The following is a 57671-nucleotide window of genomic DNA, read 5'->3' as shown; positions in this document are numbered from 1 at the left end:
CAATCTGGACACCAGCCTGCTTCGAATTTAACAATGACAGGATTATCACTTTGTATTGTTTCTTTAAAATTGTCTGTAGAATTTATTGGTTGCATAGTATAACTCCTTTATTTTAGATATTATTAACTTTATTATAACTGACAATTAGCCATTATTAAAAAAATCAGCTTGATATTAAGAGCGTTTTAAGTAGAAATTTGATATATTAGTGTTAACTAGACATAGGAGGTACAGCATAATGATAAAATTTTACCAGTATCCTAATTGTACAACTTGTAAGAAGGCAGCTAAGTTCTTACAGGAGTATGGTGTTAGTTTTGAACCAATTGATATCGTTCAACATACACCTACTAAAAACGAGTTTAAAGATATTATTGAAGCGACAGAAATTGATATTAATAAACTTTTTAACACACATGGCGCAAAATATCGTGAGCTTGGATTGAAAGATAAGTTGAAAGATCTAACGAATGATGAAAAGTTAGATTTATTGGCTTCAAATGGTATGTTAGTTAAAAGACCACTAGCCATTTCAGGAAATAAAGTTACAGTTGGATTTAAAGAAGACCAATATAAAGAAACTTGGTTATAAAATAAATTTTAAATTCATAATTAAATAAGTGGTTACAATAGTGATTATGGAAACGCTTCATCTATTGCTGTGAAAACATCTGATTGCATTATGGTATCAGGAAATAGTTGCTTGAAAGCTTTTCATATGGCATCATTAATATGTAAAATCATTTAGGAGGGGATTCTTGTGGCAGTACCGAGTGAATTTAAATATTCTAAAGAACATGAATGGGTTAAAATTGAAGGAAATACAGTAACAATTGGTATAACTGAATATGCTCAAGGTGAATTAGGAGATATCGTATTCGTTGAATTACCAGAAGTCGACGATGAGATTAACGAAGGTGAAACTTTTGGTAGTGTTGAATCAGTAAAAACAGTTTCAGAACTATACGCACCTGTTACTGGGAAAGTTGTCGAGTCTAACGAAGAATTAGAAGACAGCCCAGAATTCGTAAATGAATCACCATACGATAAAGCATGGATGGTAAAAGTTGAATTAAGTGATGAAAGTCAATTAGATGAATTACTATCAGCTGAGCAATACTCAGAAATGATTGGTGAATAAAAACAAAGTATGAACTCCATGATATAGATTATCTTGGGGTTTTTTTAATGAGAATAATCTATTTTATGTGGTTTTTAGTCAAGTTAAAAGATGTATAAAGTGAGCTATAGTAAATCATAGCTTAATAGTACTAAAAAACAGTTCTTATATAAGATAATGAATATTTAATTAGATGTCTTTAAATGACAAAAATTATTTTCAATAATAAGATAAGATTAGGAATATGTAAATTATGTTTATAGTCGCTAAGTATTGTGAAGAACTAAGTAGATTGAACAACTATCAACATTTAGAGGGTGGATGTCATGACGATACTAAACCAAGTTATCATTGTCGAAGGCAAGTCAGACAAGAAGCGGGTAAAGCAAGTTATTGATCAGCCAATTGATATCATATGTACAAACGGTACTATGGGCATTGATAAAATCGATGAAATGGTTGAAACTTTATATGATAAACAAGTGTATATTCTTGTTGATTCAGATAAAGAAGGTGAAAAGATACGGAAATGGTTCAAACGATATCTCAGTGAAAGTAAACATATACGCATAGATAGACAATATTGTGAGGTTGCTAGATGCCCTAAACCATATTTATCCAAAGTACTGCGAAAACATGGTTTTTCTGTAAAAGACGCAGAAAAAGTAGCTAAAGCAAAATTAGATTATATAGCTGAAAGGGTAAGTTTATTAACATGAATGTAACAAGTGAACACCGTGCAGATGTGCACGAACATGAAGAAAAAGAAAAATATTTAATATTTGGTTATACACCAACGTGTGGAACTTGTAAAGTTTCAGAACGCATGTTAGATATAGCAAATGAAATTTTGAAACTACCAATTACAAAAATAGATTTGAATTTTCATCCTGATTTTAGCCAAGCGCAAGAAATACAATCTGTACCTGTGCTCATGTTGATGTCTAAAGGTAAAGAGCAGAAAAGAATTTACGCATTTCAATCTGTTCCTTATTTGTTAGAAAATTTAAAATAGTTATTGACGAAACATGAGTGCGATGATAGGATTAAAAATAATTAAATAAATGATACTCTTATCAAGAGTGGTGGAGGGATGTGCCCTTTGAAGCCCGGCAACCGTCTGAATCAGAAATGGTGCCAATTCACATGAAGTTACGATTAACTTTGGGAGATGAGAGAAGCGATTAATGCTTTCTCTTTTCTTCACTGAATAAAAGAGGAAGCATTTTTTAATTGATAGTGTAATACAAGGAGGCAAGTGTGATGATTGAATTAAATCAAATAGTCAAAAGGTACAAGACAAAAAAACACGACGTACTAGCTGTAGATCATGTTGATTTAAACATTCAATCAGGCTCAATCTTTGGAGTAGTTGGTTTTTCAGGAGCGGGGAAAAGTACTTTAGTAAGACTCTTGAACAATCTTGAGCAACCTACTTCAGGTGACGTAATTATTGATGGAGATAAGATTGGTGATTTATCTAAATCAGATTTAAGAAAAAAACGTCAAAAAGTGAGCATGATTTTTCAACATTTTAATTTACTGTGGTCACGAAATGTATTAAATAATATTACATTTCCGCTAGAAATTGCTGGTGTTTCACGCCGTGAAGCGAAGCAACGTGCTTTAGAACTAGTGGAATTGGTAGGACTAAAAGGAAGAGAAAATGCATATCCATCGGAATTATCAGGCGGTCAAAAGCAACGTGTCGGTATCGCGCGTGCATTAGCTAATGAACCTACTGTATTGCTTTGCGATGAAGCAACAAGTGCGTTAGATCCTCAAACGACAGATGAAATTCTAGAATTATTATTAAAGATTAAAGAAGAACGAAATTTAACAATCGTAATCATTACACACGAAATGCATGTCATTCGACGTATCTGTGATGAAGTCGCTGTTATGGAAAGTGGCCGTGTAATTGAACAAGGCAAGGTTACAACTGTCTTTGAAAACCCACAACATGAAGTAACAAAACGCTTTGTGAAAGATGATTTAGACGATGATTTTGATGAATCTATCACAGATTTAATAACATTAAATGAAAATGATTATGTAGTTCGCTTGAATTTTACAGGAAGCAATACTACGGAGCCGTTAGTATCATACATAACTAAGACGCATAATATTGATGTAAATATATTGGAAGCTAATATTAAACATACGAAAGACGGTTCAATCGGCTTTTTAGTAGTGCATTTACCAACAGTAAATTCAGAAAAATTCGAAAAATTCAAAAATGATTTAGAAGCGCAACACGTTTCAGTGGAGGTGTTAAAGCATGGGTAATTCGTTTGGTGACATACTCCGTGAGATGGTTACTATGCCAAATATTAGTTGGGACGAAGTTTGGTTAGCAACATATGAAACAATTTATATGACTGTAATAGCAACAGCGTTTGCTTTTGTTTTAGGACTGATTTTAGGTGTATTACTCTTCTTATCAGCTAAAAGTAAATCACCAGTGGCAAGAGTCTTTTATAGTGTAGTTTCATTTATCGTAAACTTATTCAGAGCGATACCTTTCATTATTCTCATACTCTTGTTGATTCCATTCACAAGTTTAATATTAGGAACAATTAGTGGACCAACTGGAGCTTTACCAGCATTGATTATTAGTGCTGCACCGTTCTATGCAAGATTAGTAGAGATCGCATTTAAAGAAATCGACAAAGGCGTAATCGAAGCGGCTTGGTCAATGGGCGCAAATACATGGACAGTAGTGAAAAAAGTCCTTTTACCAGAAGCAATGCCAGCTTTAATATCCGGTATTACAGTGACTGCAATTGCTTTAGTTGGATCAACAGCAGTTGCAGGTGTAATTGGCGCAGGTGGTTTAGGTAACTTAGCGTATTTAACTGGCTTCACACGAAATCAAAATGACGTCATATTTGTATCAACAGTTTTAATACTGATTATTGTATTTATTATTCAATTTATTGGTGACTGGTCTACAAATAAAATAGATAAACGATAAATTTTAAAAGGGGACTTTATTATATGAAAAAAATATTAAGTTTAGTTTCTGTAGCAGCTTTAGCGTTTTTATTAGCAGCATGTGGCGGTGGCGGAGATGAAAAAGATAAGACAATTACAGTCGGAGCTTCACCAGCACCGCACGCAGAAATATTAGAAAAAGCAGAACCATTGTTAGAAGATAAAGGTTATAAACTAAAAATCAAAACGATTAACGATTATACAACACCGAATAAATTATTAGATAAAGGTGAACTTGATGCGAACTTCTTCCAACATACACCATATTTAAAAACAGAGAAGGAAGACAAAGGCTATAAAGTGGAATCAGCAGGAAACGTTCACTTGGAGCCTATGGCAGTTTACTCTAAAAAATATAAAAGTTTAAAAGATTTACCAAAAGGCGCAACAGTATATGTTTCGAATAATCCAGCTGAAGAAGGACGTTTCTTAAAATTCTTCGTAGATGAAGGGCTTATTAAATTAAAAGATGGCGTTAAAACAGAAGACGCTACGTTTGATGATATTGTAGAAAATAAAAAAGATATCAAATTTAATAATAAACAATCTGCAGAATATTTACCTAAAATTTATCAAAACGAAGATGCTGATGCTGTAATTATTAATTCAAACTTTGCAATTGATCAAGATTTAAGCCCTAAAGATGATTCAATTGTTCTAGAGAAAGCAAAAGACAATCCTTATGCGAATTTAATTGGCGTAAGAGAAGGTCATAAAGATGACGAGAAAATCAAAGCGCTAATTGATGTACTCCAGTCTAAAGAAATTAAAGACTATATCAACAAAGAATACGATGGTGCGGTTGTACCAGCAAAATAATACCAAATTTCATGAAGAATCCTTTAACCACAACGGTTTGAGGGTTCTTTTTTATGGTTGACCTTTTTGACACTATGTTTATTTAATTCTGCAGTTACTTTTCTATAGCCATAGGTATAGTTGTGTTTATGACAAATATATTTAGTTTTTTCTTCAACTGAATCTACTTCATAATTTTTACGTTTCCAACGATAATAAGTAGATTTGGGGATGTTAAAAACCTCTAATATTACTTTTACTGGAAAGCTCAATTTCAACGCATTAACTACTCGTATCATTACTTTTGTCGCCACTTCCTTTCCAATTCTTCGTACTTATTTAAACATCAATTTCAGCTTGTTGATGCTTAATTTCTAATTTTAATTTATCTCATTATTTAATTCTTCAATTCCTTTTCCATATGAATATTGTTTTCAAATTGTTGATGAAAGTTATTACTTTCATCATCTCTGTACTTGAGTCTTACTTTTAATATCTAAAGTTTCCCTAAGCGGTTATTTTTAGGACAAAACTGTCTTGTAGTAAATTAAAAGATAATATAAAGTCATTTTGATTTTTACCCGTCAGCAGAAGTGTTGGTGGGTAGTTATGCATTTATAAAATATATAAAGTTAATTAGCATTTTCATTAATATAGAATTTTTGTGTCTATGTTTAATAACTTTTGGCAATTTTATGCAAAATATTAATCACTAAACTAAAAATAATGTTTTAAAAAATAGTTATCAAAAATATAATATTTTGTAAAGTAGTTAGGCATTAAAATTTTACAGTTAGGAATTATAAATAACATAATATTTAAATTGCTATAAATTATATTTAAATATTATTAAAGTGGGTGATATAATATAAGCTGAAAGGGAATATTAACTTAATATCAGTTGCTGGATAAAACATTATAAAGGGGAATGCTAATGTATAAAACTTTATTTTTTAACAAGATTTCAGAATTGAAAGAAAATGGTTTAGAAGTTTTAGAACAGAGTACAACTCACATTCTGCCAGTTATAATAGGTGGTTCTAAGCAATGTACTCAAGTAGCTAAATTAATATTTGATAATTTTAACATATATGTCCAAGCAATTAATTCACCTACTGTGGAGAGCGGTACTGAAAGATTCAGAATTAATGTAACGCCAAATCATACTGAAGAACAAATGGAGTTATTAGTATCCTCTATTGTATTTATTTTTGCTAAATTAAATATTAAGCGAAGTGTGTAATTATGAATTTTTTAATTTATTTTTTCTGTATGCTAGTATGGGGTTTAAATTTTATAGCTGTGAAAATTCAAGGTGATAGCTTACCATTAGAAGTTGCACTATTATACAGATCGGTTATTGCCTTAATTTTGTTTTCGATACTACTTTCCTTTCTAATGAAAAAAATAGACTTAAAAAGTGTGAATTGGTTTACTGTGATTGGGTTTGGTTTGTGTAATTTTACAATAAGTTATTTGTTGCTCTATTATGGTACATTTTATAGTACTGCAGCAATAGTGACTCTTATATTTTCTATGAAGGCGATATTAACACCGATATTTATAAGTCTAATCTTTAAAAAGAAAATACCTAATAGGATATATTGGGGTGAATTTATAGGCATATTAAGTGTTTTTATAATTTTATTCCCAGATTTAAATAATCTAACAAGTAAATTTATAATTGGTGTAATAATGGCTTTAGCTGGTACTATTATTACATCTATTGGAGATGTAATAATAGTGATAACAATACTAATCCGGTTTTAGCTAATACAATAGGTATGTCATCTGCCGTACTATTTTTAATTATTTATACTAGTTTTAAAGGATACTCATATGCGTTACCACAAGAACCTAATTTCTGGTTTGGACTATTATATCTATCTATATTAGCTTCATTTTTAGCATGGTTATTTTATTTGAAATTAATTAGCAACATCGGTGCTTCTGAAAGTGGATATATGGTTGCGATGTTTCCAGCAATTGGAGGAGCGGCAAGCGTTCTTATGGGAGAATCGGTGGTTAGCATAAATCTTATAATGGGGACCCTTCTAGCTTGCTTTGGTGCTTATTTGGCATTGAAGAAAAAGAAAGCTTCTGGTTAAAATTCAAGGGCAAAAAAGCGTGTAATTTTGATAATAAGGGCAAGGGTATGAACAATAAATTAACTTGAATGAACTAAAAATTCCTATATATCAGTATTTTGATTATTCATGAACTTCTTTGATAAATTGCTCAATTATTCCAGCAAAATAACACCAAATTTCATGAAGAATCCTTTAACTACAACGGTTTGAGGGTTATTTTTAATTTATAGTAAATAGTGGAAGGATAAAGGGTGAAAATGACATATCTTTACGCCGACAACTATAGTAATAGTACAAGCTGAAGATACAGACAAAGGCTGCAATCATAAAAACATGCACAAAACTATCTACAAATTCGAATGTTTTGTCTTTAATCTGAGGGAGACCTGAGTTTGGATGTATTCTTCAAGTTTATTATGATAAGTGTGAGTAAATGCTTACGAAATTTCTAGGAACTTGTGTTGTGTATAGAATTTATTAAGTAAATTGTAATAAATGATTGAAACATGTGATGCACGCTTATCTCTTATATTTGAAATAGTGGTCTCAGGTGAGTAAAATAAGAGAATGGAAATAGATTGATTGAGAAAAATCAGTTTAATTTTCAATGGGAGAACTAACAAATTAATGGTAAGCTTTCTATAATAATGGAAGGTTTATATATTGATTATATATAGAATCACTAAAATATCACTTTCGCTGTTGATATTTTATTTAATAGCTCGGAAGTTATGGGATGCTTTTATATCATAAATGATTTAAAAGTGATGGGACATATACTTCCGGGTTATTTTTTAGCGCATTTATCTGGATTCTTACAAGACGCATGAGCAAATAGGACTAATATAGTGCTTGCAGAATACTTCAATACGTAAATATGTAACCGTGTCTGAGCCAAACGCTTCTGACATATAAAATAATAAGATTGTACTTAAAGAACTACAAAAAACCACCGACAAAGTTGCTTAACTTCGTCGGTGGTTTGTCTACGGTTGAAATACTATTTTAATTAAAGTACATATTTAGACTAAATCATGCTCATCTTTAATATCGCCAACTATATTTTCTAAAATGTTTTCCATGGTAATTATACCAATAGGATTACGGTTTTCATCTTCGACAAGTGCGATGTGGATTTGATGTGTTTTCATCAGCTCTAATACATGATGGTATTTAGTATTAAGACTTACTTTTAGAATATCGTTTGTAATATCTTCAAGTGTCGTTAAATCATCATTTAAAAAATCCTTAGCATGTAAGTAACCAACAATTTGAGTTGGGTTATCTCTAAATACAGGGAATCTTGTGTAATTCGCATTATTTATATAAGCTTTTGTTTCATCTACATCATTTTTAATATCGATAATTGAAACTTTGTTGAGAGCAATATAACCATCATTAACCGTCATTTCATCAAAGGCAAATGCACGATTGATATGTGTTAATTCATTTTCAGAGATTTCTCCGCCTTCATGACTTTCTTTAATCAATAATTTTAATTCTTCTTCGGAATGATAGAGTTCACTTTCTTTAGCAGGTTGCATACCAAACATCTTCAAAATTAATCTCGCTGAACCATTAAGTATATATATAAATGGATAAAATAATTTGTAAAACATGATCATTGGTTTAGCTATAATTAATGTGATTTGTTCGGCTTTTTGTATCGCAACTGTCTTAGGAGCCATTTCGCCGACTACAACGTGTAAATAGGTTGCAATTACGAAAGCGCTAATTAAAGTGAAGACATGTATCATCGAATCTGACAAACCTAAACTACTGAAAAGCGGGTGTAACATAAACTCGAAAGTCGATTCGCCGACCATACCGATGCCTAAAGCGGTAATTGTAATACCTAATTGACAGGCGGCTAGGTATTCATCTAAGTGTGTTACTACCTTTTGTGCTGAAAGTGCATTTTTGTTATTACCTGTTGCAAGCGAGTGGATTCTTGATGTTCGAACTTTGACTATTGCGAACTCTGAAGCGACAAAGAATGCAGTAAGTATTAATAAAATGATAAACGTGATTAAACTAATAAGGGTTCCCAAATATTAATTAATTCCTCCAATATTTTCTGATTCAATCTAAAAATGATTGAAAGTTCATTATATAAAAAATGAGTGTAGTTATCCACTATCAAGATTTACAGAGTTTAAAAAATTGAATTTGTTTTTTGTGTCATCGAAAACTTTGAGAAAGTGTATTTAAAAACGCCATCGAGCAATATCGACGGCGTCTCAAACATATATTAATTTTAATCTTTTGTAGTGTTTCCTAATTTATAACTAATAATAAAGCCACAAATTATCGTTATGATTGAAATTATCCATATTAAAATAGAATCCGGGAGGCCAGGAAATACTGCGTAAAGCGAACCTACTACGAAACCAATAATTAATGCATAGGTTAAGTAAGTATGGTAAGTCAGTAAGTGTTGAATGATTTTACTAGCAAATAAGAAACCGGCAATAACGCCTAAACCAACAGAAATCAATACAGGAATGGCATTAAAGTTTAGTGAAATAAATTCTGAGAGAGCATACATTACTGTACCGTATACTCCAAACACTAATAACATAAATGATCCGGATATACCTGGAAGTAACATAGCACTAGAAGCACACGCACCAGCAATAAAATATTTTATGAAAAGACCAGTTGAAATTTCTAGTGTTTCACCTGCATGCTTGTCGCCGTTATTTAATAAAGTAATAACAACAATTATAATGATACCCAATGCTACAAGAGAGTAATGTTTAACATTAAATGTTTGTTTAAATCGAGAAGTTTTTAATAAATATGGAACGATTCCTGCGATTAACCCAACAAAAAAGAACATCGTGGGTACTGTGTGTTCATTAAGTAAATAATTAATAACTTTACTTAACAAGCCAATAGCAATTACCATCCCTAATCCGATTGGTATTAAAAATTTTAAACTTTCCCAAAAACGTTTTGAAAAAAGACCACTAACAGAACGAATGAATTCATCATAAATACCGAGTAAGAGTGCGATTGTACCTCCACTCACTCCCGGAACTAAATCAGTTGTTCCCATAGCAAATCCTTTCCAAATATTTGACCATTTTATTTTTGACATGACAGTCTCCTTTTGATTAAAAATATATAAATGATAATAGCATAAAAGTAAGCATGATAATATTAAAAGCAAAATAGAAAAGATTATTGTTTATCACATATAAATGAACTGAGACTCTAATTTAAAAGAATATAGGTATTGAGAACAAAGATGATATTATTATCAGTTACAAAAATTAAAGAATCCCTATCGAAAATGATTGTGTTTTAATAACGATTTTAATTTAGCTCCTGAAAAGGTTTATATTCGAATATAACTACGTTATAATTAGAAGATGTAAGAAAGGCTCAGTCTTTTGACTGTAGATTAAAATTATTATAAACTAGATAAGAAAAACATATCATATAATACGGAGGGAATATGTATGCCATCAACATTAGAAATTAAAGACCTACATGTGTCTATTGAAGATAAAGAAATTCTTAAGGGTGTTAACTTAACAATTAACACAGACGAAATACACGTTGTAATGGGACCAAATGGTACTGGTAAATCAACATTATCATCAGCAATCATGGGACACCCTAACTACGAAGTAACGAAAGGTGAAGTTTTATTAGACGGTGTTAACATATTAGAACTTGAAGTTGACGAACGTGCAAAAGCTGGACTTTTCTTAGCTATGCAATATCCGTCAGAAATCACTGGTGTTACAACTGCAGATTTTCTACGTTCAGCAATTAATGTTAAACGTGGAGAAGGTAATGAAATTAACTTGATGCAATTTATCAAAAAATTAGATAAAGAAATGGATCGTTTAGATATCGATCAAGATATGGCGCAACGTTATTTAAACGAAGGATTCTCTGGCGGCGAGAAAAAACGTAATGAAATTCTTCAATTAATGATGTTAGAACCAAAATTCGCAATTTTAGATGAAATTGACTCTGGTTTAGATATCGATGCTCTAAAAGTAGTATCTAAAGGTATCAACTTAATGCGTGGCGAAGAATTCGGTGCATTAATTATCACTCACTATCAACGTCTATTAAACTACATTACTCCAGACCATGTACATGTTATGTATGCGGGCAAAGTGGTTACTTCAGGCGGACCTGAATTAGCAAAACGTTTAGAAGAAGAAGGCTATGAATGGGTTAAAGAAGAGTTCAACGCTCAATAATAAGTCTCAAATCATATGAAAACATTAATTTAGATGAAGATTTAAGGTTTTGATTTATACCAATGAATTAAATCATACAATCATCAAATGGGAGGAAAAAATAGTATGACGACTGAAACTTTGAACATTTCTGAAGCTCAACTTGTTGAATATTCACAAGCCCATAATGAACCTTCTTGGTTAACTGAATTACGTAGAGAAGCGTTGAAATTAACTGAAACTTTAGAAATGCCAAAACCAGATAAAACAAAAATTAACAAATGGGATTTCGATTCATTTAAACAACATGAAACAGTAGGTAATGTTTATGAATCAATTGAAAATCTACCTGCAGAAGTAAAAGAAATTATTGATGTAGAAAACACAGAGAACTTAGTAATACAACATAATAATACACTTGCTTATACAAAGGTTTCTGATTCTGCAAAAAACGATGGCGTAATCATTGAAGGATTATCAGATGCGTTGAAGAATCATCCTGATTTAGTAAAAAAATATTTTATGAATGACACAGTAACTGTTGATGAACATAGATTAACAGCATTACACACAGCGCTTGTTAATGGCGGTATGTTTGTATATGTACCTAAAAACGTAGTGGTTGAACATCCAATTCAATACGTTGTTTTACATGACGATGCTAATGCAAGTTTCTATAATCACGTTATTATTGCTACTGAAGAAAGTGCAGAAGTAACGTATGTTGAAAACTATTTGTCAAATGCAAGTGGTGAAGGTAACCAACTTAACATCGTTTCAGAAGTAAGTGCTGCTGCAAATTCGAAAATCACTTATGGTTCAGTAGATTATTTAGACAAAGGCTTTACAGGTCACATTATTCGTCGCGGTATGACAGAAGCAGACGCAACAATTAACTGGGCATTAGGACTAATGAATGAAGGTAGCCAAATAATTGATAATACTACTAATTTAATTGGTGATCGTTCAGAAAGTGAATTAAAATCTGTTGTTATTGGTACGGGTAGTCAAAAAATCAATTTAACGTCTAAAATCGTACAATACGGTAAAGAAACAAACGGATATATTTTAAAACACGGCGTTATGTTAGAAAGTGCTTCAACAATATTTAATGGTATTGGCTACATTAAACATGGTGGCGCTAAATCAAACGCGCAACAAGAATCACGTGTACTCATGCTTTCTGAAAAGGCACGTGGGGATGCGAATCCTATTCTGTTAATAGACGAAGATGACGTAGAAGCAGGACATGCAGCATCAGTAGGTCGTGTAGACCCAGAACAACTTTATTATCTAATGAGTCGTGGTATTTCACGTCGAGAAGCTGAACGTTTAGTTATTCACGGCTTCTTAGATCCAGTTGTACGTGAATTACCGATTGAAGATGTAAAACGCAAATTACGTGAAGTAATTGAACTTAAAATTAATAAATAATTAACGATAATAATTACGTTAAAGACAGTAGTAATTCAATTGTTAGGGATGCGAATAATTTTTGTTAAGACTTTTTAAATTTGAATTAAAAGTAGCCTTCCTAACTTTACTAAGGTCTGATTATAGATTTTTAATTAAGAAAGGTCTGTGGATAATTTGACCGAATCATTAAATGTTAGTGAAATTGTAAAAGATTTTCCAATTCTTAAGCAGCAAGTACATGGTAATAGACTAGCTTATCTAGATTCTACAGCAACAAGTCAAACGCCTACTCAAGTGATTGATGCGATTGATGATTACTACAAACGATATAACTCTAATGTGCATCGTGGTGTTCACACACTTGGTTCATTAGCAACAGATGGTTATGAAAATGCACGTGAAACGGTAAGACGTTTTATAAATGCGAAATACTTTGAAGAAATTATCTTCACACGTGGTACTACAGCATCAATTAATATTGTTGCACATAGCTATGGCGATGCAAATGTTAATGAAGGTGATGAAATCGTTGTTACTGAAATGGAACATCATGCTAATATCGTTCCTTGGCAACAACTAGCGAAGCGTAAAAAGGCAGAATTGAAATTTATTCCATTGACAGAAGATGGAGAATTAGCGATTGAGGATGTTAAAGCAACTATTAATGAAAAAACAAAAATAGTTGCTATAGCGCACGTTTCCAATGTATTGGGCACTATAAACGATATCAAAGCTATTGCCGAAATAGCGCATGATCATGGTGCAATTATCAGTGTGGATGGTGCACAAGCTGCCCCTCATATGGATATAGATATGCAAGACTTAGATGCTGACTTTTATAGTTTTAGTGGTCATAAAATGCTTGGTCCAACGGGTATAGGTGTTTTATATGGTAAACGCACATTGTTAAATAACATGGAACCGGTTGAATTTGGTGGAGATATGATAGATTTTGTTGATAAATATGAAGCTTCATGGGCAGATTTGCCAACAAAATTCGAAGCAGGTACGCCACTGATTGCACAAGCTATTGGCTTTGCAGAGGCTATAAAATATTTACAAAATTTAGGGTTCGAAGCAATTCATCAACATGAAGCAACGTTAACACAGTATGCTTATGACAAAATGTCAGAGATAGAAGGTATCGAGATATATGGTCCAGCAAAAGATCGTCGTGCTGGTATCATTACTTTCAATATGACTGATGTTCATGCGCATGATGTTGCAACTGCGGTTGATACTGAAGGTGTAGCTGTTCGCGCAGGGCACCACTGTGCTCAACCACTAATGAAATGGTTAAAACAATCTTCTACAGCCCGTGCAAGTTTTTATATTTATAACACGAAAGAAGATATTGACCAATTAGTTGAATCCTTGAAACAAACGAAGGAGTTTTTCTCATATGAATTTTAATAATTTAAATCAGTTGTATCGTTCAGTGATTATGGATCATTATAAAAGCCCTAGAAACAAAGGTACTTTAGATAATGGATCTATGACAGTAGACATGAACAATCCAACGTGTGGGGATCGTATTCATCTTACGTTTGATATAGAAGATGGTTTTATCAAAGATGCGAAATTTGATGGAGAAGGCTGTTCAATTTCAATGTCTAGCGCCTCAATGATGACCGAAGCGGTTAAAGGCAATTCGTTAGCTGATGCCATGAAAATGAGTCAAGAATTCTCAAAAATGATGCTTGGCGAAGATTATGAAATCAGTGAAGACATGGGAGATATCGAAGCACTGCAAGGTGTTTCACAATTTCCTGCAAGAATTAAATGTGCCACGTTAGCTTGGAAAGCCTTAGAAAAGGGTACAGTTGAAAAGGAAGGCAATGCAGGAGACTAATTCGAGTCGAACCATTGACATTGTGTAAAATCCCATTCAAACTAGTAGGAACAACATGAAATTTCATGAACGTATATAAATGAAATCATTATTCTTATAGCAGACAGTTAAAAGAGAATAATACAATAAATGAACTTGCACGTAAGTCGTTTTTAATATATAAAAGGAGTGATTTAAATGGCTAAAAAAGCACCTGATGTTGGGAATTATCAATATGGTTTCCACGACGAAGATGTTTCCATTTTTAGATCAGAACGCGGTTTGACAGAAAATATTGTCCGCGAAATTTCGAATATGAAAAGTGAACCTGAATGGATGCTTAATTATAGATTAAAATCATTAAAACAATTCTACAAAATGCCTATGCCTCAATGGGGTGGAGATTTATCAGAATTAAACTTTGATGATATCACTTATTATGTTAAACCATCAGAAAATACTGAACGCTCATGGGATGAAGTGCCTGAAGAAATTAAACGTACGTTTGATAAATTAGGTATTCCTGAAGCTGAGCAAAAATATCTTGCTGGTGTTTCAGCACAATATGAATCAGAAGTTGTTTATCACAACATGGAGAAAGAACTTGAAGACCAAGGTATCATCTTTAAAGATACAGACAGCGCTTTAAGAGAAAACGAAGATTTATTCAGACAGTATTTCTCAACAGTTGTACCTGCTGCAGATAATAAATTCTCAGCGTTAAACTCAGCAGTGTGGTCAGGTGGATCATTTATTTACGTTCCGAAAAACGTTAAATTAGATACACCTTTACAAGCTTATTTCCGTATTAATTCTGAAAACATGGGTCAATTTGAGCGTACTTTAATCATTGCTGATGAAGGCGCATCTGTAAACTATGTAGAAGGTTGTACAGCACCAGTTTACTCAACAAGCTCGTTACACTCAGCTGTTGTTGAAATCATTGTACACAAAGACGCGCATGTACGTTATACAACGATTCAAAACTGGGCGAACAATGTATATAACTTAGTTACAAAACGTACTTTAGTATACGAGAATGGTAATATGGAATGGGTTGATGGTAACTTAGGTTCTAAGTTAACTATGAAATATCCAAACTGTGTACTTTTAGGCGAGGGAGCTAAAGGCAGTACGTTATCTATCGCATTTGCTGGTAAAGGACAAGTACAAGATGCTGGGGCTAAAATGATTCACAAAGCGCCAAACACATCTTCTACAATTGTTTCTAAATCTATTTCTAAAGATGGCGGTAAAGTTGTTTATCGTGGTATCGTGCACTTTGGTCGTAAAGCAAAAGGCGCACGTTCAAACATCGAATGTGATACTTTAATTTTAGATAACGAGTCTACTTCAGATACTATTCCATATAATGAAGTATTTAATGACAATATTTCGTTAGAACACGAAGCAAAAGTATCTAAAGTTTCAGAAGAACAATTATTCTATTTAATGAGCCGTGGTATTTCAGAAGAAGAAGCGACTGAAATGATTGTAATGGGCTTCATTGAACCATTTACAAAAGAACTTCCAATGGAATACGCTGTTGAAATGAACCGTTTAATCAAATTCGAAATGGAAGGATCAATTGGCTAGTCTTAGCTGCTGATTCAACAATTTCTTACAAAATAAAAGCACGAGAGATACGAATTCAATATCATTTATTCTTTAAATGTTATCGAAGTTTGCGTAGCATCTCGTGCTTTTTTATACATAACTTTAGTATTTATGCATAATTTTAAAAAATTAAAACCTTCCATATTGGAAAAGTAAAAATAAGTAGTGCTACCAGTGTTAATAAACACAGTAAGCTATTTACGATGCGGTCACCATTAATAGCTGAAATAATATTAATCATAATTAATATTATGATTATAAAAAATCCACTATAAAAATATAAGTTACCATTAAATACTTTGTTAAAAGATAATATTGGTATGAGATAGGCGACTAATGTAGCGAAAGCAGAAACTAAAGTCATATAATACTTAATAAAAAACACCCCTTTTAGTAAAGAAACAACTTTATGCGCTATCATAATTTCAAAATACAAGGGAAGTTTATAGCATTGGTATACACCAATCATACTATTTGTGACATGTTTTCTTGAAAATAGAAGAAAGCAAAGGTATATTTCAAACATTTCACCATTAATAGGGTGAGGGTTTGACGAATTTCAAGAAGGATAAGAAAACAAGTGCCCAGCCATATGAATTGGTTGGGCACTTGTGTTTATGTATAGCTAGTACCGTATTGGAGCGTACTGATATTTTCTCTTCGCAGGTCTGCACCTGTTCTGTACAAAACGATAATTGATAAGAGCAGTATCATTACTGTACAAATAATAATCCATTTTCCCAGTTTGCTAATATCAAAAAGGAGACTGAAAATTATTATTAAGAATAATATACAGAAAAAGGCAAAAGCCGTATACATCATTAAATTTCCCATAAATAAAACATTCCTTGTAAAGTTAGCTTAAAAAACTCACTAATATAAGTGAGTTTGTGAAGAGTTTCCCGAATTTAGCGTACTTATGTGTCACGCTTATCTTAATTCTAGCATAGCTATAAAATTCATAATATATATATGATAGGAAATAGTACTAAAGGATGATATTTACTAATTAACTTATTTAAAATTTAATTTAGTTAATTCATCACAATTAGATGATTCAAAATCCTAATCCTTTTGTAATGTTTATAAGTTTTGAAAGAAGGGAATCAAATTATAACTTATAAATTTTTTTATTATAAATTATACTAAAGGAGTAATGCATATATGATTATAGCTATAATCATACTTTTGTTTGCTTCATCTTTCTTTTCAGGCAGTGAAACTGCATTGACGGCAGCCAATAGGATGAAGATGCAAACACAAGCACAAAAAGGCGATAAAAAGTCTAAAAAATTATCGCAATTATTAGTTAAACCAAGTGAATTTATTACCACTATTCTTATTGGTAATAATATAGCAAATATTGTTTTACCTACATTAATAACAATTTTAGCTGTTGATTTAGGAATTAGTGTTAGTATTGCAACAGCTGTGACAACAGTAACGATTATTGTAATATCTGAAGTCATTCCCAAATCGATTGCTGCTACATACCCTGATAGAATTTCACGTTTAGTTTATACACCGATTTCATTCTTTATTATTATATTTAAACCAATAACGTTAATCTTAAATAGTATGACTGATGCGATAAATAAGTTTCTTTCTAAAGGCAATGAAGACCAGCAACGATTTTCAAAAGAGGAAATCAGACAGATGGTTTCGATTGCAGGTAGTGAAGGTGCATTTAACGAAATGGAACGCAACCGTATACAAGGGGTTATGGATTTTGAAAAATTAAAAATTAAAGATATTGATACGACACCTAGAATAAATGTTACAGCGTTTTCATCAGATGTGTCTTACAAAGAGGCATATGATACAGTTGTTTCAAATCCCTATACCCGCTATCCAGTGTATGATGAAGATATAGATAATGTTATTGGTGTTTTCCATTCAAAATATTTATTAGCTTGGAGTCGTGAGACCGATAACAATATGACACAATATACTTCTGAAGCTTTATTTGTAAATGAGCATAATAAGGCTGAGTGGGTGCTAAGAAAGATGACTGTATCACGTAAACATTTGGCGATTGTATTAGACGAATACGGCGGTACAGAAGGTATTGTATCTTATGAAGATCTAATTGAAGAGATGTTAGGTATGGAGATAGAAGATGAAATGGATGAAGAAGAAAATGAAAAAATCGAAGAACAAATGAAAGCATACAACAAGAAATAACGTTTTAATAACACTTTTATACTCATTTTGTAGTTAAATATAAGTGTTGAAAAAGGGGTGTGCTATATGAAATTATCATCAAGAATTACTGAGGTTTTAGGTATTAGATTTCCGATTTTGCAAGCAGGCATGGCAGGTAACACAACGCCTGAATTAGTAGCAACTGTGAGTAATAGTGGAGGATTGGGAAGTATCGGTGCAGGTTATTTCACACCTGAGCGACTTGAAAAAGAAATTACCTATGTACAACAACTGACTGATTTACCTTATGCCGTTAATTTGTTTGTACCTAGTCAGAAATTATATATTCCAGATAAAGTAGAACATATGAATGCTTGGCTAAAACCATATCGGCGTGCGTTTAACATTGAAGAGCCAGTATTGAATATGGATGAAACACATCAATTTAATCATGCAATTGATGTTGTTATTGAAAAGGGCGTACCGGTGGTTACTTTTACTTTCGGTATTCCTGATCAAACAACCATTGCAAAATTAAAAGAAAGAGATATAACCATTGTGGGTACTGCAACCTCTGTAGATGAAGCGATTGCTAATGAAAGTGCAGGGGTAGATGCTATTATTGCACAAGGTAGTGAAGCAGGCGGTCATAGAGGTTCATTTACTGTTACTGGAAGTAACCAGACGCCATTAATTGGAACAATGTCACTCGTCCCTCAAATTGCTGATGCAATTGATATACCAATTATTGCGTCTGGCGGTATTATGGACGGTCGTGGACTAGTGGCAAGTATCGTTTTAGGTGCAGAAGCAATTCAAATGGGAACTGCATTTTTAACTACTGAAGAAAGTGGTGCATCATCACTATATAAAAATATGATACAACAAAGTAAAGAAACAGATACTGTAATCACTAATGTATTTACTGGAAAGCCCGCTCGCGGTATTGACAATGATTTTATCCATAAAATGGATGAATATAACGATGACATACCGGACTATCCAATTCAAAACCAGTTAACGAGTGCGATTCGTAAAGAAGCAGCTCAAAAAGGGGATGCACAGTGGACACATTTATGGAGCGGTCAAAGTCCACGTCTTGCTCAAAATGTGTCCGCTACGTTGTTAATTCAACGTATAATTAATGAATCAAAAGCACTATTGAATAGTTAAATTGTTATATCAATAACATAGATGTCTTACGCTAAACGATTGCTCGTATCCTTATATTATGAGCAATCGTTTTTCTATAATATAGAGATGAGTAAATTAGGCTAAGTGTACTCTGTATATTATAGAAATCTCTTGTTTTTTAAAGTTATAGTAAATTAAATTTAATCAAGTGAATCCAATAAAACATATATGGTATCATTACATTGGTGATACTATGATAAATATTGGATTAACGGGTTGGGGCGATCATGATTCATTATACGAAGACTTGCAACGAAAAGCAGATAAACTAGTGACATATGCAAGTCATTTCCCGATAGTAGAATTAGATGCTACTTATTATGCAATTCAACCTGAAAGAAATATAAGAAAATGGATAAGAGAAACACCTAAACGCTTTGAATTTGTCGTAAAGATACATCAAGCATTAACTTTGCATGCTGATTATCATGATTATGCAGAAACTAGGCAAATCCTATTTGATCAATTTAAAGCGATGCTAGAACCATTAAAAGACGAAAATAAACTGGCTATGGTATTAGTACAATTTCCACCATGGTTTGATTGTACAGTTCAGAATATCACATATATACGCTATATTCGTGAGCAATTAAAAGCATTTCCTATGTGTGTAGAATTTCGTAATCGATCATGGTTTAATGATGCTTATAAAGAAGAAACATTAGCGTTTTTAACGCAGCAACAAATAATACATTCCGTGTGTGATGAACCACAAGCAGGTCAAGGTTCGATTCCGTTAGTTAATCGCATTACGCATGAAACTGCATTTGTTAGGTATCATGGGAGAAATGTTCACGGCTGGACTAAAAAAGATATGACGGATGAAGCATGGAGAGATGTAAGGTATTTATACGATTATAATGAACAAGAATTAAAAGATTTAGTAAGTAAAGTGAAAGTATTAGAACACAAAGCTAAAAACATTTACGTTGTTTTTAATAATAATTCTGGTGGCCATGCTGCTCAAAATGCAAAAACTTGCCAAAAAATATTAGGCATTGATTATCAAGGGTTAGCACCGCAACAATTAAAATTATTCTAGGAGAGATTACATGTTAACAATTATATTATTGATTTTAATTGGAGGGCTATCAGCAATTTTAGGCTCTATTGTGGGTATCGGTGGCGGTATCATTATCGTGCCTACTTTGATATATCTTGGGGTAGAGAATAACCTGTTAGAAGGTATTACGCCTCAAATCGCTATAGGAACATCTTCCGTTATTTTAATAGTGACGGGTTTAACTTCAACTTTAGGTTATTTAAAAACAAAGCAAGTAGATGTGAAAAACGGATCAATATTTTTATTTGGCTTATTGCCTGGTTCTTTAATTGGAGCGTTACTAAGTCGCTATTTAACGTTAGAATCCTTTAATTTATATTTTGGTATATTCTTAATCATTGTATCCATCTTACTTATTATAAGAAATAAGATTAAACCATTTAAAATATTTGATAAACCCAAATATGAGCGTAGTTATGTCGATGGTACTGGTAAGAAATATCATTATAGTGTACCGCCGCTAGTAGCATTTATTGCGACGCTATTTATTGGTACTTTAACTGGATTATTCGGCATTGGTGGCGGTGCATTAATGACACCATTAATGCTTATTGTATTTAGGTTCCCGCCTCATGTGGCAGTTGGTACAAGTATGATGATGATATTTTTCACAAGTATAATGAGTTCAGCAGGACACATTGTACAAGGGCATGTCGCGTGGTCATATGCTATCGTCCTAATTATTGCGAGTTATTTTGGTGCTAAACTAGGCGTGAAAGTGAATCAATCCATAAAATCAGATACAGTAGTCTTTTTATTACGTACATTTATGTTAATTATGGGTATATATTTAATAATAAAATCATTCCTATAAAGTAAGAGGAGGGAAATTATAGATGAAACTAACGATTTATCATACAAATGATATACATAGTCATTTACATGAATATGCACGAATTTCAAAATATTTAGCCGAAGATAGACCGAAACTAGATCATCCCTCACTCTATTTAGATATTGGCGACCATGTTGACTTATCTGCGCCAGTTACTGAGGCAACGATGGGTACAAAAAATGTTGAACTGTTAAATAAAGCACAGTGTGATATTGCCACGATAGGAAATAATGAAGGTATGACAATTTCACATGAAGCTTTAAATACACTTTATGATGATGCGAACTTCCAAGTGACATGTGCCAATGTTTTTGATGAACAAGGACAATTACCAAATCATATATCAACATCTTTAATTAAAGTTATAGATGGTGTACGCATTTTATTTATTGCAGCTACTGCACCATTTACGCCTTTTTATAGAGCACTTGATTGGGTAGTAACGAATCCTTTAGAAGCAATAAAAGATGAAATTAGTGCTAATGAAGGGGAGTATGATTTATTAATTATTATGAGTCATGTCGGTGTTTTCTTCGATGAAAAGTTATGCCAAGAAATTCCTGAAATTGACCTTATTTTAGGTAGTCATACTCATCATTATTTTGAAAATGGTGAAATGAATAACGGTGTATTAATGGCAGCAGCAGGTAAATATGGCAATTTTTTAGGTGAAGTTACCCTTGAAATTGAAAACAAACAAGTTGTTAGAAAAGAAGCTACGATATATCCAGTTGAAACTTTGCCTGAAGTTGAAACAGATTTTGAAGCTGAAGGTAAGGCACTTTTAAGTGAACCTATTGTCGATCGACAAATCGAGCTGCCACGTAGAACAGATGTTATTACGCAAACGGCGCATATGCTTGCTGAAAGTATATTTGAATTTACGAATGCTGACTGTACGATTATCAATGCTGGATTAATCGTTAAAGGTGTCATTGCAGATCAAGTTACTGAATATGATATTCATCAGATGCTACCTCACCCAATTAATGCAGTAAGGATTAAATTAAGTGGACAAGAATTGAAAAACGTTATAATAAAAAGCCAGAAACAAGAATATATTCATGAGCATGCACAAGGTTTAGGCTTTAGAGGTAATATATTTGGTGGATATATATTATATAATTTAGGTTTTATAGAATCTGAATCACGTTACTTTATTAACGGCGAAGAAATTGATGATGAAGCGACTTACATTTTAGGGACAGTTGATATGTACACATTCGGTCGTTATTTCCCAATGTTAAAAGATGAGGCTATAGATTACTTAATGCCTGAGTTCTTAAGAGATATTTTCAAGGAAAAATTACTAGAATTTTAAAAATTAACAATATACGTTTTAATTTATTGAAAATTTCGTTATAATGATTACAGATTTCAAACTCAGGAGGATTGTGCGGATATGGCTACTAAAAATGAAGAAATTTTACGTAAACCAGATTGGCTGAAAATAAAGCTGAACACTAATGAGAACTACACTGGTCTGAAGAAAATGATGCGCGAAAAGAATTTGAATACAGTTTGTGAAGAAGCAAAGTGTCCCAATATACATGAATGTTGGGGAGAACGCCGTACTGCTACATTTATGATTTTAGGTGCAGTATGTACACGTGCTTGTCGTTTCTGTGCAGTTAAGACAGGATTACCTAACGAGTTAGATTTAGATGAGCCAGAACGTGTGGCTGAATCTGTTGAATTAATGAACTTAAAACATGTTGTTATAACAGCAGTAGCACGCGATGATTTAAGAGACGCTGGTTCAAATGTTTATGCTGAGACGGTACGTAAAGTGCGTGAACGTAATCCGTTTACTTCAATAGAAATATTGCCATCAGATATGGGTGGAGATTTTGAAGCGTTAGAAACATTAATGGCTTCAAAACCAGATATTTTAAACCACAATATCGAGACAGTCCGCCGATTAACGCCGACAGTTCGTGCAAGAGCAACGTATGATCGTACGTTAGAGTTCTTAAGACGCTCTAAAGAGTTACAACCCGATATTCCAACTAAATCAAGTTTAATGGTAGGTTTAGGTGAAACACATGAAGAAATCTATGAAACAATGGATGACTTACGAGCAAATGATGTTGATATCTTAACAATAGGTCAATATTTGCAACCTTCACGTAAACACTTAAAAGTTGAAAAATACTATACACCATTGGAATTTGGTAAATTAAGAAAAATTGCGATGGATAAAGGTTTTAAACATTGCCAAGCTGGTCCGCTTGTAAGAAGCTCATATCATGCAGATGAACAAGTGAATGCAGCTGCCAAAGAAAAACATCGTATTGGTGAAGAAAAATTAGGTACTGATACAAAGATTTAATAGTAAATAAGACTTAGTTCATTTGTTAAGTGTGCTTAATTTAGCTTCACTTTATGGGCTAAGTCTTTATTAGAAATATAAAGTATATATGCATAGCACCAGCCTGACTATAGCAGTTGGACGTTCATTGAATGCATGGATAGTATACTTAGATTAGGTGAATGAAATGATAAAAGTGAATGAACACTACTTTGAAATCATAGAAGAGTATAGAGAATGTTTTGACGAGGAAACCTTCGCAAATCGTTATTCTGACATATTAGATAAGTATGATTACGTTGTAGGTGACTTTGGTTACGAACAATTAAGATTAAAAGGTTTTTATACTGATAAAAACAAAAAGGCAGAGTTGAGCAAACGTTTTTCGACAATACAAGATTATTTATTAGAATATTGTAATTTTGGTTGCCCATATTTTATCTTGAGACGTATTCCAGAACAAGAACTTAAAGCATATGTAGATGAAACTGAAGAAGTTGATCATGATTTTGAAGAAAATAAATTACAAGATGTAAAGATTAAGCCGAGTATTCAAGATACAGAAAAATAAATGTTGATTAATAAAAAGGGAACAGAACATAAAGCTCTCGTTTTAAAAAGAACTCATCCATTAAAATTTGTGGATGAGTTCTTTTGCTATATTTAAATATTACGATTTTGATTATGTAGGCATAGGCATATGTATTGTTCCTGTAGTATGTGACACGCGTTGTTTCCTAGGAGTCTCATATGCAAATGTGATATAAAATTAATGAAGCTTTCTAATAGTTAATAGCTATTGAATGACTTCATTTAAATATTCGGTGATTTCATTTCCTTCATCTTCATTAACACCAAGTATATATGAAATGTAACCTTCTTCTTCCAAATCATCTGTGCCGATAATCCCAAATTTATTTGTTTGCATATTTAATACGATAGTTTTACCAAAATGGCGATTGGTTTGGACTAACATCAAATCGTAACGACTATGTTCACCTACAAATCCGACAAATTGGACTTGAGCTGATTCGTCGTCGTCATATAGATACATATCAATCATTTTATAACACTCCTCTTAGTGTGTGACTTATAATATAATACAGTAGTTGATTCTATTTTCATGATTAAAAAGTCTTAATTCACAGTATAACGATAAATGAATTCGACTGCAAAGGTATGGTATGATTAGAATGATAGGGGTGACGATGATGTATTTTGTTAATAAAGAAAAATTGAATACAAAGTTAAATTATTTACAACAATTAATTACAGATTATCCTCAAAGTAAAGATAATCACTATGCGTTTGAACGTATTGCACAAATGTTTATAGAGTCAGCTGTAGATATCGGAAATATGGTTATTGATGGCTTTATATTAAGAGATCCAGGTAACTATAAAGATGTTATCGATATTTTAGAATTAGAAAAAGTGATTTCTAAAGATACACAAGTTCACATTAACAAAACGGTCGATGTAAGAAAACAATTCGTCCACTATTATGATGAGCTTGATACGGCTAGTCTTATACCACTTTTTGATGAGACGGTGCCTTATTATCAACAATTTATTGAAGAAGTCATACGTTTTCTAAAAAGTGAAGATGTGCCAGTTACAGCTTTTGGTAAAAAAGGAGAGTAAATATTAATGAAAAATTACAAAGCTTATCTTATTGATTTAGATGGCACGATGTATAAAGGTAATGAAACTATTGATGGTGCAACGCAATTTATAGAATATCTAAACCAACAACAAATTCCACATTTATACGTAACGAACAATTCTACGAAAGAACCAGAAGAAGTAGCTTCAAAATTACATACAATGGGTGTAGATGCAAAGGCAGACGAAGTAGTTACTTCCGCACTTGCAACTGCTGAATACATTTCAGAAGAATCTCCAGGTGCTACTGTTTATATGTTAGGTGGTAGCGGCCTTGAAAAAGCACTAACAAGTCACGGATTAATATTGAAAGACGATGAGTTTGTGGATTACGTAGTAATTGGATTAGATGAAGCAGTTACATATGAAAAATTGACTACTGCAACATTAGGCGTACGTAATGGTGCGAAATTTATATCAACAAATCAAGATGTGTCGATACCTAAAGAACGAGGCTTCTTACCAGGTAACGGTGCTATTACGAGTGTTGTAACAGTATCTACAGGTATTCAACCGACATTTATCGGTAAACCTGAACCTATTATTATGAAAAAAGCATTGGAAATTTTAGATTTAGAGCGTTCAGAAGTAGCTATGGTTGGAGATTTATATGATACGGATATTCTTTCAGGAATTAATGTGGACATTGATACGATACATGTACAAACAGGTGTCACAACTAAGGAACAAATCGTACTCAAAGAAATACCTCCGACTTATACGTTTAAAGATTTGAATGAAGTGATCAAAGAACTCAAAATGTAGGGGTGATTGTATGAATAAAATAGTCGTTAGTAGAAAAATACCTAAGTCATTTATAGAACAATTAGAAACACTTGCAGATGTAGAAGTTTGGAATGAATCTTATACACCAATGCCAAGAGATAAATTTTTGGCATCTTTAAAAGATGCAACTGCCTGTCTTATAACTTTAAGTGAAAAAATTGACGAAGAAGTTATAGAAGCAGCACCTCATTTGAAAGTGATTGCAAATATGGCAGTTGGTTTCGATAATATAGATGTCCAACTAGTACAAAGTAAAGGGATTGTTGTTACGAATACGCCTGGCGTGTTAACTGAGACAACAGCAGAGCTAGGCTTCACTTTGATGCTGACCGTGGCAAGACGCATTGTTGAAGCGGAACAATACGTACAAAGAGGGGAATGGCAAAGTTGGGGGCCATATCTGTTGGCAGGTAAAGATTTATATAATGCTAAGGTAGGCATCTACGGCATGGGTGATATAGGAAAAGCCTTTGCGAGACGCTTGAAAGGATTCAATGCAAATATCATGTATCACAATAGGTCAAGACATAAAGATGCTGAAGAAGCATTAGGCGCTTTATACGTGCCTTTTGATACAATGCTTGAGCATAGTGATTTTATTATTTGTACAGCGCCACTTACTGAAGATACAAGAAATAAATTTGATACTGCTGCATTCAAAAAGATGAAAAATGATGCGATATTCATTAACATCGGCCGAGGTGCAGTTGTTGATGAGCAAGCACTTGTTAATGCTTTACAAGATGGAGAAATTGGTGCATGTGGTTTGGATGTCTTACGTCAAGAACCGATTGATATGACACATCCATTGTTATCAATGAAAAATGCAGTCATTTTACCACATATTGGTAGTGCATCTGTAGTAACGAGAAATCGCATGATTCAACTTTGTGTAGATAATATACGCTTAGTGTTAAGTCACAAACAGGCTAAAACACCGATTTCATAAAATTAAATTACACCTTCTCAGAGAGAATGGGACATAAATATCCCATTCTCAAATTAAAAGCAGCAATCTATTAGTTTCTAATGGATTGCTGCTTTTCTATGTTAAAATATTCCGATTTTGAAAGCGCATACTTGCCTGGGGTATGGGAGCGGGACAGAAATCTAATTTTTCTAATAAGATTTCGTCGTCCCACCCCTGCAAAGATGACTAGAAGTGAAACAAGCTTAATATTATGCGCGTTTTCACTTCAGTCATCTACTGCCAATATAGCAATAGAGTTGAGATATTATTTGTTTTACAGACTCATACTATTCCCCTAGGCGTCAGCGCTTTACAAAATCGGTACAATTATATAAATTTACACAAAAAAATAAGCCACTTTCGTTTTAAAGTTACTCTAACATAACTTTAAAACGAAGTGTCTTATGTATAAAAATTACAATATGACTCAGCTAACACTACCAATGGAAACTGAAACTTTGATCCCTAACAATGATATCGCACATGCAGTTAATCAAATTATTAAAACAATTCCAGAAACAGAATTCTACGAATTCAATCACTTAAATGGCGCATCCTCTTATCACCCTAAAATGATGTTAAAAATAATTCTTTATGCTTATACACAATCAATATTTTCTGGACGAAGAATTGAAGCTGCACTTTCAGATAGTGTTCGTATGATGTGGTTATCTCAAAATCAAAAACCATCATATAGAACAGTCAATCGTTTTAGAGTACATCCAATCATGGATAAATTATTAAAGTCCCTATTTGTTAACTTTAGAACCCAACTTATAGAACAAAAACTCATTGATAATGAGTCTATATTTCTGCTAATAAAGTCTTTGACTTTATTAGCAGTTTTTTTGTGCACAACTTTTCATGAAACTCACTTTGTTATATTAATATTTTAAAAAAAGTAATCCCACTCTTTTTTTATGTGTTATTCAATATAACACTTTTGTTATATATAAATTTGTTTATTCAATTGTCAATCTGTCGTAAAAAATGTATAATATATTAGTAAAATGTTAACGCAATGTAAATTGCTTTAATTAATAAAATTTTATTTATTACATAATTTAATTATAGTTTAGTCTGAAATGAAAAGAAGAGGTGACCAATGAGTAAAAAAATAGAACAAGATTCATTATTTAATAAGTTAAAACCTTGGCTCATAACGCTGCTTTATTTTGCTATTTTTATAGCGCTGTATCTCATATATGGTACCGGCGATACTCATAATAACTTTATTTATAATGAATTTTAATAGAGGAGAGAAGCATGAAAGATATTATACAATCACTAATTGAAAATGCCCAAAATCACCCTGATCATAAAGCAATTCAACATAATAATGAGAGTTTGACTTATCGTGAATTGAACCAATATTCAAATATACTGGCCGACATTATTAAAGATTCTAAGCGACCGCTCATTTTATATGGTCACATGTCTCCATTTATGATTGTCGGTATGTTAGCAAGTATAAAAGCTGGTTGCGGTTATGTTCCAATCGATACATCTATACCTCATGAGCGTATTCAGTCCATTATTGAAAAAATAGAAGGGCAATTTATATTCAATACAACTGAAAATGATATAAATATAAAGGGAATTGATGTGCTAGAACAGAGTATGATGACAAGCGCATTAAACATGGAGCAATTTGATTCTAAAATGGTAGGAGAGAATATTGCTTATACGATATTCACATCTGGCTCTACAGGAGAACCTAAAGGAGTTCAAATAAGCTATGAAAGTTTGAATCAATTCACTAAATGGATGGTTGACCTTAATAAATTAGGTCATAAGCAACAATGGTTAAATCAGGCACCATTTTCATTTGATTTATCAGTGATGGCAGTTTATCCATGTATCGCAACTGCAGGTACATTAAATTTAGTAGATAAAACGATGATTAATAAACCTAAACTATTAAATCAAATGCTGGAGCATTCAAAAATAAATATATGGGTTTCAACACCATCCTTTATGGAGATGTGTTTAATGCTACCCAATTTATCTGAGACAACATACACGAGTTTAAAAGAATTTTTCTTTTGTGGTGAAATTTTGGCACATAGAACTGCTCAAATGTTATTACAGCGTTTTCCATCTGCTTATATATACAACACATATGGTCCTACAGAAGCAACTGTAGCTGTTACGAGTATATTGATTACTGAAGCGGTAATTGAGCGATATAATCCTTTACCGGTGGGTGTTCCAAGACCAGGTACATCTTTATCACTGACAGATAAAGGTGAGCTTGTTATTTCTGGAAAGTGTGTAAGCGCGGGATACGTCAAAGATGAGGTTCGTTCTAATGAAGTGTTTAAAATAAATAATAATAAAAAGTACTATTATACAGGTGACAAAGCAGAAATAAGAGATGACCAATGGTTTATCAATGGTCGTATAGATTTTCAAATTAAATTAAATGGTTACAGAATGGAATTAGAAGAAATAGAATTTCAATTAGGCCAAATAGCATGTATCAAGGAAGCTATAGTAGTGCCAATATACAAAGGTAATAAAGTTATACATTTAAATGCTGTAATCGTAGTAAATGAAGCTGACCGTGTGGAAAATGAACAAGAAGCAATTCATAACATCAAATATGAATTAAAACAACGGATACCAGAATATATGATTCCAAGGAAAGTTATATTCCAAGATAAATTGCCTTTAACAGTAAATGGTAAATTAGATCGTAAAAAGATTGCTGAGGATGTAATGTAATGATTCCATATGGCACATTTACGTTTTTTCTCATAGCAACTATAGTATTAATACCCGTCATTATTCTTGGTCTTATGGGTAAAAGAAGCCGCATATATAATGGTGTGAGTACTGTAATAATGATTGTACTTATTTTCTCATCTGAAAAACACAATTTATTTGGACAGGATTATTTAAGTGTTCAAGTTATAAATTTTTTGCTCTATACGATTTGGCAAGTTTTAATTATTATGTATTATTGGAAATATCGAGCTAAAAATAATACATTCAGTAAATTTTTTATGGTCATCACATTATCTATATTACCGTTAATTATTGTGAAAGTGATGCAAAGTTCTTGGTTTGGAGCTGCACAGCTGAAACTTCATGAAAATAAAGTCATAGAATTTATAGGATTTTTAGGTATTTCATATGTAACTTTTAAAAGTGTTCAATTATTGATGGAAATACGTGATGGCTCAATTAAAGAAATAAAAAGTTGGAAAGTCATACAATTTATTTCATTCTTTCCAACCATTTCATCTGGACCAATCGATCGTTATAAACGATTTGTAAAAGATGATAATAAAATACCTAATGGAGAACATTATCGTGAACTATTAGTTAAAGCAATTCATTTTATAATGCTTGGATTTTTATATAAATATATTATTGCGTACTTAATCCAAATGTATGCAATCAATCCACTCATGTTAGATTTTACGAGCTTTACTGCAAAATCGCTGTATATGTATGCCTATAGTTTATATTTATTTTTTGATTTTGCAGGTTATTCGTTGTTTGCCATTGCATTTAGTTATTTGTATGGCATACAAACCCCTCAAAACTTTAAGCAACCTTTTAAAGCTAAAAATATTAAAGAGTTTTGGAATAGATGGCATATGTCATTATCGTTTTGGTTCAGAGATTGTATATATATGAGATCATTATTCTTTATGTCAAAGAAAAAATTATTGAAAAGTCAATTTGCGATGTCCAATATTGCATTTTCACTTAACTTTTTAATCATGGGTGTGTGGCATGGTATTGAAATCCATTATATTTTATATGGTTTATATCATGCGGTACTTTTTATTGGCTACGGTTATTATGAAAAGTGGAGAAAAAATCATCCGCCACGATGGCAAAATCTATTTACAACAATGTTAAGTATCATTATCACATTTCATTTTGTAACATTTGGTTTTCTGATATTTTCTGGAAAACTGTTTTAAAAATAGGAGGAATTTTTATGGAATTTAGAAAACAAGTTTTAGATTTATTAGAAGAAGTAGCTGAAAATAGTATCGTTAAAGAAAATCCAGATGTTGAATTATTTGAAGAAGGTATAATAGACTCTTTTCAAACAGTGGGACTTTTACTAGAAATACAAAACAAATTAGATATAGAGGTTTCAATCATGGATTTTGATAGAGACGAATGGGAAACACCAAATAAAATAGTAGCGGTTTTAGAAGAATTAAGATGAAACTAAAACCATTTATACGAATCATCGCAAGTCTTATATTGTTTGGAATTTTCTTAGCTATACCAGTAAGTTGGTTTACAGGTTTAATTAATTCAAAAACTTTAGAAACACAACGTATATCGTTATCAGATCAAGTGTTAAAAGGAACATTAATTCAAGATAAGATGTATGAATCTGATGCATATTATCCAATTTATGGTTCGAGTGAACTTGAAAAAGATGATCCTTTTAACCCAGCTTTATTAATAAACAATGATAAAAATATTCCTGAGAAACCATTTTTAATTGGAACAGGTGGTTCAACAGATTTAGTCAATGCAGTAGAAATTGGTTCGCAATATGATAATCTTAAAGGTAAAAAAATAGCGTTTATTGTATCACCGCAATGGTTTACTAATAATGGTTTAACATCTGAAAATTTTAAAGCACGTATTGCTAAAGGACAGTTAAACCAACTGTTTAAACAAAATAAGTTAAGCCCTGAACTTAAACAACGTTTTGCTAAAAGACTATTACAGTTTAAAGATGCTGAAAATAAGGCGTATTTGAAAAAAGTAGCGCAACAACCTCAAAATGTTAAGAACACTTATATTTCATCTTTCACAGATAATCAATTGAAAAAAATTGAATTAATAAAAGCGATGTTTCCGTTAACTACTTCTCCATTATCGCAAGTTAAACCTGTAACTCAAGAAGGTCAGTCATGGGAGGATATTCAAAAGCAAGCAGAAAAATATGGTGAAGCACGAACGAAATCAAATGAGTTTGGTATTAGAGATGAATATTGGGATTTAATAAAAAGTCATAAACGTAAAATAAATAGAGATTATGAGTTTAATATTAACTCTCCAGAGTTTAATGATTTAGCATTGTTAGTAAACACACTAAACGAAGCTGGGGCTGATGTTGAATATATAATCTTACCATCTAATGGTAAGTGGTATGATTATATTGGTATTGATAAACAGAGAAGACAAGGTATCTATAAAAAAATTAATCAAACAATTGTAGAGCATGGTGGGGACGTTTATGATATGTCAGATAAAGATTATGAACCATACGTTGTAAGTGATGCAGTACATATTGGCTGGAAAGGCTGGGTGTATATAAGCGAAAGAATTAATCAACACTTACAAGAATAATTTAGCATTTTACTAACAAGTTTCAGAGTCTATTGTTAAATCAATCAAGTTGTTGTCTGAATTGAAAATGTGAAAGTTTCAACGCTTCTATTCTTTTTTATAGTTAAAATTATGGATTAAATCTGGAACATAAGCTTCTTAGATAACTGAAAAATGATGGTTTCTATGTGAAATAAAATAGAAGCCATCATTTTTATGTTTTATATATTTGAGTAGCTCGATGATCAACAATTTTCTTTATGCTTATTGCCATTAAGATAACTCCACTTCTTGTTTAACTTTAAACAATCCAAAAAGTGGCATTCACTAGAAATATACGATGGAAAAGTACGGAATATTGTATAATTAGTCGGAAAATTGATATTATGACGGAGAATACATTTCTAGTAAAGCACTTGTAATTTTTGCAAAATAAAAAGCTAAACGATGTTATTCGTTTAGCTTGACTATGCTTTGAAACTATTCGCATTACAAAAATGAAATAGTTAATTAAAGTGCTCGAAAGAAACTTAATCTTGAGATGTTATCTATATATGAATATATCAATTAGAATACTTGTTCTACTTCGATTACTCCTGGTACTTCTTCATGCAAAGCACGTTCAATACCTGCTTTTAAAGTGATTGTTGAACTAGGGCATGTACCACATGCACCATGTAGTTGTAGTTTAACAATACCATCTTCTACATCAACGAGTGAACAGTCACCGCCATCACGTAGTAAGAAGGGACGAAGTTTTTCAATTACTTCTGCTACTTGATCAAACATTGTTACGTTTTCAGTTGGCATGGAAATGCCTCCTTTCAAGTGAGTTATTTCATATTCTACTTATCTTTTTATTATAATAGAAATGTAAGGAAAAATCTATCAATCAATACAAAAGGGGAATGTTAAAATGAATAAAGCTAGTGTCATCGTTTATGGTGCAGATATTGTTTGTGCAAGTTGCGTTAATGCGCCAACAGCACGCAATACTTACGATTGGTTACAACCATTGTTAAAAAGGAAATATCCAGATGTTCAGTTTGAATTCACATATATTGATATTGAAAAAGATACTGAGAACTTAACAGATCATGACCAACAGTACATTGAACGCATTCAAGAAGATGAATTATTCTATCCATTAGTTACTATAAATGAAGAATATGTATCAGATGGTTATGTACAATTAAAAGATATAACGAAATTTATGGATGCGCATTAATCACATCCTATTTAGTCTTTCAATTAAATATTACGTTTTAAAAAGATAAAGCGCTTGAGACATCTTATTATAATGTCTTAAGCGCTTTATTGTCCAAATTTGTTTTTCGTATTACTAATTTTGAGGAGAGAGTACTTTTTAACCGTTATGGTATTTATATAACCATAGCACGCCTGATTTTAAAATAGAAGCTAAGCGGCCGGTAACAGTTCGGTCCATTATATAAGCAAATCCTTTTTTATCCCCAAGTGAGCCGAGGAAACCTTGAACTTTAATTTCAGGCATTTTTTCTGGAAGTGCTTTACCTTGCCATTGCAATTTCATAACATCTGCAATTTGATCACCTTGTGCTTCAGCGAGCTGTGCACTTGGTGCGTGCGGTAATTCTGCACAGTCACCTACCACATAGACGTTTTTGTAGGTAGGCACTTGGTGATATTGATTTAAAATAACACGGCCACCTTTACTAATGTCTATTGGAAGGTTTCTAACTACCTCAACAGGTTGAATACCTGCAGTCCATACGACTAAATCTAATTCTTCAGGTACATCATTATTATAGATACAGCCTGGTTCTACGCGATTAATATCAGAGTTTGGTACTACAGTTACATCATTTTTCTTAAACCAATTTTCAATATATTGACTTAACTTTTCAGGAAAACGACGTAGAATACGTTCGCCTCTGTCATAGAGGTAGATTTTTAAATCTTCTCGACTTTCACGTAGTTCACTTGCTAATTCGATACCACTTAACCCAGCACCAACGATACCTACTTTGGCGCCATTTGGTAATTCGCTTAAATGGTGGAATGTCTCACGAGATTTAGATAATGTTTGAATACTATGTGTGTATTCTTCAGCACCTGGCACACTGTGATACTTATCTTCACAGCCTAAACCAATCACTAATTCATCATAATCTACTTTCGTATTGCCAACGGAAATAATTTGATCTTCTAAATCGATATCATTAATTTCTCCAAAAACATTGTTGATGCGATCAGAATCAGGAAAATTCATACGAACATCCTTATCAGATTTAGTACCAGCAGCCAACTCATAAAACTCTGGCTTTAAACAGTGGTAAGGCATACGATCAATTAATGTGACCGTATAATTTTCAGGAAGTGCAGATGGTAAAATATGTGACATGATGCGCATATTTCCATAGCCGCCACCTAATAAGACTAAGTTTTTCATTTGTGATACCCCTCTAGTAAAAATTGTATTGAGCATTAAGATAAAATGAGATGTATTTTATCTTCAACTCGTCAATGTAAGTTATTAAATATAATGTGGTTAAATCATATTTCGTCTTTCATCGATATACCAATTTTCTATAATCAGCTTACTTAGATATATTATAAGCCTTTTTGAATACTTCTACAAATAAAGTAGATACTTTATTATTTGTAATTACATTTAATTTGTAACAGAATTTATTATTTCATCTACTTAAGTAATAACGGCTTGTTTTGACGCAATCTATTTGATAAATAAATGTGGCTAATTGATTAATTATATATCTATAATCAATTGTTTATTCTGGTTGATAAGACAGTATAAAAGTGTGGATTTTATAAGCTAGTATGTAGTCAACTATGTGCAGTGTTTGTTATAATTGTATAACTGATAATTTATGAGAGGGTGTATTATGAATCCAATAATTGAGTTCTGCATTTCGAATTTAGCGAAAGGCGGGGACTACGTATATAATCAACTTGAAAATGACCCAGAAGTAGACGTATTAGAATATGGTTGCTTACAAAATTGTGGACTATGTTCAAGTGGGTTGTACGCACTAGTGAATGGTGATATCGTTGAAGGTGAATCGCCAGATGACTTATTACAAAAAATTTACGCACATATAGAAGAAACATGGATTTTTTAGGGGGTAATTATAATGGCAGTAGTTGAAATAACTGAAGCAGCAGCATATGAAGTAAAAGACATGTTACAGCAAAATGATATGGCAGATGGTTATTTAAAAATTAAAATAAATGGTGGAGGTTGTACAGGCCTTACTTATGGTATGTCAGCTGAAGCAGAGCCAGGTGAAAATGATGAAGTCTTGGAAGTCCACGGTTTGAAGATACTTGTAGAAAAATATGACAAACCTGTATTAGATGGTACTAGAATTGATTTCAAACAGTCACTCATGGGCGGCGGTTTCCAAATTGATAATCCAAACGCAATTGCATCTTGCGGTTGCGGTAGTTCATTTAGAACAGCCAAAGTTGCTGGTTCTCCAGAAGATTGTTAATTTAATTTTTAAAATTTAAAGGCTATAGTTCGCATAATATCCAAGGTGAGCTATAGCCTTTTATAAGTTTATGTGAAATAATAAACAATATGGGCATTAGCGCTTGAAAATAAGCTATAAAAACTATAAAATTAGTATTGGATAAAAAATGTCTTTTTTGTGAATTACTAATTAAAATATAGGGTATAGCAAAAGACTAAGGCAACAAAAAAATTATGAAAGTTTAGGTGAATGAAATGGCTCAAGATCGTAAAAAAGTATTAGTTTTAGGCGCGGGTTATGCAGGTTTACAAACTATTACAAAATTACAAAAGCAAATTTCAGCAGATGAAGCTGAAGTTACATTAATTAATAAAAATGATTACCATTATGAAGCTACTTGGTTACATGAAGCTTCAGCAGGTACGATTAGCTATGAAGATTTACTATATCCAGTTGAAAGTGTAGTAAACAAAGACAAAGTTAACTTTGTTAAAGCAGAAGTTACAAAAATCGACCGCAATGCTAAAAAAGTAGAAACTGACGCTGGTATTTTTGATTACGATATCTTAGTTGTATCATTAGGTTTCGAAACTGAAACATTTGGTATCAAAGGCATGAAAGACCATGCTTTCCAAATCGAAAACGTTTTAACTGCTCGTAAATTATCTCGTCATATCGAAGATAAATTTGCTAACTATGCATCTTCTAAACAAAAAGATGACAAAGATTTAGCTATTATTGTTGGTGGCGCAGGATTTACTGGTGTGGAATTCTTAGGTGAATTAACTGACCGCATCCCTGAATTATGTAATAAATATGGTGTAGAACAAGGCAAAGTTAAAATTACTTGTGTCGAAGCTGCTCCAAAAATGTTACCAATGTTCTCTGATGAATTAGTTAACCACGCTGTAAGTTACTTAGAAGATAGAGGCGTAGAATTCAAAATTGGTACTCCAATCGTTGCAGCTAACGAAAAAGGTTTCGTAGTAAAAGTTAACGATGAAGAGCAACAACTAGAAGCTAATACAGTTGTATGGGCTGCTGGTGTTCGTGGTAGCAATTTAATGGAAGAATCATTTGAAGGTGTTAAACGTGGACGCATCGTTACTAAACAAGATTTAACTATAGAAGGTTATGACGATGTCTTTGCAATTGGTGATGTTTCTGCATTTATTCCAGCTGGTGAAGAACGTCCATTACCAACAACTGCGCAAATTGCTATGCAACAAGGTGAACAAACTGCTAAAAATATTATAAATATTTTAGAAGGTCAACCAACTCAAGAATTTGAATATGTTGATCGTGGTACTGTATGTTCATTAGGTTCTAATGATGGTGTAGGCGTTGTTTACGGTAAAGATATTCAAGGTAAAAAAGCTGCTTTCATGAAAAAAGTTATCGATACACGTGCAGTTTACAAACTTGGCGGTGTCGGCTTAGCATTTAAAAAAGGTAAATTTTAATATAGCAATTAAATAATACAGGCGCATGCACTATGTGATTCTGTACTTAAAAAGACCTGTCTAGTAAATAGATAGGTCTTTTTATTAAATAAAAAAGCACTAAGCCATATAAACTGTAGTATTATTTTTAATAAAATAATGGATAGATAATGACACATTAAAAATATAATTGAAAAAGAGGGATGCGCAATGCAAGTAACAATGCAAAGCAATACTAATATTAACAATAAAACTTTAGTAGTTGGTGTGCCAGAACACTTGAATCAAATTAGTGAGTTAACTATAGAAGATGAAAATATAATTGAAAAATTAGAAGAACTAAAACGCAATCAAATTATTAATACAAATGTTGGGACAATTTCTAGTACACTGTTTTCATTAAATGGTAAAAAATTAAAACTCATCACAGTTGGTTTAGGCAATTTAAAAACAACAAACTATAGTGATTTTTTAAAAGTATTTGGCAACTTATTTCAATATTTAAAAAAAGATAGAATTACTCAGGCTTCACTCTTATTTGATACGTTTGGCTCTCAAGTAATTACGATAGATACGGTTGCAGAAATTTTAGGGCAACAAAGTGAACAAGCAACGTATCAATTTGATGGCTATAAAACGAATAAAATGCCGCCTTATCAACTTGATTTAGATATACATACAGAAAGTTCAGCAGTGCACACATTTGTTAAGCAAGGATTAATTATTGGTTCATCGATTAATTTAGCGCGCGATTATAGTAATATACCGCCTAATATATTAACACCAGGTTATTATGCTGAATGCATTCAAAATCACTTTAAAGATACAGACGTTGCTGTCGATATTAAAGATAGCGATACCGTACAACGTGAAGGCTTTGGATTAATACATGCAGTTGGTAAAGGTTCAAAGCATGGTCCTAGAGTTATTACACTTACATATAATGGAGGCAATGCGGATGCTGAGCCTATAGCACTTGTAGGTAAAGGTATCACTTACGATTCGGGTGGCTATTCTATTAAGCCGAAAATAGGCATGCAAACGATGAAGTATGATATGTGTGGTTCTGCGAATGTGATCGCAATGATTGAAGCAGCACGCCAATTAAAACTAAAAGTAAATATTGTAGGGGTTATTGCAGCTGCTGAAAATATGGTGAATGAAATAGCTATGAAACCTGACGATGTTTATACAGCGTTAAACGGTGAATCTGTTGAAGTATTGAATACGGATGCTGAAGGACGCTTAGCATTAGGTGATGCAGTATTTTATGCAAACCAATTTCAGCCACAAGTAATTCTTGATTTTGCAACTTTAACCGGCGCAGCTGTAGCCGCACTTGGTGAAGATAAAGCTGCAGTGTTTAAACATAACGCAGAACACCAGCTTGAGGCTATAATTGCTAAAGCACAATTAGTAGACGAATATGTTTTTGAATTACCAATGACCTCTACAGAACAAAGTTTAATCCGTAAAAGTGAAGTCGCTGATTTAGTGAATCATACGAATGGTCATGGAAAAGCTTTGTTTGCTGCTACATTTATTAATCATTTTGCAGGTGAGACACCTCATTTACATTTTGACATTGCAGGGCCTGCAACAACTGAAAGCAACACATATAAAGGACAAAAAGGACCGACAGGCTATTTAATTCCAACTATTGTTCAATGGTTGCGCACATTAAAGTAAATGTTAAAGTAATTTAAATCATTTTGTTATTATTTTAATGGAAAACTCATAAATTATTTTATAGGGTTTTCCATTTTTCTATTTATAATATGAAAAACATGTAATAATCATTTGACAGTAGGTTATGAATTACCAATGAGCTAAAAATATGGAAACACATTGGATAAATGCCATTGACAATTGAAGTGGATATTGATATTATAAATTTCGTAACGCTTTAGTTCGATAACGTGGTAAAGGAGTCATGCTTTGTGATAAATGCAGTAGTTATAGCAGTCGTACTGATGATTGTCTTATGTTTATGTAGATTAAATGTAGTGATAAGTTTATTTATTGGTGCGCTCGTAGGTGGCTTAATTTCAGGAATGAATATCACTGAAATTGTGTCCGTATTTGGTAAAAATATAGTAGATGGTGCTGAAGTAGCACTTAGTTATGCCTTGTTAGGTGGTTTTGCAGCACTTATTTCTTATAGTGGCATTACCGATTATTTAGTGAATAAAATTATAGATGCTATTCATGCTGAAAATAGTAAAATGTCACGAGTAAAAGTGAAAATTATTATTATTGTTGCATTATTAGCGATAAGTATAATGAGTCAGAACTTAATTCCTGTACATATTGCATTTATCCCAATCGTTATTCCACCATTAATCAGTTTATTTAATGAACTTAATATCGATAGAAGACAAATAGCAATCATCATTGGCTTTGGTTTATGTTTTCCTTATGTTCTTATGCCTTTTGGTTTTGGACAGATTTACCACCAAATTATTCAAAGTGGTTTTTCAAAAGCAGATCATCCAATTGAAATGGGTATGATTTGGAAATCGATGCTTATACCATCGATAGGGTATATTGTCGGCTTGATTGCAGGTATATACTATTATAGAAAGCCAAGAAAATATATACAACGTGATGAAGTAAAAGATACAACTCACACTGAAATTAAACCTTATATACTTATAGTTACAGTAGTTTCCATTATCGCAACATTCCTTGTACAATTACTTACTGATTCAATGATATTTGGTGCATTAGCAGGTGTCCTAGTATTCTTTATTTCTAGAGCATATAAATGGACTGAATTAGATAAGAAATTTGTTGAGGGTATACAAATTATGTCCTTTATCGGTGTCGTTATTTTATCTGCAAATGGTTTTGCGGGTGTGATGAATGAAACAGGTGACATTTCTAAGTTAGTGAATGGCATAAGTGGTGTCATAGGAGATAATAAACTTATAAGTATTATTGTAATGTATTTGATTGGATTAGTTGTCACGTTAGGTATTGGCTCATCATTTGCTACGATACCTATTATAGCTACATTATTTGTTCCGTTAGGCGAATCTTTAGGATTAAGCACAATGGGGCTTATAGCTTTAATTGGTACAGCGAGTGCGTTAGGTGATTCTGGTTCGCCCGCAAGTGATTCAACACTTGGCCCAACTGCTGGATTAGACGTTGATGGTCAGCATGATCACATTAGAGATACGTGTATACCTAACTTTGTGTTTTACAATATACCGTTAATTATTTTCGGTACAATTGCTGCTATGGTACTATAAAGCTATTAAGTGGAAAACGGAGTGACAGCAATGACCAATATGTTAGAAGCGTTAAATATGAAAATAGAAAAAGAAGCACAGGGTTTGTTAATTATGTCTATGCCAGTAACGGATCAAGTTAAACAACCATTTGGCTATTTACATGGTGGTGCGAGTTTAGCATTAGGAGAGACAGCTTGTTCTATGGGTGCGGCATATTTAATCGATACGGCTCAATATGTACCATTAGGATTAGAAATGAATGCAAATCATATTGGATCTACTACAGAGGGTACAATTTACGCAACAGCATCTATCATACATGAGGGTAAGACAACACAGGTCTGGAATATAGATATTAAAGATGATACAGATAGATTAATTTGTGTCATGCGCGGAACAATTGCTATAAAGCCTCTGAAACGTTAATAATCAAAAAGCGCTATAAAGTTAATTATTTAACTTTATAGCGCTTTTTGATTTGCTTTTATTTTCAATTTCATCATAAGCTTCTGCAATACGAAGTGCTGCTTCACGTCCGCCCATAATATTGCGTGCAAATGGTCCAAGCACTAAATCAGCTAAACCACCTGTGACAAAGAGGTTAGGTAACCATTCTAAGGTTGGAGAAATATATGGCAAGCCGCAGGATGCTATAGGAGCTTGGAAGTGATTCGTAAGGTGCTTAATAATGGACTGCTGCATGATTGATTCTTTAAACCCTGTAGCTAATAAAATATGATCATAGCGCAAGCAATAATTTTCAGTGCAAATATGATGTTGTTGAATATCTGTAAGTTCATTGATATGCATATTCAATCTGTTTTGTTTGATGTACTTTTTAAGCCTTAATTCTAGTTCTTTAGGCATAGATCCTCTATGTCGCTCGCGTTTAATAATATCAAATCTTTGTTCAGAAGATTCAATGGCATTAAAAGAAGTCATATTTTTAGGACCGAGCCATCCTGGGTCTGCATCAAAATCATGTACATCTATGTGTTTATTCGTCCACAAGTGAATTTTATTGTTATTTTCTTTTAATAGTCTTAAGCATAAATGTGCAGCTGATATACCACTACCAACGACATGTGAAGTTTCCTGATAATAGGATTCATCGTTATCGAACACATGTGATATATCGGGTTGTTGTACAAACAGTTTAGGCGTGTATGGTTCATGATTACAGCCAAAAGCAATGATTAAATTATCTGTATGTACCCATTCATTATTGCTTAATTGTATTAACCATTGCTTGTCGTCTTTTTCTATTTTATTGACATAACTTTGTATATGACTTTGGTTTAATTCAAAGTGATGAATAAGCTCATGCGTATGATCCATAAACATATCACGGTTTGGTCGTTTGTAGGGACCATAAGCTGGATGTGTGTAGTGCATTTTCTTAGCATATTGTTTCAAATGAAATGGGTTAGGATGAACATGATGTACACATGGGGAACGTAAATAGGGCATGTCTATACGTTTAGTATAATTATTGAATTGTTCGCAGAGATTATGATGTGGGTCTATAATTTTTAAACGGTCACTTTTTAACCCCTTCGATCTTAGTTTGATAGCTATTGTAGCAGCATGCAAACCACCACCGATAATTGTCCAAGTTGTCATAAGTATTAAATCTCCTTTAAAACGAAATGATTACGATTTAATATATCATTAATTTTTATCTATGACAAATAGAAATGAACATACTGGTTAAAATTATCTTAATCTGTGTCTATAAATTATAAAAAAACACTCAGCTATTTAATGATAGCTGAGTGTTTCATAATATAGGGAAAAGCAATTTATATTAGATTTTTGTATCTTTTAACTCATCTTTTAAATCGTTACGTTTTGTTCGTTTTGAAGCGGGTGTATCTAAATTATATGCAGCTTTAACAATGAGGTGGCTTGATAATGGACCGGTAATTAAGATAAATAATATACCAATAAGTAACTGCATACTTGCGTAGCCTTCACGTCCAATAAAGAACAAGAATACACCACTAATTAATAACATAGCTCCTAATGTAGCTGCCTTACCAGCAGCATGTGCCCTTGAATAGACATCATCTAAACGTAAGAGTCCAATCGCTGCAAGTGCACTGATGAGTGAACCAAGGATAACTAAAATAAGTGCGATACTAATGACGATCGTCGTTATCATATTCAATCACCTTACCTTTATCCATATATTTCGCAAATACTGCTGTACCTAAGAATGCTAAAATGCCGATTAATAGGATGACGACCATTAAATATTTAGTGCCTAAGAACACACTGAATAATGCGACGATGGCCATAAGTTGAATACCTATTGCATCAAGTGCAACAACGCGGTCAGCTAGAGAAGGACCTAAGATTACACGCACAAGCATACCTAACATAGACAACGCTACGATGACTAATGCGATAATTAAGATTATATTGTAGTTCATCATTTTTCGCCTACCTCTCTAACGACTTTTTCAAGGGAGGATTTAATACCGTCCACTTCCTCCTCTTTTGTACTAAAATCAATACAATGTATATAAATTTCAGTACGATCATCACTTATACCCAACACTACTGTACCAGGTGTTAAAGTTATTAAATTAGATAATAACGCAATTTCCCAGTCTGTTTTCAAGTCAGTATTATAAGTGAAAAATGCTGGTTCATTGTCCATCTTAGGTTTAATAATAATACGTATCACATCTATATTTGCTTTTATTAATTCTATAATGAAAACAAAACAAAGTTTAATTATTTTATAAACTGTAATAATATAAAACCTTCCAGGTAAAATACCACGCATTAGGTATACTAATAATAGGGCAAATAAGTAGCCTAGTATAAAGTTATTAAAAGTATAACTCCCTGTTACAAACAACCAAAAAACGGATAAAAGTAAATTTACTAATATTTGGACTGCCATATTATTTTCCCCCCAATACGCCATCGATATAAACACTTGGATCATAGAACGCCTCTGCAGCATCTTTTATAATTGGATGTAGAAAGTCTGCAGATAATCCGAAAAGTACTGAAATTACAACTGATACAATAGCAATCGCAAGTATACCTTTATATTGTAATTTAGGATTGATTTTATATCCCTTTGATTCGCCAAAGAATCCTTGTAAGAATATACGAATAACGGAATAAAGTACAACAAGACTTGAAAGCAGTATGACAATACCACTTAAATAGAAACCTTTTTCGAAGGTAGCCTGAACAATATAAAATTTACCATAAAAACCACTTAGTGGTGGTATGCCTGCTAAGCTAAGCGCTGCAATAAAGAATGTCCAACCTAAAACTGGATAGTCTTTAATGAGACCACTGTACTTACGTAAGTCATGCGTTTTAGTAATTTTGTACATAACACCAATTAAGAAAAACAGTGCTGCTTTAATTAACATATCATGTAACGTGTAATAAATAGCACCCATCATACCAGTTTGGGTCATCATAGCTACACCGACTAAAATAACGCCGACAGCAATCATAATATTGTAGATAATAATTTTCTTAGTATCAAAATAACTCACTGCACCTACACAACCAAAAATAATGGTTAATAATGCTAAGAAAAGAATAATGTAGAACGGAAAGCTTGATGTATCATGAATGAATAGACTTGATGTTCTGGCAATTGCATAGACACCAACTTTTGTTAATAATGCACCGAAAAAGGCAATGATTGCAATTGGTGGGGCGTAATAAGCACCTGGTAGCCAAATGTACATTGGAAAAACGCCGGCTTTTGTTGCAAATACAAAGATAAACATGATGAATATGATATTTACAATCCCAGTATCAGCAGCAGGTAGTTGTCCTAATTTTTCACCAATATCGGCTAAATTTAACGTACCAACTACCGAGTAGAGCATTGCTACCGCAATAACAAAGAAAGCGGATGATGTAACATTTATAAGTACATATTTTATTGTTTCACTTAATTGTACTTTCGTACCACCGATAACTAATAGAATATAAGATGCCAGTAAGAATACTTCGAAGAATACGAATAAGTTAAAAATATCACCTGTGATAAATGAACCTATGACACCTGTTAGCATGAACATTACTGCGAAGTAGTAGTAATACGTTTCACGTTCTATGCCCACTGATTGATAAGAATATAAAATAATCAGCATTGTTACGATTAAACTTGAAATCACGAGAAGGATACTAAATATATCGAGTACTAATACAATACTATATGGAGCTTCCCATGAACCAAGTTCTAAAGTTATAATCCCATTCTTTAATACGTTGTTTAAGTTAATAAATGCAAAAATTAATGTGACAGCTGTCCCGCTTAGTGCAACGTATCGTTTAATAATAGGGCGCTTACCAATGAACACAAGTGCAATAATAGTTAACATTGGTATGACGAGTAGTGAAATAATGAGATTACTCTCGATCATCATCTAGCACTCCTTTCATACTTTCTACGTTGTCAGTTCCTAACTCTTTATAACTTCTAAAGGCAAGTACTAAGAAGAACGCTGTTACAGAAAATGAAATTACAATAGCTGTTAAAATTAACGCTTGTGGTAGCGGATCTACATATGAAGTAATATCTTTTTCAAATATCGGTACTTCACCTTTTTTCAACCCACCCATTGTAATTAAAAATAAGTTGGCAGAGTGTGTTAAAAGGGTACTCCCAATAATGATACGTATCAAACTCTTAGAAAGAATGAGGTAGACGCTCATTGCTGTGAGGATACCACAAACAAATATCATTACTATTTCCATTACTCATCCTCTCCAATCGATAAGATTATAGTCATTATGGTACCGACAACCGCAAACAGTACGCCTAAGTCAAAGAATGTTGCTGTGTGCATTTCTATCGGTTGTAATATTCCTAAAGGTATTTCAAACGGTGTGTGCGTGAAGAAGTTTTTACTATAAAACCAACTCGCCATAGGTGTTGCTATACAAAATAGCAAACCAATGCCTATTAATATTTTGAAATCCCAAGGAAAGATTTTTTTCATAGTTTTAATATCAAAAGCCACAGTGATGATGACAAGCGCACTGGCTAATAACAGTCCACCTACGAAGCCACCACCTGGTGTGTAATGTCCTGCCAAAAATAAAGATAAACCAAACATTACGATGAGGAAGAAGATAACAACAGCTGAATATTGAAAGATTATATTATTCTTCTGTCTTTTCAATGTTTTTACCTCCTTCGTCATTTGTTTTATTACTTGTACGAAGTTTGATCATTGTATATACACCTAAACCAGCGATTCCAAGCACCGCAGATTCGAATAAAGTATCGGTACCACGGAAATCGACAAGTATAACGTTAACCATATTTGTACCGTGTGCTAAGTCATATACATGCTCTTTGTAGAATTCAGAAATAGAGCTAAAATGTCGGTTACCATAAGCGATTAAGCCAAGTACAGTTACGACTGCACCCACACCAATAGAAATTAAAACATTTACAAGTTTGAATGAACGCGTCTCTTTATGTCTGTTTAAGTTTGGTAAGTGATAGAAACACAATAAGAATAACGCTGTAGAAATTGATTCAACTATAAACTGTGTTAAGGCTAAGTCTGGTGCGCCAAAGAATATAAAGAATATAGCGACAGAATAACCTACAGCACTTGCCATAATGATGCTGAACAGTCGTGAACGTGCAAATATAATCATAGAAGATGATGTAATTATAAGTACCACTATGATTAATTCAAATGGACGTACTTCACTCACGTCTTTAAAGTTAATCCCAAATGGTGTGACTAATAATGTAGCTAAAGTAATTAAAATTAAAGAAATAAATATAATTACTAAGTTGTTACGCGTAAAACCAGTCACATAAGCATTTGTGAACTTACTTGAGTAACCTGGCGAATCATTACCGAACTTATCATACCAGTAATTGATTGTAAGTTTTGTAGGATGTGCGCGTAATAAGCGCACCCAATAGCCAAACGATAAAATTAGCAATATACCAACAATATATATACCAATGGTAGAGAAAAATGCTGGTGTAAAACCATGGAACATATGGAATTCTGCATGCGTTCCAGTACTTTGACTGATTGAATTAACAGCAGGTTCAATAATTGATCCCGTTAATATAGAAGGGAAGAACCCAAATACTATAACTAATATTGCTAAAATAGCTGGTGAAAACAACATTAGTATAGAAGCTTCATGTGCTTTTTTCGGTAATGCATCTGATTTATGGCTACCTAAGAAGATTTGGCCAATAAATCTTATAGAATATACAAATGTAAATATACTACCGATAATTGCTACGATTGGAATTAATAAGCCAAGCGTATTTAAACTAAATAAGTTAACGTTTGTGACCTCAATCATACTTTCCAAGAACTTCTCTTTAGAAAGGAAACCGTTAAACGGTGGCACCCCTGCCATACTGAGTGAGGTGATTATGGTAATTGTAAAAGAAATAGGCATTACTGTTAGCAATCCACCTAATTTTTTTACATCACGAGTACCTGTACTATGGTCAATGGCACCAGCAATCATAAATAACGCACCTTTAAATGTAGCGTGATTTATAAGATGGAACATAGCAGCGGTGAACGCAGCAACATAAAGTTGACTTTCAGCACCTTCAAAATGATAACTTACTGCACCTATACCTAACATAGACATAATCATACCAAGTTGTGAAACGGTAGAAAATGCTAAGATACCTTTTAAATCTTGTTGTTTTGTAGCGTTTAATGACGCCCAAAATAGAGTAATTAAACCGACAGCAGTTACTGTCCAAATCCAACCTTGCGAAAGTGCAAAGATGGGTGTCATACGTGCTACTAAGTAAAGACCCGCTTTAACCATTGTAGCTGAGTGTAAGTAGGCACTGACCGGTGTTGGCGCTTCCATTGCATCCGGTAACCAAACGTAAAATGGAACTTGAGCAGATTTTGTCATGGCACCAATTAATACGAATATCATTGATAAAATGAAATACGGACTTGTTTGGATTTCAGATGCATTTCCAATAAGTTCTTGAATGCTTGTAGAGCCACCTGCGAGTGATAATAAAATAAGACCACCCAGTAGTGACAAGCCACCAAAGACAGTGACAAGCATTGATTTTTGAGCACCGTAAATAGATGCTTGTTTGTCACGCCAAAATGATATGAGTAGAAAACTAGAAAATGAAGTTAACTCCCAAAATAGATATAACATAATAATATTATCAGATAAAACAACACCTAACATTGCACCCATAAAGAGCAAGAGATAACAATAAAAATTCCCTAATTGCTCTTGTCGACTTAAATAACTTATAGAATATAGTACGATTAAACTACCAATGCCAGTTATTAACAAACTGAATAGTAATCCCAGACCATCAACATATAAATCGAAATTCATACCAAAATGAGGCATCCAGTTTGCTTTCTGCATTACGGTATTCCCTGACATGGTTGTAGAAATATATGAGAGGAAATATATAAATAAGACGACGGGGATAGGTAACACAAACCATCCTAAATGTATTCGTTTATGAAACCGATATACAAATGGAATAATGAGTGCAAATATTAACGGTAGAAGAACCGCTATATGTAACAAACTCATTATTTTATCCTCCTTTAAAAATAGTATAAGGTTATTATACATGAATTAGACTATTCTGAAAAACATGGCTAACCCATGAAGCACATGAATTTAATGTTTATTTAAATAAGAAGAAACGCAGTATTTTTATTCAAAATTTTGTTTATATTGAATTGCGTAATCTTTCTTAAGTTGCTGTAAATTCTCGAGTGATTTCTTTGCATGTAACGTATCCTGATCTTTTAATTTAAGTTCCAGTTTAGTGATTGCTTGTTGTAGTGATTGTTCATAAGGTAATTCGTCTTCTGTGAATGATTTAAGATGCGATTTAGTTGTATAGCGCTTTTCAAAATGACTTAACGCTTTACGCTCATGAAAAAATACATTTTCAGTTTCAGTTGGGCTATGTAAATCACCTTGTTTTGGGTGTTTGATAACTTGTTCCACTTGTACTAAGACTTGATTTTCATCTTCTTCCTTTATTATGACACCGTAACTTCCAGTTTTATGTGCAAAACGATATAACATAATTCAATACATCCCTTCATTTGTGTTAGAATACATATATCATCTTAACATGAAATGGAGAATAAAAATGACGAACTATCCTCAGTTAAATTCAGAAATAAACGGTAACGAAATTAAAATGGTATTACACACAAATAAAGGAGATATGACATTTAAATTATTACCTGACGTGGCACCAAAAACAGTGAAAAACTTTGTAACACATGCTAAAAATGGTTATTACAATGGTGTGACTTTCCACCGTGTAATTAATGACTTTATGGTACAAGGCGGAGACCCAACAGCAAGTGGCATGGGTGGCGAAAGTATTTATGGTGGCGCATTCGAAGATGAGTTCTCACTTGAAGCATTTAATTTATATGGTGCTTTATCGATGGCAAACTCTGGTCCAAATACAAATGGATCTCAATTCTTCATTGTCCAAATGACAGAAGTACCTGAATCAATGCTAAGTCAATTAGCAGATGGTGGTTGGCCAGAACCGATTGTTAAAGCATACGGTGAAAATGGTGGTACACCTTGGTTAGATCAAAAACATACAGTTTTTGGTCAATTAATAGATGGGAAAGCAACATTAGAAGACATTGCAAATACAAAAGTAGGCCCTCAAGATAAACCAGTACATGATATTACAATTGATTCAATTGATATCGAAGAAAACCAAAAGTAAGCGAGTAAGAAATGATAGTTTTGCAATTATAAGCAGAATATAAAATATAATATATAAAACAGGTTCAATCGAACACCCAATTTAGTAATTTTATGTTGAGTGTGAAGTTGAGCCTGTTTTTTTATTGAAAGTACTTTACAAGTTAACAATGTAATTAAACGTATTGAAAATAGGTAGACACATTTTTATGTATGCATTTTTTATAGTCTAGCAATTTTAAGTGTTAAATGAGAGTAGATACTTGCTATACATAGAAGGTTCAGGTTTTTATTTTGTTGAATTATTGTATGGAATATATAAAATGTGAAATTTTTCTATTAAATGTTAGTACCAAGTTATAATTTATGCTATTATAATAGTGTTAAGTAAAACGAAATAAGGGGTTATCACGTTGAATAATCACTATACAGTAGGTCAACATATCAAAGTTCGTGTGACTGGTATTCAACCGTATGGCGCTTTTGTAGAAACCCCGGACAATGCTGAAGGATTAATCCACATATCCGAAATTATGGATGATTACGTCCATAATTTGAAAAAGTTTTTATCAGAAGGACAAATTGTAAGAGCGAAAGTGATTTCAATTGATGATGAAGGTAAACTGAATCTTTCTTTAAAAGATAATGACTATTTTAAAAATTATGAACGTAAGAAGGAAAAGCAATCAGTATTAGATGAAATTAAAGAAACCGAAAAATATGGGTTTCAAACAATTAAAGAACGCTTGCCGGTTTGGATTAAACAGTCCAAAAACTCTATTAAAGATGAAAAAACATCTTTAACAAGATACTGACATTTCGATAAGAAATGTCAGTATTTTTTTATTGTGAAGAAGATATAATCAAAAATTACATGCGTGAGCATATTTATTTATCTTTATAGTTTAGGTAGTTAGAATTAACTAGCACTCAAATAGTGTGGAAAAAAGCGATATGGTATTTTACTTAGGAGGAATAATTGTAATGGATAAAAAATTTCAACCATTATTTGAAAAGCTCACATTACCTAATAAAGTTGTATTAGAAAATAGATTTGTCTTAGCTCCGCTAACACACGTATCTTCTAATGATGATGGGTCGATTTCAAATGAAGTAGTAGTATATATGGAACAACGTTCAAAAGATGTGGGATTAGCTATTTCTGCTGCTAGTAATGTAACAGATTTAGGTAAAGCATTTCCTGGACAACCTTCTGTAGCACATGATTCAAATTTAGAAGGGTTGAAACGATTAGCTGAGGCAATGAAGAAAAATGGATCTAAAGCTGTCGTTCAAATCCATCATGGTGGTGCCCAGGCATTACCTAATTTAACTCCTAATGGAGATGTAGCTGCACCGAGTCCAATTTCATTAAAAAGTTTTGGAGAACAAGAAGAACATCATGCACGTGAAATCACTGTTGAAGAAATAGAACAAACAATTAAAGCGTTTGGTGAAGCGACACGAAGAGTGATTGAAGCTGGTTTTGATGGCGTAGAAATTCATGGTGCTAACCACTACTTAATCCATCAATTTGTCTCACCTTATTACAACCGTCGTAATGATGAATGGGGCGAAGATCCTTATAAATTCGCAAATGCAGTTGTTGATGAAGTGACAGAAACAGTTAAACGTCACGGGAATAAAGATTTTATCGTTGGATATAGATTTTCACCTGAAGAAGCAGAAACACCGGGTATAAGCATGGAAATTACAGAAACGTTAGTAAAACATTTAATTGAAAAACCATTAGACTATTTACACGTTTCATTGATGGATATACATTCAAAAACGCGTGAAGGACAATATAAAGGTCAAGAACGTATTAAATTGTTATTACAATGGATTAATGGTCGTATGCCACTTGTTGGTATTGGTTCAATATTTACTGCGGAACAAGCAATTGAAGCGATTGAATCAACAAATGTAGAACTTGTAGCTTTAGGTAGAGAAATCTTATTAGATCACAATTTTGTTAGTAAAATTAAAAACGGTGAAGAAGATCAAATTATTTCTCATTTTGATCCAAATAGAAAAGACAAGCATCATTTACCACCAAAATTATGGGAACAGTTTAATAAAGGTTTCTACCCACTTCCAAGAACAGATAATAAATAGTATATAGAACATCAAGTAGTGTATTATCACAATTTTCCAAAGATATTGTGATTGATATGCTACTTTTTTAATTATAAATAAAAGTAAAATATTAGCAGCTTATAGATAAAATAAAACGAAAAATTCGGAAAAATAATTTAAAAATAACAATTATTATTATGGCTTCATCAAACTAATAGATATTGGGCAAGGTATTATTCATTAGTAATTATATATAATTACGAGTAAATAACAGTGTATATTTATTAATTTATCAACTGTTATAATGCATGAAGCTATGATTGAATATACAATTTTATGTAAAAATAATAAACGATATTTTATTTTTTAAATCAGACAAAATTATCTTGTGTAAACATAGGTAATTATGTCATTATATATGTAAGGGCTTACATATAAATCGAGTAGTTTAAAGATATGTTTAAAGCTTGATTTTTGTTGATGTATCAGCTTATAAGTCGCATGAAATGAGTAGTTTTAGAAAATGGTTTCAGTTGAACTCTAAATACGTTATGCTATGAACAAGTATCGTTTTAGAGTTTAAAAAGACTCTTAAATATTTTCAAAGGGGAGATATCATGTCAAGATCAAAAGAAATCATAGAAGTAACAAATCATTATGGAGCACAAAACTATGTGCCACTTCCAATCGTTATATCGGAAGCAGAAGGTGTTTGGGTTAAAGATCCCGAAGGTAACAAATATATGGATATGCTATCTGCGTATTCAGCTGTAAACCAAGGTCACAGACATCCAAAGATTATTCAAGCATTGAAAGACCAGGCAGATAAAGTTACTTTAGTGTCTCGTGCATTCCATAGTGATAATCTAGGCGAATGGTATGAAAAAATTTGTAAACTTTCAGGTAAAGAAAAAGCATTGCCAATGAACACAGGCGCTGAAGCGGTTGAAACTGCGTTGAAAGCTGCACGTCGTTGGGCTTACGATGTTAAAAATATAGAACCAGATAAAGCAGAAGTAATTGCATTCAATGGTAACTTCCATGGTCGTACTATGGCGCCAGTATCGTTATCATCAGAACCTGAATATCAACGTGGATATGGTCCATTATTAGAAGGATTTAATAAAGTTGATTTTGGAGATATTGAAGCTGTTAAAGGCGCAATCAACGAAAATACTGCTGCAATTTTAATTGAACCAATCCAAGGGGAAGCTGGAATCAATGTTCCACCAGAAGGTTACTTAAAAGCAATTAGAGAATTATGTGATGAACATAATGTCTTATTTATTGCCGATGAAATCCAAGCTGGTTTAGGTCGTTCAGGTAAATTGTTTGCTACAGACTGGGATGACGTTAAACCAGACGTATACATTTTAGGTAAAGCATTAGGCGGCGGCGTATTACCAATTTCAGTCGTATTAGCAGACGAAGAAGTATTAGGTGTGTTTTCACCTGGGTCTCACGGTTCTACATTTGGTGGTAATCCATTAGCTTGTGCAGTTTCAAATGCTGCATTAGATGTTATTATCGACGAAGATTTACCAGGACGTTCATTAGAATTAGGAAATTATTTCAAATCTGAACTAGAAAAAATAGATCACCCTGCAATTAAAGAAGTTCGTGGTCGCGGTTTATTTATCGGAATTGAATTAAATGAAGATGCGAGACCTTATTGTGAAGCATTAAAAGAAAAAGGGTTATTATGCAAAGAAACTCATGACACTGTGATCCGTTTTGCTCCACCACTTATTATTTCAAAAGAAGAATTAGACTTTGCATTAGACAAAGTAAGAAGCGTTTTCGAGTAAATTTATAGTTAAAAAATATAAGTTTTGAAAACTCTTTAAAAAGCGAAATGTTATGTTACAATTATCATGAAAGCGAAATCATTAGTTACGAAAAAGAGGCGAAATGAATCATGACTGAGAATAATAATTTAGTTACTTCTACGCAACAAATTATTAAAGAAGCATTGCATAAACTGGGATTTGACGATGGTATGTATGATTTAGTAAAGGAACCTTTAAGATTCCTTGAAGTTCGAATTCCTGTCCGTATGGATGATGGTACTGTTAAAACATTTACTGGTTATCGTGCACAGCATAATGATGCTGTTGGACCAACAAAAGGTGGAGTTCGTTTCCATCCAGATGTTGATGAAGAAGAAGTTAAGGCCCTATCAATGTGGATGACATTGAAATGTGGCATAGTGGATTTACCGTACGGCGGAGGTAAAGGTGGAATCATTTGTGATCCAAGACAAATGAGCATTCATGAAGTAGAACGTCTATCTCGTGGGTATGTGCGCTCAATTTCTCAATTCGTTGGACCAACTAAAGATATTCCAGCACCAGACGTATTTACAAACTCTCAAATTATGGCGTGGATGATGGATGAATATAGTTCATTAGACAAATTCAATTCACCAGGTTTCATTACTGGTAAACCAATTGTTTTAGGCGGTTCACAAGGCCGTGATCGTTCAACAGCTTTAGGTGTAGTAATTGCCATTGAGCAAGCTGCAAAAAGAAGAGGGCTAGACTTAAAAGGTGCACGTATGGTAATTCAAGGTTTCGGTAACGCAGGTAGTTTCTTAGCGAAATTCTTGTACGACATGGGTGCAAAAATTGTTGGTATCTCAGACGCTTATGGTGCATTACATGACCCAGAAGGTTTAGATATTGACTATCTGTTAGACAGAAGAGATAGTTTCGGAACAGTAACAAATTTATTTGAAGAAACAATTTCAAATAAAGAATTGTTCGAACTTGATTGTGATGTGCTGATTCCGGCAGCAATTACAAATCAAATTACTGAAGATAATGCAGCAGATATTAAAGCTGATATCGTGGTTGAGGCTGCTAATGGCCCAACTACACCAGCAGCAACACGTATCTTAACTGAACGTGGCATTCTACTTGTTCCTGATGTATTAGCAAGTGCTGGTGGCGTAACTGTTTCATACTTCGAATGGGTACAAAATAATCAAGGTTATTATTGGACAGAAGAAGAAGTAAACACTAAATTACGTGAAAAACTTATAACTGCTTTTGATACAATTTATGAATTATCACAAAATAGAAAAATTGATATGCGCTTAGCTGCGTTTATCGTTGGTATTAAACGTACTGCAGAGGCAGCTCGTTATCGTGGTTGGGCATAAAACGTAAAATAGAGTATAAATGGTTTAAATAGTTATTGATTTAGAAAAATAGAAAGTACCCACTATTAATTTTTAATAGTGGGTACTTTCTATTTATTACGAGTTCATTTTTTAGGAGAAACTCCCTTTCAAAATGTCGATTGAGTCTTATAACTTTATCGATATTTTTTTGTTAGTATATTACATTTAATTATCCATTTTTCTAAGGCTATGAGTACTGGTAGAAACTTTAATCATATTTCAGTTAATGAATAAACATTTATTGTATTTTATATGCTCTCTTCAAAGTGGAAGTTTAAAAAGTGAAAAACTTTATTTTTTTTATGCTACACAAAAATCTATACTAAACTTATAATTGTTATTAACATTGATTTAATTTAAAATGCTATGTTATTTATTTTCCGAATTATCAGACTTGTCGTACTTTTTTAGTTATGCTATTGTAAAAAAGAATATTAATAGCTAAATAATTAACTCCACCTGATAAACTATATAAAGAAAAGGATGACGACCCGATGTAAGATCATATTTAATTTAAAATAAAAATTAAATAATAAATTAATTCAAGGAGTAATTTCTGATGAATAAATCATCGTTTCGTTTTTTATGGATTGGTCAATCTCTCGCAAATAGCGGAGATGTTTTTTATATGGTGGGTTTAATAGCGATAATATACGAATTAACAGGTTCTGTAACTTATATGGCTTTTGTACCTTTTTTTATAACAACATCAAGGTTTGTAAGTGGCATCATCGCTCCTTTAATTATTGAACGAGTTAGCCTAAAGGCACTTTTAGCTTATTCCCAATTAGGTAAAACAATAGCTATAATTATACTTATAGGTTATATAGATGTTTTTTCTTCTATTAATACATCTGTTTTAATTTTTTTCTTTGTAATTGCCATCTCCTTTTTAGACGGATGGGCAAATCCAGCGAGAAATGCATTTATTCCAATATTAGTCGAACAAAATGCTCTGGTGAAAGCTAATAGTTTACTTGCTATTCTTGATCAAACAATTCGTTTAGGCGGATGGGCAGTTGGAGGAATGCTTGTTGCTATTATAGGGGGAGTAAACGTTCTTTGGTTTACATTTTTCTTGTTTGTAACATCAACTTTTATGATGTTTTTAATTCATAGTATTGATAGAAATATAGTGAGCGATGAACAGTCAATAAAACTATCAAATTGGGAAGTGTTAAAAAAAGGATGGGTAACTATTTGGCAAACACCCACCTTACGTACTATTAGTATCGTAGAATTTTTTGAATCGATTGCAAATGTGGTGTGGGTAGCTGCAATTATGTACGTGTATGTAGACCAAGTTTTGCAAACTGGAGAACAATGGTGGGGGTATATAAACGCGACTTTCTTCTCTGGATTAATGATAGGTGGGTTTTTAAGTTTAAAATGGTCACATTTAGTAGATAGACTTTCCAGTAAAGTTATTTTAGTTGGAGCTCTCTTAGCTAGTTTAACAACTCTAATGTTTGGTTTAACGTCGACTCCGTGGATGGCATTAGTATTATCCTTATTATTTGGTTTGGTAAATCAGATGAAGGATGTTGCTCAAGAGACATTAGTACAGAAGAGTGTGGTTCATAGACTTTTACCTAATATTTACTCAGCAAAAGACGCTTTAATAACGGCAATTTTCGGGGCTTCCTCGCTAATTTTAGGTAATTTGACCGACTTATTTGGTGTGAGATTCATATTTATGTTAGCTGCAACACTGCTTTTTATATCTTCGATTATTGTGATTATAAATAGAAAGGATATTTGAGTAATCTATATTAAATGAAAAGGAAAATACATTTATTATTCGTTTTACACCTAAATAAAATATCAAAATATAAACACACTTATAAGATTTTAAAAGGAAGAGTACTATGTTTAAAACAAAGATTAATGACAATTTAAGCCTTAAAATTTTAGAAGAAAGAGATACTCAAGCACTTTTTAATATAGTTGATAATTCAAGAGACTATCTAAATGAATGGCTTCCCTTTGTAAAATTCACGAAAACAAGTGAAGATACTAAGCAATTTATAAAATCTGCGCTAAATCAATTTATAGAAAATGATGGGTTTCACTGTGATATTTGGTACAACGAACAATTGATTGGTGTCATCGGATTACATTACATTACATAAATTGGTTGAATGAAAAAACATCTATAGGCTATTATATTGATCAAAATTACGAATAATGACAAAATGCACAAAATTTTTAATAGATTACTGTTTCAATGAAATAAATTTGAACAGAATTGAAATACAAACAGCGACTAAAAATATTAAAAGTCAAAAAATCCCCCGCAAATTAGGATTTAAACAAGAAGGCATTTTAAGAGAAGATGAAAAATTGAATGGAAAATTCGTTGATAGTTACGTGTTTAGCTTGCTTAAATCTGAATATAATAATTAAAAACTAAATTTTTCAGAAGATTATAGTTACCGAAGTTTACAAATAAAAACTTACATTTCAAACTCACGTTTTAAAACAAAGACAAATCAATTGTGATGTGAACCCCAAAAGTTGGACTTAAAAATCTAATTTTTAGGGGTATTTTTTATAGATATTATATCTTTGAAACACTCTATTTCCATGAAACTTATCATTTAATTCTTTTTGAAATTTAGGGTATCTCTATTTGTTGACACAGTAAATATATTAATTTCATTTTCTTTTGAAAAGGGCGATTTATTGTGCGATTTCTTACTCGGTAAAAAAGCACTAGACAAAAAATACAGGAAGAGGCTGTGTCCGTGGAAAGTGAGCATAAAAAAATGTCAACAAAGTCACAGAATTTGTTGACACTCTTAAAAGTTAGTTTGAAAACTAACTTTTTAAGTAAATGCGTTTAATAAATTTAATAGTTAATCCATATATATCCAGTAATGGGATGATTATTAAAAAAATAATACTTTCCTCAACACTATTATTTTTACCAGCAAACTATTTTTTATCATAAAAATTTGCTGGTAATGTTTTTACAAAAGTAAATAAAACTATCGTCTGCAACGTTACCATGATTAATAAACCCAATCTTATATAAGGATGATCTATCATGAAAATTGAAAAGCCGATAACTATATAAAGACTTAACAAAAGTTTGAACTTATCCTTCAATGTATAGCCTTTGTTTTCTTTAAAGCTCTCAACATAATTAACATAAACCTTTGTT

The 57671-nt window shown here is 32.6% G+C and carries 60 protein-coding genes, 2 pseudogenes and 1 riboswitch (2 of these 63 running past the window's edge); of the genes and pseudogenes, 45 read left to right on the top strand and 17 right to left on the bottom strand.

Annotation, left to right across the window (positions count from 1 at the left end):
- Positions 1-95, bottom strand: the 5' portion of a protein-coding gene (locus tag NSR03_RS08295; RefSeq protein ID WP_002508192.1) for a thioredoxin family protein. Its footprint begins 226 nt before the window's first position; only the first 95 of its 321 coding nucleotides appear in the window; the start codon lies at positions 93-95; its stop codon lies off the left edge, out of view.
- Between the two features lie 143 nt (positions 96-238).
- On the opposite strand from NSR03_RS08295, the gene NSR03_RS08290 reads away from it, so the two are divergent.
- The 7 genes from NSR03_RS08290 (at position 239) to NSR03_RS08260 (ending at position 4936) form a co-directional block, all read left to right on the top strand.
- Positions 239-592 carry an arsenate reductase family protein gene (locus NSR03_RS08290; RefSeq protein ID WP_002508191.1) on the top strand — a complete coding sequence of 118 codons (354 nt, stop codon included), beginning with the start codon at positions 239-241 and terminating at the stop codon, positions 590-592.
- A 168-nt stretch (positions 593-760) separates the two neighbouring features.
- Complete coding sequence (gene gcvH / locus NSR03_RS08285) at positions 761-1141, top strand: glycine cleavage system protein GcvH (RefSeq protein ID WP_002508190.1); 381 nt, start codon at positions 761-763, stop codon at positions 1139-1141.
- Between the two features lie 305 nt (positions 1142-1446).
- Positions 1447-1839: a toprim domain-containing protein gene (locus NSR03_RS08280; RefSeq protein ID WP_002508189.1), complete on the top strand. Its 393-nt coding sequence runs from the start codon at positions 1447-1449 to the stop codon at positions 1837-1839.
- Positions 1836-2135, top strand: a complete 300-nt coding sequence (locus NSR03_RS08275) for a thioredoxin family protein (protein ID WP_021339857.1) — start codon at positions 1836-1838, stop codon at positions 2133-2135. The genes NSR03_RS08280 and NSR03_RS08275 overlap by 4 nt, the downstream gene beginning before the upstream one ends.
- Before the next feature lie 55 nt (positions 2136-2190).
- Positions 2191-2298: riboswitch (SAM riboswitch) on the top strand.
- Between the two features lie 85 nt (positions 2299-2383).
- The gene (locus tag NSR03_RS08270) at positions 2384-3409 is read left to right on the top strand and encodes a methionine ABC transporter ATP-binding protein (RefSeq protein WP_002508187.1); all 1026 of its coding nucleotides are present in this window, start codon (positions 2384-2386) and stop codon (positions 3407-3409) included.
- Positions 3402-4097 (top strand): methionine ABC transporter permease, encoded by a 696-nt coding sequence (locus NSR03_RS08265; RefSeq protein ID WP_002508186.1) that lies wholly within the window; start codon positions 3402-3404, stop codon positions 4095-4097. Before NSR03_RS08270 ends, NSR03_RS08265 begins: the two co-directional genes overlap by 8 nt.
- 23 nt (positions 4098-4120) lie before the next feature.
- Complete coding sequence (locus NSR03_RS08260) at positions 4121-4936, top strand: MetQ/NlpA family ABC transporter substrate-binding protein (RefSeq protein ID WP_069819067.1); 816 nt, start codon at positions 4121-4123, stop codon at positions 4934-4936.
- 23 nt (positions 4937-4959) lie between these two features.
- Here the strand turns inward: NSR03_RS08260 and NSR03_RS08255 are convergent, their stop codons facing one another.
- The gene (locus NSR03_RS08255) at positions 4960-5214 is read right to left on the bottom strand and encodes an IS3 family transposase (RefSeq protein ID WP_069820991.1); all 255 of its coding nucleotides are present in this window, start codon (positions 5212-5214) and stop codon (positions 4960-4962) included.
- 635 nt (positions 5215-5849) lie between these two features.
- On the opposite strand from NSR03_RS08255, the gene NSR03_RS08250 reads away from it, so the two are divergent.
- The 3 genes from NSR03_RS08250 to NSR03_RS08240 are packed head-to-tail and all read left to right on the top strand — an operon-like array spanning position 5850 to position 7023.
- A complete protein-coding gene (locus NSR03_RS08250) occupies positions 5850-6158 on the top strand; it encodes an aminotransferase class I/II-fold pyridoxal phosphate-dependent enzyme (protein WP_251469510.1) in 309 nt (102 codons plus the stop codon).
- Positions 6159-6160: 2 nt separating this feature from the next.
- On the top strand, positions 6161-6685 hold the full coding sequence (locus tag NSR03_RS08245) for a DMT family transporter (protein WP_251469513.1): 525 nt from the start codon (positions 6161-6163) through the stop codon (positions 6683-6685).
- Positions 6592-7023 (top strand): EamA family transporter, encoded by a 432-nt coding sequence (locus NSR03_RS08240; protein WP_441347730.1) that lies wholly within the window; start codon positions 6592-6594, stop codon positions 7021-7023. The genes NSR03_RS08245 and NSR03_RS08240 overlap by 94 nt, the downstream gene beginning before the upstream one ends.
- 1004 nt (positions 7024-8027) lie before the next feature.
- Here NSR03_RS08240 and NSR03_RS08235 read toward each other — a convergent pair.
- Both NSR03_RS08235 and NSR03_RS08230 read right to left on the bottom strand, forming a co-directional pair.
- Positions 8028-9056, bottom strand: a complete 1029-nt coding sequence (locus NSR03_RS08235; protein ID WP_069820992.1) for a hemolysin family protein — start codon at positions 9054-9056, stop codon at positions 8028-8030.
- Between the two features lie 206 nt (positions 9057-9262).
- The gene (locus NSR03_RS08230) at positions 9263-10108 is read right to left on the bottom strand and encodes a DUF368 domain-containing protein (protein ID WP_069820993.1); all 846 of its coding nucleotides are present in this window, start codon (positions 10106-10108) and stop codon (positions 9263-9265) included.
- A 364-nt stretch (positions 10109-10472) separates the two neighbouring features.
- On the opposite strand from NSR03_RS08230, the gene sufC reads away from it, so the two are divergent.
- The 12 genes from sufC to NSR03_RS08170 all read left to right on the top strand — a co-directional run bounded on the left by sufC (position 10473) and on the right by NSR03_RS08170 (position 24193).
- Complete coding sequence (gene sufC / locus NSR03_RS08225; protein WP_002512209.1) at positions 10473-11231, top strand: Fe-S cluster assembly ATPase SufC; 759 nt, start codon at positions 10473-10475, stop codon at positions 11229-11231.
- A 105-nt stretch (positions 11232-11336) separates the two neighbouring features.
- Entirely contained in the window at positions 11337-12644 is a 1308-nt protein-coding gene (gene sufD, locus NSR03_RS08220) for a Fe-S cluster assembly protein SufD (RefSeq protein WP_021339851.1), read from the top strand.
- Between the two features lie 156 nt (positions 12645-12800).
- Complete coding sequence (locus tag NSR03_RS08215) at positions 12801-14039, top strand: cysteine desulfurase (protein WP_031266114.1); 1239 nt, start codon at positions 12801-12803, stop codon at positions 14037-14039.
- Entirely contained in the window at positions 14029-14478 is a 450-nt protein-coding gene (gene sufU, locus NSR03_RS08210) for a Fe-S cluster assembly sulfur transfer protein SufU (RefSeq protein WP_021339849.1), read from the top strand. Before NSR03_RS08215 ends, sufU begins: the two co-directional genes overlap by 11 nt.
- A gap of 177 nt (positions 14479-14655) precedes the next feature.
- A complete protein-coding gene (sufB, locus tag NSR03_RS08205; RefSeq protein WP_021339848.1) occupies positions 14656-16053 on the top strand; it encodes a Fe-S cluster assembly protein SufB in 1398 nt (465 codons plus the stop codon).
- 1185 nt (positions 16054-17238) lie between these two features.
- A complete protein-coding gene (locus tag NSR03_RS08200) occupies positions 17239-18258 on the top strand; it encodes a hemolysin family protein (protein WP_002508172.1) in 1020 nt (339 codons plus the stop codon).
- A gap of 66 nt (positions 18259-18324) precedes the next feature.
- A complete protein-coding gene (locus tag NSR03_RS08195) occupies positions 18325-19392 on the top strand; it encodes an NAD(P)H-dependent flavin oxidoreductase (protein ID WP_069820994.1) in 1068 nt (355 codons plus the stop codon).
- Positions 19393-19606: 214 nt separating this feature from the next.
- Complete coding sequence (locus tag NSR03_RS08190; protein WP_069820995.1) at positions 19607-20455, top strand: DUF72 domain-containing protein; 849 nt, start codon at positions 19607-19609, stop codon at positions 20453-20455.
- A gap of 10 nt (positions 20456-20465) precedes the next feature.
- Positions 20466-21290, top strand: a complete 825-nt coding sequence (locus tag NSR03_RS08185; RefSeq protein ID WP_002508169.1) for a sulfite exporter TauE/SafE family protein — start codon at positions 20466-20468, stop codon at positions 21288-21290.
- Between the two features lie 22 nt (positions 21291-21312).
- Positions 21313-22632 carry a bifunctional metallophosphatase/5'-nucleotidase gene (locus NSR03_RS08180; protein WP_069820996.1) on the top strand — a complete coding sequence of 440 codons (1320 nt, stop codon included), beginning with the start codon at positions 21313-21315 and terminating at the stop codon, positions 22630-22632.
- Between the two features lie 81 nt (positions 22633-22713).
- Positions 22714-23643, top strand: coding sequence for a lipoyl synthase (lipA, locus tag NSR03_RS08175; protein ID WP_002508167.1), 930 nt, complete (start codon positions 22714-22716; stop codon positions 23641-23643).
- A 166-nt stretch (positions 23644-23809) separates the two neighbouring features.
- Positions 23810-24193, top strand: a complete 384-nt coding sequence (locus tag NSR03_RS08170; protein ID WP_002508166.1) for a YutD family protein — start codon at positions 23810-23812, stop codon at positions 24191-24193.
- A 225-nt stretch (positions 24194-24418) separates the two neighbouring features.
- On the opposite strand, the gene NSR03_RS08165 is transcribed toward NSR03_RS08170, so the two are convergent.
- Positions 24419-24685, bottom strand: coding sequence for a DUF3055 domain-containing protein (locus NSR03_RS08165; RefSeq protein WP_002508165.1), 267 nt, complete (start codon positions 24683-24685; stop codon positions 24419-24421).
- Positions 24686-24833: 148 nt separating this feature from the next.
- Between NSR03_RS08165 and NSR03_RS08160 the strand changes: the two genes are divergently transcribed.
- From NSR03_RS08160 to dltD, 9 genes and pseudogenes are all read left to right on the top strand, one after another.
- Positions 24834-25265, top strand: coding sequence for a DUF86 domain-containing protein (locus NSR03_RS08160; protein WP_002512214.1), 432 nt, complete (start codon positions 24834-24836; stop codon positions 25263-25265).
- A 6-nt stretch (positions 25266-25271) separates the two neighbouring features.
- On the top strand, positions 25272-26051 hold the full coding sequence (locus NSR03_RS08155; RefSeq protein ID WP_002508163.1) for a TIGR01457 family HAD-type hydrolase: 780 nt from the start codon (positions 25272-25274) through the stop codon (positions 26049-26051).
- Between the two features lie 10 nt (positions 26052-26061).
- Positions 26062-27021: a 2-hydroxyacid dehydrogenase gene (locus tag NSR03_RS08150; RefSeq protein ID WP_002508162.1), complete on the top strand. Its 960-nt coding sequence runs from the start codon at positions 26062-26064 to the stop codon at positions 27019-27021.
- Between the two features lie 425 nt (positions 27022-27446).
- Positions 27447-27857 (top strand): annotated as a pseudogene (locus NSR03_RS08145) (transposase); the annotation flags it as partial.
- Between the two features lie 290 nt (positions 27858-28147).
- Positions 28148-28294, top strand: a complete 147-nt coding sequence (locus tag NSR03_RS08140; RefSeq protein WP_002508161.1) for a teichoic acid D-Ala incorporation-associated protein DltX — start codon at positions 28148-28150, stop codon at positions 28292-28294.
- Positions 28295-28308: 14 nt separating this feature from the next.
- Positions 28309-29769, top strand: a complete 1461-nt coding sequence (dltA, locus tag NSR03_RS08135; RefSeq protein ID WP_069820998.1) for a D-alanine--poly(phosphoribitol) ligase subunit DltA — start codon at positions 28309-28311, stop codon at positions 29767-29769.
- Complete coding sequence (dltB, locus tag NSR03_RS08130) at positions 29769-30983, top strand: D-alanyl-lipoteichoic acid biosynthesis protein DltB (protein ID WP_069820999.1); 1215 nt, start codon at positions 29769-29771, stop codon at positions 30981-30983. The genes dltA and dltB overlap by 1 nt, the downstream gene beginning before the upstream one ends.
- 17 nt (positions 30984-31000) lie before the next feature.
- Entirely contained in the window at positions 31001-31237 is a 237-nt protein-coding gene (gene dltC, locus NSR03_RS08125; protein WP_002508158.1) for a D-alanine--poly(phosphoribitol) ligase subunit 2, read from the top strand.
- Positions 31234-32379 (top strand): D-alanyl-lipoteichoic acid biosynthesis protein DltD, encoded by a 1146-nt coding sequence (gene dltD / locus NSR03_RS08120; protein ID WP_069821000.1) that lies wholly within the window; start codon positions 31234-31236, stop codon positions 32377-32379. Before dltC ends, dltD begins: the two co-directional genes overlap by 4 nt.
- 546 nt (positions 32380-32925) lie before the next feature.
- On the opposite strand, the gene NSR03_RS08115 is transcribed toward dltD, so the two are convergent.
- Positions 32926-33168 carry a NifU family protein gene (locus NSR03_RS08115; RefSeq protein WP_002483816.1) on the bottom strand — a complete coding sequence of 81 codons (243 nt, stop codon included), beginning with the start codon at positions 33166-33168 and terminating at the stop codon, positions 32926-32928.
- Between the two features lie 106 nt (positions 33169-33274).
- Between NSR03_RS08115 and NSR03_RS08110 the strand changes: the two genes are divergently transcribed.
- Positions 33275-33586, top strand: a complete 312-nt coding sequence (locus NSR03_RS08110; protein ID WP_002508155.1) for a YuzD family protein — start codon at positions 33275-33277, stop codon at positions 33584-33586.
- Between the two features lie 138 nt (positions 33587-33724).
- On the opposite strand, the gene NSR03_RS08105 is transcribed toward NSR03_RS08110, so the two are convergent.
- On the bottom strand, positions 33725-34789 hold the full coding sequence (locus tag NSR03_RS08105) for an NAD(P)/FAD-dependent oxidoreductase (RefSeq protein ID WP_002508154.1): 1065 nt from the start codon (positions 34787-34789) through the stop codon (positions 33725-33727).
- A gap of 454 nt (positions 34790-35243) precedes the next feature.
- Here NSR03_RS08105 and NSR03_RS08100 point away from each other — a divergent pair, with 454 nt between their 5' ends.
- The 6 genes from NSR03_RS08100 to NSR03_RS08075 all read left to right on the top strand — a co-directional run bounded on the left by NSR03_RS08100 (position 35244) and on the right by NSR03_RS08075 (position 40941).
- Positions 35244-35480, top strand: a complete 237-nt coding sequence (locus tag NSR03_RS08100; protein WP_002512218.1) for a YuzB family protein — start codon at positions 35244-35246, stop codon at positions 35478-35480.
- Positions 35481-35492: 12 nt separating this feature from the next.
- Positions 35493-35852 carry a HesB/IscA family protein gene (locus NSR03_RS08095; RefSeq protein ID WP_002512219.1) on the top strand — a complete coding sequence of 120 codons (360 nt, stop codon included), beginning with the start codon at positions 35493-35495 and terminating at the stop codon, positions 35850-35852.
- Between the two features lie 236 nt (positions 35853-36088).
- On the top strand, positions 36089-37297 hold the full coding sequence (locus NSR03_RS08090; RefSeq protein WP_021339837.1) for an NAD(P)/FAD-dependent oxidoreductase: 1209 nt from the start codon (positions 36089-36091) through the stop codon (positions 37295-37297).
- A 189-nt stretch (positions 37298-37486) separates the two neighbouring features.
- On the top strand, positions 37487-38965 hold the full coding sequence (locus NSR03_RS08085) for a M17 family metallopeptidase (protein ID WP_069821001.1): 1479 nt from the start codon (positions 37487-37489) through the stop codon (positions 38963-38965).
- Between the two features lie 251 nt (positions 38966-39216).
- Complete coding sequence (locus tag NSR03_RS08080; RefSeq protein ID WP_021339835.1) at positions 39217-40533, top strand: Na+/H+ antiporter family protein; 1317 nt, start codon at positions 39217-39219, stop codon at positions 40531-40533.
- A 30-nt stretch (positions 40534-40563) separates the two neighbouring features.
- Positions 40564-40941 (top strand): hotdog fold thioesterase, encoded by a 378-nt coding sequence (locus tag NSR03_RS08075; protein WP_021339834.1) that lies wholly within the window; start codon positions 40564-40566, stop codon positions 40939-40941.
- Positions 40942-40962: 21 nt separating this feature from the next.
- Here the strand turns inward: NSR03_RS08075 and NSR03_RS08070 are convergent, their stop codons facing one another.
- From NSR03_RS08070 to kapB, 9 genes are all read right to left on the bottom strand, one after another.
- Positions 40963-42138 (bottom strand): NAD(P)-binding domain-containing protein, encoded by a 1176-nt coding sequence (locus NSR03_RS08070; RefSeq protein WP_021339462.1) that lies wholly within the window; start codon positions 42136-42138, stop codon positions 40963-40965.
- A gap of 184 nt (positions 42139-42322) precedes the next feature.
- Positions 42323-42679, bottom strand: a complete 357-nt coding sequence (locus NSR03_RS08065) for a Na+/H+ antiporter subunit G1 (protein ID WP_002508146.1) — start codon at positions 42677-42679, stop codon at positions 42323-42325.
- Positions 42657-42950: a Na(+)/H(+) antiporter subunit F1 gene (locus NSR03_RS08060; RefSeq protein ID WP_031266039.1), complete on the bottom strand. Its 294-nt coding sequence runs from the start codon at positions 42948-42950 to the stop codon at positions 42657-42659. The genes NSR03_RS08065 and NSR03_RS08060 overlap by 23 nt, the downstream gene beginning before the upstream one ends.
- Complete coding sequence (locus tag NSR03_RS08055; RefSeq protein WP_021339463.1) at positions 42950-43429, bottom strand: Na+/H+ antiporter subunit E; 480 nt, start codon at positions 43427-43429, stop codon at positions 42950-42952. Before NSR03_RS08055 ends, NSR03_RS08060 begins: the two co-directional genes overlap by 1 nt.
- A gap of 1 nt (position 43430) precedes the next feature.
- Complete coding sequence (locus NSR03_RS08050; RefSeq protein ID WP_002508143.1) at positions 43431-44927, bottom strand: Na+/H+ antiporter subunit D; 1497 nt, start codon at positions 44925-44927, stop codon at positions 43431-43433.
- Positions 44914-45261, bottom strand: a complete 348-nt coding sequence (mnhC1, locus tag NSR03_RS08045; RefSeq protein ID WP_002508142.1) for a Na+/H+ antiporter Mnh1 subunit C — start codon at positions 45259-45261, stop codon at positions 44914-44916. Before mnhC1 ends, NSR03_RS08050 begins: the two co-directional genes overlap by 14 nt.
- A complete protein-coding gene (locus NSR03_RS08040; protein ID WP_002512223.1) occupies positions 45261-45689 on the bottom strand; it encodes a Na(+)/H(+) antiporter subunit B in 429 nt (142 codons plus the stop codon). The genes mnhC1 and NSR03_RS08040 overlap by 1 nt, the downstream gene beginning before the upstream one ends.
- Entirely contained in the window at positions 45670-48087 is a 2418-nt protein-coding gene (locus NSR03_RS08035; protein ID WP_069821003.1) for a Na+/H+ antiporter subunit A, read from the bottom strand. The genes NSR03_RS08040 and NSR03_RS08035 overlap by 20 nt, the downstream gene beginning before the upstream one ends.
- Positions 48088-48213: 126 nt before the next feature.
- Positions 48214-48594: a sporulation phosphorelay system protein KapB gene (gene kapB, locus NSR03_RS08030; protein WP_002508139.1), complete on the bottom strand. Its 381-nt coding sequence runs from the start codon at positions 48592-48594 to the stop codon at positions 48214-48216.
- A gap of 67 nt (positions 48595-48661) precedes the next feature.
- Between kapB and NSR03_RS08025 the strand changes: the two genes are divergently transcribed.
- The 7 genes and pseudogenes from NSR03_RS08025 (at position 48662) to NSR03_RS07995 (ending at position 56911) form a co-directional block, all read left to right on the top strand.
- Entirely contained in the window at positions 48662-49264 is a 603-nt protein-coding gene (locus tag NSR03_RS08025; RefSeq protein ID WP_069802022.1) for a peptidylprolyl isomerase, read from the top strand.
- Positions 49265-49655: 391 nt separating this feature from the next.
- A complete protein-coding gene (gene ygs, locus NSR03_RS08020; RefSeq protein WP_069821004.1) occupies positions 49656-50057 on the top strand; it encodes a S1 domain-containing post-transcriptional regulator Ygs in 402 nt (133 codons plus the stop codon).
- Positions 50058-50226: 169 nt separating this feature from the next.
- Positions 50227-51360: an NADH-dependent flavin oxidoreductase gene (locus NSR03_RS08015; RefSeq protein WP_069802024.1), complete on the top strand. Its 1134-nt coding sequence runs from the start codon at positions 50227-50229 to the stop codon at positions 51358-51360.
- A gap of 578 nt (positions 51361-51938) precedes the next feature.
- On the top strand, positions 51939-53129 hold the full coding sequence (locus NSR03_RS08010) for an ornithine--oxo-acid transaminase (RefSeq protein ID WP_002508135.1): 1191 nt from the start codon (positions 51939-51941) through the stop codon (positions 53127-53129).
- A 110-nt stretch (positions 53130-53239) separates the two neighbouring features.
- Positions 53240-54484 carry a Glu/Leu/Phe/Val family dehydrogenase gene (locus NSR03_RS08005; RefSeq protein ID WP_002508134.1) on the top strand — a complete coding sequence of 415 codons (1245 nt, stop codon included), beginning with the start codon at positions 53240-53242 and terminating at the stop codon, positions 54482-54484.
- A gap of 580 nt (positions 54485-55064) precedes the next feature.
- Positions 55065-56267 (top strand): MFS transporter, encoded by a 1203-nt coding sequence (locus NSR03_RS08000; protein ID WP_069821005.1) that lies wholly within the window; start codon positions 55065-55067, stop codon positions 56265-56267.
- A gap of 106 nt (positions 56268-56373) precedes the next feature.
- A pseudogene (locus NSR03_RS07995) lies at positions 56374-56911 on the top strand (GNAT family N-acetyltransferase).
- A 531-nt stretch (positions 56912-57442) separates the two neighbouring features.
- Here NSR03_RS07995 and NSR03_RS07990 read toward each other — a convergent pair.
- Positions 57443-57671 carry the 3' portion of a YbaN family protein gene (locus NSR03_RS07990; protein WP_021339469.1) on the bottom strand. It continues 152 nt past the right edge of the window, so the window shows 229 of its 381 coding nt (coding positions 153-381); its start codon lies beyond the right edge, outside the window — the gene reads right to left on this strand; its stop codon occupies positions 57443-57445.

Source organism: Staphylococcus sp. FSL W8-1207 (assembly GCF_038003745.1).
Classification (GTDB): Bacteria; Bacillota; Bacilli; order Staphylococcales; family Staphylococcaceae; genus Staphylococcus; species Staphylococcus equorum.
The sequence above is the reverse complement of the archived record's forward strand: the minus strand, read 5'-3'. Positions and strand labels throughout refer to the sequence as shown.

What these genes read in the sequence shown, in the direction of transcription:
- NSR03_RS08290 (WP_002508191.1), top strand. Translation starts at nt 239, where the DNA reads ATGATAAAATTTTACCAGTATCCTAATTGTACAACTTGTAAGAAGGCA.
- NSR03_RS08280 (WP_002508189.1), top strand. Translation starts at nt 1,447, where the DNA reads ATGACGATACTAAACCAAGTTATCATTGTCGAAGGCAAGTCAGACAAG.
- NSR03_RS08275 (WP_021339857.1), top strand. Translation starts at nt 1,836, where the DNA reads ATGAATGTAACAAGTGAACACCGTGCAGATGTGCACGAACATGAAGAA.
- NSR03_RS08270 (WP_002508187.1), top strand. Translation starts at nt 2,384, where the DNA reads ATGATTGAATTAAATCAAATAGTCAAAAGGTACAAGACAAAAAAACAC.
- NSR03_RS08265 (WP_002508186.1), top strand. Translation starts at nt 3,402, where the DNA reads ATGGGTAATTCGTTTGGTGACATACTCCGTGAGATGGTTACTATGCCA.
- NSR03_RS08260 (WP_069819067.1), top strand. Translation starts at nt 4,121, where the DNA reads ATGAAAAAAATATTAAGTTTAGTTTCTGTAGCAGCTTTAGCGTTTTTA.
- NSR03_RS08255 (WP_069820991.1), bottom strand. Translation starts at nt 5,214, where the DNA reads ATGATACGAGTAGTTAATGCGTTGAAATTGAGCTTTCCAGTAAAAGTA.
- NSR03_RS08250 (WP_251469510.1), top strand. Translation starts at nt 5,850, where the DNA reads ATGTATAAAACTTTATTTTTTAACAAGATTTCAGAATTGAAAGAAAAT.
- NSR03_RS08245 (WP_251469513.1), top strand. Translation starts at nt 6,161, where the DNA reads ATGAATTTTTTAATTTATTTTTTCTGTATGCTAGTATGGGGTTTAAAT.
- NSR03_RS08230 (WP_069820993.1), bottom strand. Translation starts at nt 10,108, where the DNA reads ATGTCAAAAATAAAATGGTCAAATATTTGGAAAGGATTTGCTATGGGA.
- sufC (WP_002512209.1), top strand. Translation starts at nt 10,473, where the DNA reads ATGCCATCAACATTAGAAATTAAAGACCTACATGTGTCTATTGAAGAT.
- sufD (WP_021339851.1), top strand. Translation starts at nt 11,337, where the DNA reads ATGACGACTGAAACTTTGAACATTTCTGAAGCTCAACTTGTTGAATAT.
- sufU (WP_021339849.1), top strand. Translation starts at nt 14,029, where the DNA reads ATGAATTTTAATAATTTAAATCAGTTGTATCGTTCAGTGATTATGGAT.
- sufB (WP_021339848.1), top strand. Translation starts at nt 14,656, where the DNA reads ATGGCTAAAAAAGCACCTGATGTTGGGAATTATCAATATGGTTTCCAC.
- NSR03_RS08200 (WP_002508172.1), top strand. Translation starts at nt 17,239, where the DNA reads ATGATTATAGCTATAATCATACTTTTGTTTGCTTCATCTTTCTTTTCA.
- NSR03_RS08195 (WP_069820994.1), top strand. Translation starts at nt 18,325, where the DNA reads ATGAAATTATCATCAAGAATTACTGAGGTTTTAGGTATTAGATTTCCG.
- NSR03_RS08190 (WP_069820995.1), top strand. Translation starts at nt 19,607, where the DNA reads ATGATAAATATTGGATTAACGGGTTGGGGCGATCATGATTCATTATAC.
- NSR03_RS08185 (WP_002508169.1), top strand. Translation starts at nt 20,466, where the DNA reads ATGTTAACAATTATATTATTGATTTTAATTGGAGGGCTATCAGCAATT.
- NSR03_RS08180 (WP_069820996.1), top strand. Translation starts at nt 21,313, where the DNA reads ATGAAACTAACGATTTATCATACAAATGATATACATAGTCATTTACAT.
- lipA (WP_002508167.1), top strand. Translation starts at nt 22,714, where the DNA reads ATGGCTACTAAAAATGAAGAAATTTTACGTAAACCAGATTGGCTGAAA.
- NSR03_RS08170 (WP_002508166.1), top strand. Translation starts at nt 23,810, where the DNA reads ATGATAAAAGTGAATGAACACTACTTTGAAATCATAGAAGAGTATAGA.
- NSR03_RS08165 (WP_002508165.1), bottom strand. Translation starts at nt 24,685, where the DNA reads ATGATTGATATGTATCTATATGACGACGACGAATCAGCTCAAGTCCAA.
- NSR03_RS08160 (WP_002512214.1), top strand. Translation starts at nt 24,834, where the DNA reads ATGTATTTTGTTAATAAAGAAAAATTGAATACAAAGTTAAATTATTTA.
- NSR03_RS08155 (WP_002508163.1), top strand. Translation starts at nt 25,272, where the DNA reads ATGAAAAATTACAAAGCTTATCTTATTGATTTAGATGGCACGATGTAT.
- NSR03_RS08150 (WP_002508162.1), top strand. Translation starts at nt 26,062, where the DNA reads ATGAATAAAATAGTCGTTAGTAGAAAAATACCTAAGTCATTTATAGAA.
- NSR03_RS08140 (WP_002508161.1), top strand. Translation starts at nt 28,148, where the DNA reads ATGAGTAAAAAAATAGAACAAGATTCATTATTTAATAAGTTAAAACCT.
- dltA (WP_069820998.1), top strand. Translation starts at nt 28,309, where the DNA reads ATGAAAGATATTATACAATCACTAATTGAAAATGCCCAAAATCACCCT.
- dltB (WP_069820999.1), top strand. Translation starts at nt 29,769, where the DNA reads ATGATTCCATATGGCACATTTACGTTTTTTCTCATAGCAACTATAGTA.
- dltC (WP_002508158.1), top strand. Translation starts at nt 31,001, where the DNA reads ATGGAATTTAGAAAACAAGTTTTAGATTTATTAGAAGAAGTAGCTGAA.
- dltD (WP_069821000.1), top strand. Translation starts at nt 31,234, where the DNA reads ATGAAACTAAAACCATTTATACGAATCATCGCAAGTCTTATATTGTTT.
- NSR03_RS08115 (WP_002483816.1), bottom strand. Translation starts at nt 33,168, where the DNA reads ATGCCAACTGAAAACGTAACAATGTTTGATCAAGTAGCAGAAGTAATT.
- NSR03_RS08110 (WP_002508155.1), top strand. Translation starts at nt 33,275, where the DNA reads ATGAATAAAGCTAGTGTCATCGTTTATGGTGCAGATATTGTTTGTGCA.
- NSR03_RS08105 (WP_002508154.1), bottom strand. Translation starts at nt 34,789, where the DNA reads ATGAAAAACTTAGTCTTATTAGGTGGCGGCTATGGAAATATGCGCATC.
- NSR03_RS08100 (WP_002512218.1), top strand. Translation starts at nt 35,244, where the DNA reads ATGAATCCAATAATTGAGTTCTGCATTTCGAATTTAGCGAAAGGCGGG.
- NSR03_RS08095 (WP_002512219.1), top strand. Translation starts at nt 35,493, where the DNA reads ATGGCAGTAGTTGAAATAACTGAAGCAGCAGCATATGAAGTAAAAGAC.
- NSR03_RS08090 (WP_021339837.1), top strand. Translation starts at nt 36,089, where the DNA reads ATGGCTCAAGATCGTAAAAAAGTATTAGTTTTAGGCGCGGGTTATGCA.
- NSR03_RS08085 (WP_069821001.1), top strand. Translation starts at nt 37,487, where the DNA reads ATGCAAGTAACAATGCAAAGCAATACTAATATTAACAATAAAACTTTA.
- NSR03_RS08075 (WP_021339834.1), top strand. Translation starts at nt 40,564, where the DNA reads ATGACCAATATGTTAGAAGCGTTAAATATGAAAATAGAAAAAGAAGCA.
- NSR03_RS08070 (WP_021339462.1), bottom strand. Translation starts at nt 42,138, where the DNA reads ATGACAACTTGGACAATTATCGGTGGTGGTTTGCATGCTGCTACAATA.
- NSR03_RS08065 (WP_002508146.1), bottom strand. Translation starts at nt 42,679, where the DNA reads ATGATAACGACGATCGTCATTAGTATCGCACTTATTTTAGTTATCCTT.
- NSR03_RS08060 (WP_031266039.1), bottom strand. Translation starts at nt 42,950, where the DNA reads ATGAACTACAATATAATCTTAATTATCGCATTAGTCATCGTAGCGTTG.
- NSR03_RS08055 (WP_021339463.1), bottom strand. Translation starts at nt 43,429, where the DNA reads ATGGCAGTCCAAATATTAGTAAATTTACTTTTATCCGTTTTTTGGTTG.
- NSR03_RS08050 (WP_002508143.1), bottom strand. Translation starts at nt 44,927, where the DNA reads ATGATCGAGAGTAATCTCATTATTTCACTACTCGTCATACCAATGTTA.
- mnhC1 (WP_002508142.1), bottom strand. Translation starts at nt 45,261, where the DNA reads ATGGAAATAGTAATGATATTTGTTTGTGGTATCCTCACAGCAATGAGC.
- NSR03_RS08035 (WP_069821003.1), bottom strand. Translation starts at nt 48,087, where the DNA reads ATGAGTTTGTTACATATAGCGGTTCTTCTACCGTTAATATTTGCACTC.
- kapB (WP_002508139.1), bottom strand. Translation starts at nt 48,594, where the DNA reads ATGTTATATCGTTTTGCACATAAAACTGGAAGTTACGGTGTCATAATA.
- NSR03_RS08025 (WP_069802022.1), top strand. Translation starts at nt 48,662, where the DNA reads ATGACGAACTATCCTCAGTTAAATTCAGAAATAAACGGTAACGAAATT.
- NSR03_RS08015 (WP_069802024.1), top strand. Translation starts at nt 50,227, where the DNA reads ATGGATAAAAAATTTCAACCATTATTTGAAAAGCTCACATTACCTAAT.
- NSR03_RS08010 (WP_002508135.1), top strand. Translation starts at nt 51,939, where the DNA reads ATGTCAAGATCAAAAGAAATCATAGAAGTAACAAATCATTATGGAGCA.
- NSR03_RS08005 (WP_002508134.1), top strand. Translation starts at nt 53,240, where the DNA reads ATGACTGAGAATAATAATTTAGTTACTTCTACGCAACAAATTATTAAA.
- NSR03_RS08000 (WP_069821005.1), top strand. Translation starts at nt 55,065, where the DNA reads ATGAATAAATCATCGTTTCGTTTTTTATGGATTGGTCAATCTCTCGCA.